We start from the raw sequence: 57,671 nt of genomic DNA on the forward strand, positions 1-57,671 counted from the left end.
CGGTCGCGTAGTCGTGGCCCGGCCCCTCACCGGCATCGCCGACAACACCAGGCGGCAGCACGCCGAGCGCCGCGATCCACGCCAGAACTATCACCCCGGACCAGGACAGAGTAAACCGCGACACCACCGCGACAATGGCGGCGAAGACCACGACAACGACCCAAGCCTTCGGTTTCTCGCTCGCATCGACCAGCGGTCCGAGCGCACCACTTCCCAGCACTTCCGCAGTGGTCTTGCCGCCGACATCGGCCGCGGTCACCGGTATCAACGCGAGCGCGGCCACCACCCACACCACACTCGCACGCTCGGCCACTCGAATTCCCGCATATCCATCCACCCCGATCCGCCCACGCCCCTCGACCGCTGTACAGCAAGCCGAATAGACCAACGAACCCAGAGTGAAAGCGCCTGCCGCCGCAGCCACCACACGTAGCGCGGTATACGTCAACGCATGAATCAACCCTGGGTACGAAGTACCCGCGGCGACATATGGAAATTCCTGAGCGGACCAGGCCGCTCCGACCGCCACCAACATCGACAGCAGCACCGAACCGAACCAAATCGTTCGAGTGGAAGATACCCCAACTGCCACACCACGTCCCTTCCCACAATCCTGGCTCACACTTGCCCCGGCCCAGGTAGTCGGAAGAAACGACCCATTGGTTCCAGCCAACCGATATGACGAGCGTTACAGCCGGATAGCCGAGCAGGTTCGACGCCGGGAATCACCCATTCAAGGCCGCCAACACAGTTCTGGCTTGATGATCCGCGCCGAGCTGATTCGGATGGAACGGCACCGCAGGCCCCACCGGATACTCGGAGAACGGCACCAAACCCTCGACCCATCGCACACCCGCCGGCTGACAAGCATCATGCCCGACACTCGACGTATAGGTATCGACATACTCCACACCTGTCTCCGCCGCCACCCGTGCCAACATCGCGTTCAGCTCGAGCAACTTGCGTCCCAGCCACGCCGAATCCACCGCGGAGATCGGAATTTCCGGATAACACCCCGGTCCGGTATCGATGCCTTGGAAATAGTCCAACAACAGGATTCGCGCGTGCGGCGATCGCGCGTGGACACCACGGATCACCGCCGCGACTTTCGGCTCGGCCGCAGCGATATTCACCGACATCTGATCCACCCCACCGATCACGAACTTATTCTGACACGGTGACACCGCCGGGTCGGCGGTCAAGCATGTCTCGACGGCGGAAACGAAATCCACGTCGTTGCCACCGATTTCGAGCGTCACCAAATCGGTGGTCGGGGAAAGCCGATCGAACTGTGGTGCGTTCACACCGAGCCGAGTGACCTGCGGCGCGGACATGTGATCAGTTGTCGCCGAAATACAGGACGCGTCCCGGAATACCGGCACAGCCAGCGCCGCTGCTATCTGCTTGGCATAGTCGCCCCGGCTCTGCGCACAGCCCGGTGGTACGAACTCGTTCGTCGGCTGACTCAAAGTAGCATCCGCCGCCCATGAATCACCCAGGGCGACATACTCTCTGAACGAGGGGGGTGCCGCGGCGGACGTCGGCATGCCCGAAAGAGCGGCACCGACCACCATACAGCTGATCAGCGCCCGCGCTGCCCCTCGCATACTTCCTCCAAGACGAATGTAGATATGTGGGATTTCGAACACCGCGAACTTAGCACTCATTCATCAGCACTGCGCAACAACAATCGGGAGAGGATGACAACCCCACCCGTCACAGTGACGTTTCGAAATTCGCCGAAAAAGCAGTCCAGAGGCAAAAATCCAGGAGACGCGGAAAACAACTCGTCTATATTCACAAAATTCGCAAATACGACAAGTCTCCTTAGTACGCAAAAAATGCTGTCACATAAATTTACGGATCAGATAACTCGCTCATCCGCAGCCGGTCGAGTCGGGCAGACTCACTGCGCACCATGCAATGACGAATAGCGACATCCATATCGTGCACATGCCGACCACCCACCACATCCACGCCGATAATCAATATTATGTCAAGTTACGGCCTGGAGTAGCATCCCCTGCCATACGCCACGACGACTTCGACCCGCCCTGGCCGAGCTCCGCCGCAATGACCGCTACTACGGCGGTTCACTCACACCAGAGACAGCCAATAGTCCTGGAATCGCAAGAACACCAACAGGTTCACTACGGCGTAGAACGTCGCCAATATAGTCCAGCGCCATTGCACCATCATGACGAGCATCGGGTGAGAGCTGCGCAGCTGTCCGCTGATCAGTGCCAACAGCGCAGGCGTAACCGCCCATACCACAATGCAATAGGGGCACAACGCATTGATCCGATAACCGGATTGGGAAATCCCAGAACAGCCGCCTGTTCGCTTACCAAGCGGTAGCTGAACTAATGTTCGACCGATGCTCGGACATTCACACGCGACCAGCGGCGCATTGGCCTGGTCTGCGGCGGCAACGATGCTGCCGATTACCGTACTGACCTATCCGGCGCTCCACGAGGCCACAGGGCGACTCGGTATGGCCGATCTATTGCTGGGAGTATTCCTCACTGCGGGAGCTGCTTTGCTGCCCGACGCAGACCATCCGAACGGCACGCTCGCACACACACTGGGCCCGATCACCCATTCTGCTTGCAAGCTCATCTCGTGGATTGCCGGCGGACATCGCAACGCTACTCACTCGCTTCTCTTCGTCGCAGCTGTCTTTACCGGTACCTGGGCAGGCGAGCAATGGCTCGGCCGCTGGTTCACTCTGGGACTGGTCTTCTTCCTATTGGCCTTGGCTGTGCGCGCACTACATCTGTGCCCATCCGGTAGCAGCTTCAAGGCGTGGGGACCTGTCGTGGTGCTGTCCACCGTGGGCACATTCGCGATGGAACATTGGATCGCGGACAAACCCGCCTGGCTACCATTCGCAATAGGCATCGGCGCATTGGCCCATCTGCTCGGTGACTGCCTGACCGATCGCGGCTGTCCGTTGTTCTGGCCCTTCGGTTTCCGCATCAGCTTCCCAATCATCGCTCGCACCGGGAACAAGGTCGAAATCTGGATCATGTCCCCACTGTTCACTCTCGGCGCCCTTGCCTTTCTTTGGTACAGCATCACGAATCAATCCTGATACCGTGCCGGAGCCACCGATTCCCAGGCTCGCCATAGTGATCACCGCACGGTGTCCTGTTACCGCCAAGCCAGTATCGTGCCCCTCCCCCCTTGATCCCGACCATATACTGCTCCCCACTGGATATTGTTGAACCGCGTGGTCGGCGGGGACATCCATGCGACCGATGGCCTGTTCGGCGGACTGGATTCGTGCGTACCCGCCAGCAAACCGGCATGTGTGCACACACCAAAGCAGCCGCTCTTCTCCTTGCTGATCTTACAAAATCACATTCTTGCCTAAAGTACTGTGCAACTCTTGAAGGAGTACTAATAAATAAATGCTTATATCTACATAACTCAATGAATTATTATTGCACGGCACTCTGACCGCTTGCGGTCATCCACATCAGGCTTTCCCCACTCCAACCACCCACCCGGTTGTTCCCCCGAGAAGTGGACGACTCCCCGACCTGGAATCTCTCCGGCACGGGACAGGTATGGGCCTGCCCCGACCTCGATAACCCGCTATCCGCGACATCCGTGCGCTATAGCAAGCCGGGCGGCATCTCCTACCGCCAGATCCCGGACATCTATATCGAGCAGACTGTCAGAACTTGCCGCTGTTGTTCGCCTCGGCAGGAGATGGGATCGGTTCTGCCACGTCCCAGTGCTCGACGATCAGACCGTCCTCGAGCCGGAAGATGTCGAATACGGCCATGGGGGTGCCGGCCCAGTCGACCTCGCTGAGGGTGACGACGAAGTTTCCCTGGCCGATCAGTCGGTGCACCTTTGTGTACGTCAGTGACTTACCCTCGGCCGCAAGGCCCGCCACGAACGCAGTGAAGCCTTCGATACCGTCAGCTACTTCGGGATTGTGCTGCACGTATTTTTCCGGAGAGACGAACTCGGCAATGCGCTCGGTGTGTCCACCCTGGAGGATCGTGGCGCAGAATTCGGAGACCTTCTGCTTGTTCCCTTCCGTGCGGTCGAGGTCCATGACCTCGGTTGCGCCATCGGTCTGGGTGTGACCGGAAGGAGTGGTCAGTCCGCCGGCTGCGATTGTGTCCCAGTGTTCGACGATCCGATCGTTCTCGTCAGTGTCGAACAGGTCGGCGGTCACCCAACGCGTCGTGCCACCCAGAGTTTGTGCCACGTGCAGGAAAACGTACCGACCGTCCTCGATCGCGCGGACCACCTCTACTTCACGCTGCGGATTGCGCGCAAGGAAGGGCTCGAAGAACGCGAGGAAGCCTTCCTTACCGTCTGCTACTCCCGTGCTGTGCTGCGTATACCGGTTGCCGGTGTACCGGTCGAGAGCCGCACGCGCCTTGCCGTCACGGATTCCGTGCAGGTACAGGCCGCGGGCGTTGTCCAGTTTCGCTGTCATGCGGCCATAATGCATCAGTAGAGTCGCATCGAGCGCGGCGGGGCCACAAGCCGATGCGCCCCTCCCCTATTGCTGTTCCGACTGCTCCGGCCGGTCGTGCGGGCGTCCCTCGTCGAGATGAGCGACCGTTCGGGGCATCCGCACCACCCCGGTATCGAGATCGATATCGAGCCGAGGAACGTACACCTGCCCTTCGCCGTCCTGGCTGCCTTCGCGCATAAGCTTCTTGCCTGGAAAAAGTTCCCCAATGACGCCCACATGCTCACGATACGCTCGAATAGCGGTCGAGTCGCTTGCCGCTACCCCACGCAGCACGGCGCGCGTATTACTACTAGAGCTATCCGCGTGGTAGTGGATACGAGTATTGACGGTGCCGGGCGCAAGTGATTAATTGAACAGCATGAGGAATGTGGCGACGGTCACTGTGAGTTGTATAGGAAGGTGGCAATGATCGCCAACGGCCCTATCTTTCAGTTGTGCTGGGTGGTGCGCGAGTTGGCCGCAGCTCAGCAGGCGTTCGCCAGGCAGTACGGAGTGGCGGACTGGTTCACCATCCCCGATGTACGCTTCGACGTCGAATCCGCCGAATTACGCGGTGCGCCTGCCGATTACACGATCAGTGTGGCACTTGGCTACGCAGGTGGCCAGCAATTGGAGTTGATCGAGCCGCGCGGCGGGGTGAGCTTGTACTCCGAGCATCTCGAGCGTATCGGCCCCGGACTACATCATGCCGCCTGGATACCCGATGATTACGACGCCGCGCTCACCGAGGCCCGTACCGCGGGCATCGAGATCGTCGCACGCGGCAGATTCGACGGCGTCGGACTGGAGTTCGCCTACCTCGATGGCGGGCCGATCGGCTCGTACATGGAGTTGATGCGATTGTCAGAACAGATGAAGGCGATGTTCGACTACCTGATTCCGACAGGTTTCGCCAACCCATGGTAATGGGTGGCAGCCTCGTTTCGCCTGCCTCGGCACAGATCGGCCCATGCCGCCGAGCCAGGACCCACATGGCGCGCTCGGTGCGCCGGGAAGGTGATTGACATGCGTTTCACCTACGCCGAGACAATGACCGATCCTTCGTACTACCTTTCCCTCGCCAAAGCTGCCGAACAGGCGGGATATACCTCTATGGCGGTTGCCGACAGCATGGCGTATCCGAAGGAATCCGACGCGAAATATCCCTACACCCCGGATGGGAGCCGGGAGTTCCTGGAAGACAAGCCTTTTATCGAGACCTTTGTGCTCAGTGCCGCGATGGCGGCGGTGACCACTACACTGCGGTTCACGCCGTTCGTGTTGAAACTGCCGATCCGGCCGCCGGTCTTGGTGGCCAAACAAGCAGCTTCGGTAGCCTCGCTCAGTAACAACCGGCTCGGGCTAGGGGTCGGAATCAGCCCGTGGCCGGACGATTTCGAGATCATGGGGGTGCCGTTCGGTAATCGGGGCGCACGTATGGACGAATGTATCGATATCGTGCGTGGGCTTATAGATGGCGGATACTTCGAATACCACGGAGAGTTCTACGATATTCCGCCGATCAAGATCAGCCCGGTGCCGACCGAGCCGGTACCGATCCTCATCGGCGGACACAGCAAACCCGCGCTGCGCCGGGCTGCGCAGCGCGGCAACGGATGGATGCACGCGGGCGGCGACGGCACCGAACTCGACCGACTGCTGGCCGAGCTGGATACCCAGCGTGCCGAGTACGGCACGCGCAAGGATTTCGAGGTGCATGTCATTTCGCTGGACGGCTTCACCGTCGACGGTATCAAACGCCTCGAAGACAAAGGGGTCACCGATGTGATCGTCGGATTCCGGGTGCCCTACACCACTGAGCAGGATACAGAGCGACTAGAGACAAAGGTCGCACATCTGTCCCGCTTCGCGGAAAAGGTCATCGCGAAGGTCAACCGGTGAGCTGTCCTCGGGACGGAAATACTTCTGCGTCAGGCCGAAGAAACCTTGCTTCGACCCGACGCGCCGGTTGATTCATACCATCTCTGGTACCCGAAGATGTGCGAATACCAGGTCGAACTCCCCGACCTCTAGCACATTTATGCTCAGCCGCTTGGTTGCCGCAGCTCTGATCCGAGTCGCCGGTTCCCGACTGGCCTTCATGGTTTCATCGTTCGCCCAGACAATCGCGGCCACCGCTCGCCCGGTTGCTCGGTTGACGAACAGACTCGCGCTGCGGAATCCGTTGATCCTCTCGGTCTGTGGTAGCGCTTCGTTGTTGAATACGTCGATCATTCGGTCGAGTCGGTCCGGATCGACTTGCGCCCACGTGCACCTGGTGCGGCAATTCCTGTCGGTTGGGTGGTCGCGGTGCATGAGTGCTATCTCCCATTCCTCGACCCTGTCGACCTGGCCACCGAGGGTTCGGGCCAGTCCATCACGCAACGACTGGACTCGATCGCCGCTGGCATGTAACGCTGTCTCGGATTCCCACGCGGACGTGGCGATACAGCGCCCGGTCAACCGGTCGACCATCATAGATAAACCCACCCACCCCTCGAGGTCGGACAAATTCCGCATCACTTCATCGCGGAGGTATGCGACCCCGTCATCGATAACCGACGGTTGGGCGACAAATGTGCTGGAACGTGCGTACACGGGACACCTCCTGCCCTGGTCAGGGTGGCGCCCCGGCGGCACCACCGGACATACTCACCTTCCTCCAGGGGTCGAGTATGCGCAATGCCGCTGAGCACGGTGGAGTTGTCTGCCCGATCGGTTACTCGGTCGCCGCGCTGTTCCAGGATGTAGATCGATCAGAGGGTGTCCGTGCTGTCGGATAACAGCTCGGATCGAAACACTCTGGTATCAGCGAGGAGCGATTCCGGCAATAGCCGAGGAGCGAATACCGCGGCGGCGGTAGCTGTCACTGCGCAGGTGGTCGCGATCGCCCATCCGGCCGGATCCAGCGGCCGACAACCGAAGTATGTGCACAATCCTGGTGTCATCACCACCGCACCGAGCACCGCGCCGCTTGTCGCGATGGTGAGCCAGACCAGTGGGCTGCGGTAGCCGGAGACCAGGGTCTGCCCGAGTTGGGCGCCGATGAGGGCAACCAATCCGATGGTGGCGGCACGACGCTGCGTACCAGTGAAACGGCCGAGGGTCCAGGCGACTGATGCGCTGGTCGCGGTGACGATGCCGCGGACGGCGAGAGCGCGCAGCAGGTCCGCACCCAGACGCGCGGGCGGTAGTTCAGCGAGTCGTTCGGCTGCTTGCCGCGCCTGTGTGTGCGGGTCGTCCGAGTCGGCCAGATCCGCTGTGTCTCGGGCGCGAGACAGGGCCAGCGCCATGGCGGGGAACATATCGGTCAGCATGTTCACCAGAAGGAACTGCCGGGTGCCCAGCGGGGCGTGGCCGCTGACGGCGGTGCCGTACAGTGTGAAGGCCACTTCACCGGCGTTACCGCCGACCAGCACGCCGACGGCATCGGTGACCCGCTGCCACATGCCGCGACCTTCGATGAGGGCATGCAGTAATGCCAGCGGATCGGGATAGGTGAGTACCAGGTCGGCGGCGTTGCGGGCAGCCGCGGAACTCTGCGCCGCCAAACCGATGCCGACATCGGCCGTACGGATCGCGGCAGCGTCATTACTACCGTCACCGGTCATCCCGACGACATGTCCCGCGCGGCGGAGCGCGGCGATGATCCGCACCTTCTGTTCGGGATCGACGCGGGCGAAGACTGTGCTGTGTTCGATCAACGCGGCTCGCGCGGTCTCGTCCAAACCATCCAGATCCGCACCGGTGACCACCGTGTCCGCCTCGATGCCTAGTTGCTGGGCCACTGCCATCGCGGTTACGGGGTGGTCGCCAGTGATCATTCGGACGCTGATGTCGTTGCGGCGCAATGCGGTGACGAGTGGAAGAGTCTGTGGACGTGGAGTGTCGACTAGTCCGAGGAAGCCGAGCAAGGTGAGCTCACCGACATACGATTCGACATCATCGGGCTCGGTGCGCAGGTCGCGGTGCGCTACCACCAGCACTCGTAGTCCCTGTTCGGCGAGTGTGCGAATCGCGTATTCCGCGCGCTCACGGGTGTTCTCGTCGAACAGAAGGGTGCCTGCTGCCTCGCCCATCTGTACCGTGCTGCAGCGTGGCAAGACGACCTCAGGCGCTCCTTTCACGATCAGGCGGAGCTTGCGGGTGGTGTGGCCGAGAGTGGCGGCGTAGCCGCGATTGGACTCGAAAGGGATCTCCTCGATCTGATCCCAGTGGCGAGCATCGCCCCCGAGCACCTCGTCGGCGGCCTCCAGCACCGCGCGGTCGGTGGCGTGCACGATCGGTCCTTCGGCGGGGTCTGGGCAAGCGCGGGCTGCCGCGCGTAGCAATGTATGTGCATCACTGGAGTCCGTGTGCGGGGGCCACTGCCGCTCGAGGTCTGCGAGGGTGGTCAGACGCAGACGCCCTTCGGTGAGGGTGCCGGTCTTATCGAAGCAGAGAGTGTCTATTCGCCCTAACGCCTCGACGGTCCGACTGGCTCGGACTAGAACGCCGTAGCGCGAGAGCCTGCGGGCGGCGGCAAGTTGAGCGACCGTCGCCACCAGGGGCAACCCTTCCGGGACTGCGGCGACTGCCACCGCTACGCCATCGGCAATCGCGGTCCGCAGCGACCGGCCGCGTAGTATCCCTAATCCGGTCACGACACCGCCGCCGGTCAAGGTCAGTGGTAAGGCACGGTCGGTCAGTCGGCGCATTTGCGCTTGCACGCCACCCTTTTCCGGCGGAATGGCTCCGGCCGCAGCACGGCCTGCCTGAGTGTCGGGTCCTGTCGCCACGACGACCAGGCGACCAGTGCCGTTGACGACAGTGCTGCCTTCGAAGACCATGCAGGCGCGGTCACCTACCGCTGCGCCCGGGGTCGCGGCGACCTGTTTTTCAACGGTCACCGATTCGCCGGTAAGCCCGGATTCATCCATCTCCAGATCGTCTGCGCGCAGCAGTCGCGCATCAGCGGGAGCTACGTCGCCTGCCTGCAGCACGATCACGTCACCGAGGGTGAGCAGGTTCGCGGGCAGTCGGTATTCATAAGGTTCGTCCGCGTCGAGTTCGAAGCGATCGATGAGCCTGCCAGTGAGCTTTTCCCGCTCGAACAATCGGTGCAACGCGTTTTCGGCGCGTTGCCGCTGCCAGGCCGAGACCAACGCGTTGGCCGCGAGTACTGACGACAACAGCACCGCGTCCAGTGGTGCGCCGAGGACGGCGGTGGCGACTGCTCCGACCCCGAGAATCGGCGTGAGCGGATCAGCCAACTCACGACGTAGTTGCCGCGCGAACAACGCCATGGACCTGGCTGTGGCAGGCCCCGGTATCCGAGTCGGCCGATTCGGTTCGGCACGGTCGGCTACCGCGACCGGCTCCGGTAATCGGCGCAGGACCTCCCCTGGTTCGAGTGTGTGCCACGGCAACAGCGGAGCGAGGGTCGCCGGTGGCTCGGTCCGCACTGCTCGCCATCCGCTGTAGGCGCCGGTGAGCAGCCCAGTGAGATGTGCCGCAGTTCCTGGTGCCGCCTTGGCACGCCGTTCCGGGGCGACAGCGAGCAGAAGTCCGCCTAAGGCAGCCGCCGATAACGCCAGCGAACGGCCGCGCTCACTCACCTGGCGGGCTGGGGCGATAGCGGCCAGGATCCGATGCGCCTGAGCTAAATCGCGACAGACCACGTCGGCGGACCACGGTAGGGTCCGCACACCATTTTCCCGGCCTGCGAGCCCGATAGCCACATCGGCCAACGCCAATGCCTTGTGTGCGCACGGACTGAGCATGGCGACCACATGGCCGTTTTGTTGCAGGTCACGTACCAGTTTGCTCAATGAGCGGGCCGGGTCGACGAAGTCGTCGGTCATCGACCGCAACTCGGCGGCGTCGGCGCCGGCAACGAGGATTACGCGTAGACCGGCGGTGCGCGCTCGGCTGAGTATCGTGGACGCGCGGCGATCGAGTTCTCGCCCGATCAGTACCCGCCCCACCGCCGTGCCATCGCTCTGGAGTTCTCGCCACACTGGGCGACGAGCCGCACCACGATCGGGTTTCCCTGTCCCTGGGTGCACCAGCCGTTGTCTACTCTCGCGTGGCGGAAGTTGCTCGGCAGGATCAGCTGCTCGCGGATCACCACTGGGATTCTCTTCGTCGTGCTGTGTCCACAGCACATGCTGGCTCGCGTTCCAGACCTCGGCGACCGACCACCCCTGGCCGGTCGCTTCGGCGGCGAGCACTATCCGACGCGCGGTCAACAATGTCTCGCCATCGATCACCAGCGCCGACAATCGATCCATCCGTCGCCAAACCCTGGGGCGAAGCGTCAGCACACCCGCTCGGCTCAGTAGGGTCGAGACTGCGGCACTGTAGGCTTCGCGGCTGGCGCGAGCTGCCTTGGGCGCACCGAGTTCCACAGCGTCGGCAGCGGTGAGCAGACCACGACCGCCTAGGGTTGCGGTGACCGCACCGGCGAGCGCGCCGGCAGCCGTTTCGTCGGCAACTCGTTCGATCGGCCCTTGCGGCATCGCGACGATGCGGGTGGCCGCCATCAGTGATTCAGGTCCGTCCGCGGGGCGGAGAGCTGTTTCGTCCTCCCAGCACCGCCACTGCGCGTATCTGGTCAGTGCCTCGGTCAGGGCGAGACTTCGGTGCACGATATCGACCAGTACATTCGCCGTTCCCTCCGCGGCACGGTTGCCCAGCGCATTACCGAGGGCATTGGTCGTGCTGAGTAGCAGGTCCGTGCGCTGATGACCGAGCCGCTGCTCGAGCGCTCCACGTACTCGGGGCTGGGTGTCGGCGAACGCTGAGACCGCGCGGACTACTCTGGCCGGCCCATACAACGGCAGCGTGGCTGCCATGGTCGACAACCCTATCGCACACACATCAACTACGATCTGGATTCCTGCCCGCAGCACCGGTTCCGGATCAGCAGGGTGCTCGCCGTCTCGGCAGAAGTTCTGGTCTTCGACCGCAGTGGCGGCCTCGATCGGCTCGATGCCCGCAATGAGGTCCGGCAGGTCGGCCGTGCTGTGCGCGAGCGCGGTAAGGACACGGGAAGGCACCTCGTGCACTCGCCACCGGCGTGGGCGGAGCTGGGCTTCCTGGCTCAGAGATGGCCATAGTTGCGCAGCGCGCTCTTCGCGCGGCCGTTTCACGCAGTCCGGTTTCAGCAGCGACGCGCTTGCTGCGACGGCATGTCTCGGGGCCTGTGCCGCCTTCGACCCCAGATCGACAGCCAATTCCATGCCGGCGAGCGCTGCCTCCGTCGCCACGGCAGTCGACGCCTCGAACCACCACGACGAAACGACTCCGCGCAGTGAAACACCCATATCCGGCAGCTACCCAGGACCGCATCCGGCAAACCGGCCGCAATGGCCGGTTTGCCGGACAGTGGTCTGCGACGGCATGGCGTGCTTCCTGCTCGCACAGACGCACGATCATCGCCACGAGGTAGCGCGGGAATCCGGCTCACCAGTCGCGGCACCGTTCTGTAGACCATCCACGTGACGCGCAGGATATCCGCTGCGGCCGGGCGGACTCCAGCGTGGGTTAGGTGTTGGCCTTCTTGTAGGCCTCGACTACTTCTGCCGAGATGCGACCACGTGCCGACACATCGATGCCGTTTTTGCGTGCCCACTCTCGGATGACAGTGGCCTGCTCGCGATCGTTTGCCAAGCGCGGGGCACTGCGGCCTCTCCGCGCCCGGCCGAGCTTGCGGGCGTGCGGCACCCACGGTTCGAAGAGATCACGTAGCCGACCAGCGTTGTCCGCGGACAAGTCCATCTCATAGGCTACGCCGTCCAGGGCGAAGGCCACCGTTTCCTCGGCATGAGACTCGCCGTCGAAGTCATCGATCAGCGTCACCACGACCTTACGTGCCATAGAGATAGTCCCTTCACGGTTACCGAGCGCGGGCAGTCGAAAACAATCGTAGCCAGTAGATAACAGATCGGTTCCGACTCTGCTGCAGCGGGGTCGTTATCGCGGTATCGCAAACGTGGAATCTGGTCGATTCGATTTCCCGCTCGCCTCCACCCGCTCTGCCCATGCGCCGCGCACCCACCTGGCATCAGACCGCGCTGAACTGCGGTAACAGGTGTGCCCTCATCCCGGCGCCAGCGCGGTAACCTGTGCCGGCTCCTATGGTCAGATCGTTTCCGGCCCCCATGCGACAATCGCCCAGATCACCACGACATCGAGTGCGATCACGAGGATCGACCAGGCCGGGTAGTAGGGCAACCACATGAAATTTCCGAGAATCGACAAAGCAGCCAGGCAGATCGCGATGATCCGGGCCCAGAGCGCGCCGGTCAGCAGACCCAGTGCAGCGATGGCCAAGAGGGTGCCGAGCACAATGTGAACCCAACCCCATGTCGTAGTGTCTAACTTGTATACATACTCCGTTCCCACGAGGTAGAGGTCGTCCTCGGCGACAGCAGGAATACCTTCGAAAATAGACAGCATGCCCACAGTCAGCAGCAGGACCGCGGCCGCGATGGACGTACCCGCCGCGATGCCGTGGCGCACTGGGTTCTGTTTCGATTCACTTGTGTGCGTCATCGGTCGCCTCCTTATCTCGGGAAGTGAATAGACCTCTTCCGAATCTCCATCAACCATGTGGTCCGACACTTCACCCACCCCGGATGACTCCGGTATCGGCAACCGCCGGGATGAAATTTCGATAACGACCGCACACGATGGGATCGAGTGAACTGTGTGCCAGGTACATTCCGGGGATCAGGCGCGGTAGGGATCTGTCGACAGACCGCCCGGGAGGCACGGTGACCACATCGCACGTCCCCGCTCTACGCCGCATCCCCCGCGCGGCGGAAATCACAGGCACGATACCGTCATTACCGTTCACACCACTCGTGCGAACTGATTTGCATACCGCCATCGACACCGTTTCGAACGTCCGCAACGGACATGTACTGCTCCTGTGCGCACCGGCAGGCACGGGGAAAACGGTCCTGCTGGCCGATTGGGCAGGCAAGCAGGCCGCAGGCGGACCCGAGGTGGCCTGGCTGACGATCACCGAAGAGCTCGACGACGCGATATCGCTGTGGACCGCGCTGCACACTCGATTCGACGTCACACCTGCGGAATGCGCCGCCTCACCGACCGGGCCCGCGGCGAGATTGGCCGAAGCTCTGGCTGCGCGAGCTACTCCGACGGTGCTCGTGTTCGACGACACTCACCTGATCACCGACCCGCTCGCGCTTGCTGGAGTCGAATACTTTCTGCAGCATGCGCCACCAACCGTCACAACGGTGTTGTGCGGACGCTTCGCGCTGCCGATCCGGTGGCACGTCCTCGATCTACAGGCGCGGCTGACCCGATGGAGCACGAACGAACTCGCCCTCACACTCGAACAGATCGACATGATCTGCCGTGAACATGGCTGCGAACTCACCGCCGCGGAGCTCGACACGCTCGGTACGCTGACCGATGGCTGGGCTGCACTGGTGCGCATCAGCGCTACCCATCTGGCCGTCGAAACCGGCGACCGCGCCACCGCGCTGACCGTTCTCGCCCGACCCGCGCGAGCACTCACGGAATTCCTGGCCGGCGAGTTGGTCGATACGCTGCCACCGGCGCTTCGCCAGTTCCTCACTTATACCAGCATTCCGGACTCGTTCACCGAAAAGTTCGCCGACGAGCTCGTCGGCGGCGGCGCCGGCCATTATCTGCGTGAACTCGAACGAACCCATTTCCCGATCAGCTCCGCTGTACGAGGCGAAGAGGTGTGGTTCACCTGCCACCCAATGGTGCGCGCTTATTTCCGCGCCGAAGCCAACCGACTCGGACGGCAGCTGTGCGTGGACCTGCACGCCCAGTCGGCCCGATGGTTGCGTTCCGAGGGGATGAACGCGCAGGCTCTGCCGCATCTGCTCGCCGACCCCGACCGCAGGCCGCTGGGGGAATTCCTGTCCGAGTGCGCGCTGCGCATAGTCCTCGACGGAGCCGGCGACGCCCTGTTCGAAGGAATCGCGCAATCCGCGCCCACATTGCTCGACGACCCTTTTCTGTGGCTGGTGCGAGTCGTCGACGCACTCGTCCACGGCAACACCACCACAGCCCTCGCCTGTCTGGATACAGCGACCGCCCGGCGTACGACCAAGAACTCGTTCGCAGGCACGGACCTGGTGCATACCCTCACCCTCGCCGCGACAACCGACGTCGCGGCAGTCACCGGAACCCTGAGCGGCGAGCTACCGGACGAGATCGCACCGATCGGTGACCCCGATATCGACGCGTACTCCGCGATCCAGATCGCTACCGCACAGATCGCAGGTGGCGCAGTCACGCGAGGCGAACAGGTGCTGCATGCGAGTCTCGCCCTGGCCGAGCATATCGGCCGACCGCGGTTGGTGTTGCGCGCGCTCACCAGACTGGCGTTCGCCGCGAACGCTGTCGATGCTGCCTCGGTAATGCGCGACCGCGCGGCACGCGCCTTGGCAATCGCCGAGGTGAACGAACTTTCGGCCACGATAGATGCCGTGCAGGCCACTGCTATCGCCGCCTATGGCGCCTACTTGCAAGGCGAGCCACCCGATCCGGCGCAGGTGACCACTGTTCTCGCCGAACACATCGATCACGGCGGGTCCTGCAAGCCCGTGGCAGGATGGCCCGAACAAGTGATCGGGCGGTTACTCGACTTAGAGGGGAGCGATAACCAGTCCGCCGCAGTCGACGCGCTACGCCGAAGCCTACTCACCCTGTTGGAGCACAAAACCTTGCCTGCCACGACCGGCAGCCTGATTCTTCCGGTGATGTGGGCGCTGTTGCGCGCGAACGACATCAGAACCGCGCAGGTGCTGGTCGATCGGGCCCGTAGTCTGGTCGGCGACCTACCCGAAATTCGCCTGGCCTGCGCAGCCTTGACTGCTGCGGCAGAGCGTCCCAAAGCAACCTGCGTCCTCCTCGAACCGCTGCTAAAGCATTCGGGCGGCTTGCGGCCGGTCAGCGCGATCACCGGTTGGCTGCTGTACTCTTCGGCGCAACACGAATCCGGCGGGCCCACCAGAGCTCTCGCCGCACTCGACAACGCGCTGGGCACTGCCGCCCCCCAGCTGCTCGTGCGGCCGTTTCTCGACATACCCACCGCCATTCCCCTGCTGGACAGCTACGCGGGCCGTTTCGGTCGATCGGAGAATTTCGCCGAGCTGGTCCGGCGACATCCCGCTGTGTACCGCAAAGCGACCTATCCCGCGCTGACCCGTACCGAGATGATCGTGCTCAAGCAACTACCGTCCGGTCGCACCACGCAACAAATCGCTGCCGATCTCGGTGTCTCGGTCAACACTGTGAAAACCCATTTGCGGGGCATCTACGGCAAGCTTGGATCGAATTCCCGGGTCGACGCCCTCGACCACGCCCGCCGCGGCGGGCTGCTCTGATCCGACGCTACTCTGATCCGGCTCGGCTGCCGGTGGTCGCGCCGTAGGCTACCAGGCCGCATGGCTAGCGGCCGGGATCTACCATGGCGGAGATCTGTGCGACCAGCTGCCATGGCCGTTTGGCATCGGTTGTCGCCTTACCGCTGGTAAGTATCGCACCCGACAGGCCGCGCCCAGGGTCAGCCCAGCCATACTGGGTGGTCAGACCACTACGCCCGAAATGCGATGTGGTATCGAGTCCGAACTTCGATCTGCGCCCGCCGAGTTCGAAACCGGCTCGGCTGACTCGTCCGGCCACTCCAGGAAGCCTGCGCGCGGGCCGCACCGCCTCGGCCAAGGTCTCCTGCCGGACGATTCGGCGGCCATCCGGCGCACCACGCGTGAGGATGTCGTAGAAACGCGACAATTCGAATGCAGTGGTGACCAGATTCCCGGAAGGCAGCTCGGCGAGCAGGAAGGCGTCGGCCGCGGAGCGGGATACCTGATCCATTCGTCCACCGATCGCTTTGCGGGCCAGGTAGCCGGCTATCCGCGAGGGAGCGGGTCCGGTTCGGACGCTCGGTACAACAGCGCCGAGGTCTTCGGGGCGTACACCGAAGTTGTTCCAGCGGAAGCCGAATGGGTCGAGAACTTGTTCTTGGAGATGTTCGCGCAGGCGCTTGCCGGTCGCCCGCTGTACCAGCAGACGCAGAATCAGGCCGCTGGTCAATGCGTGATATACCCGGAAACGACCCGGCTTCCAACTCGGGACGAGATCGGCCAGTGCACGGATGGCCAGTTCCTCGTCGAGTACCAGGTCGACGCCCCGATACGGCGGCGTGACAAAAGGCACACCAGCGGAGTGGGAGAGTACATCACCGATCGTGATGGCGGCCTTGCCATGCGCCGCGAACTCGGGAATATAGACACTCACCGGCTCATCCGATCCGAACGCTCCTTGCTCGATGAGCATGTACGCGGCCGCACCGGCAACTCCCTTCGCGGTCGAGAAACCGCAGAACGGCATATCCGGGGTGACGAGCACTTTGGCCGCGTCCGGACCATCGCCCGGCGCATTTCCCCAGCCATGACCGATGGCTCGGTTCAACGCGATCTTGCCGTTGCGCCGCAGGCATACTTGAATCGCTGGAGACGTACCGAGTCGGTACCAAGCTCGCACCGACTCCCATATCGATTCGATGTCGTCACGGTTGATCCCGGTCGCCGCGGGCTCGTCCTCATGGCCGAAAGTCGACACTGCGGCCAAGTCCTCCGCGATCTCCACTGATCCGGCCGTATGCGCGCTCACCCGTCCAGCTTATCGGCGGCGAGCCGGATTCGCCGGTGCCCAGCGCCCGAGCGGTGGCGAGTCCGTACCCGATCGGAACAGACGCCAGAATCATAGAGCAGACAGCGGCGGCTGAAGTACGGCGGACGGGCGCTGCCGATAGTGCCGATTATTGTGTGCGCCAACGTGACCTACTCGGGTGATGCCCTCCCCTGCTGGACTGCCTGTTGTTCGTATCGACGAAGACCAGGAGCGTTTCAGGGTGCCGGAGTCTCGTGTATAACTGCCATCGACCCGGTCGACTCCACCGACAAGCGATAGTGAGAAACGATGGACGGTTACCTGAACCAGGTCTCCCACGGCACGACCTCCTCCGGCTATCCGACGCGCGAGCCAGAAATCCGCGTGATCGCGACACCGCGCAGCACCGACTTGGTTATCAGCGCACTGCTGTGGTTCCTGCCCGCAGCGCTGGCTGTGATGTCGGTGGTCTTCGCACCGTGGTTTCTGCTGAGCAGCGGCATTTGCGAGACCAGGCCGGACTGCTTGGTCGACACCAGTGCGGGCGTATGGATCATGGTCGGCGGCGGTCTCGTCGGATTCTCGGTCGGCGCAGTGCTGTCGGGCATGGCGGCCAAGCACGGCCGGGCGCTGTTTCCCGGCGCGTTGGTCGGCGCCTTGCTGGTCTTGCTGTCTTGGTTCGCCGCCTCGTTCGCAATAGCTTGAGAACGCCGCAACGCCCGCGCCAATGTCAAGGATGCGCAGGGTTTCGGTTGTCTGCTTGGGCGGCCGGGAGATTCGCGATGTGAGCAGGCAGGCCACTGCAGCGGGAGCGACGGCGAGCAGCCCGGCCGATGCCGTGCGACAAGCATTCGTCGGCATCCGAACCGATACGACCCGCCCCAGCTCGCTCTTCCGCACCACAGCGGAACACTATCGGCCAGAGGTCCCCGTGATGCTGTGTTCCTTGTCCAGATAATCGCACGTTTCGGGCCGGAGGCTGCGGATACCAGATCTGCATCACTTAACATCACGAATGTGATCACGATGGCCACTTGGAATGTCCTGCATCGCGTCCATGCCGAGAACTGGTACGAAAATGTCGCGACGCGCTGGCCAGATGAATCCGCCCGGATCGCCGAGATCACCGCTCAGGTGGCCGAGCGCACCGAACGGATCATCGCACTGCAGGAAGTCAGCGGTGATCAGCTGGCTGATCTTCGAATAGCCTTGCCATATCGAACTTTTCATACAATGCGGTACAAGCGCTTGCCGACTCCACGCCGGATGCCCAGCTCTCTGCTCGACAGTGGTGAGTACCTCGTGGTACTCACCACCGCGCCGAGCAGAGAACTCGGCGCCGAAACATTCACGCACGACGGAGGCAAAGGCGCACTGGTCGTCGACGTCGACGGAATAACCGTGATCGCCACGCACGTAACGGGCGACCAGCGACGCACGGGCCAACTGTCCCGCCTGGCCGAACTCGCCGCCACCGCAACAGACCGCGCCACAGTGCTACTCGGCGATTTCAACACCGACCGCACCACGGTCGCCGCCGGCTTGGGCAACCGCTTCCGCATCGCCGAGTACGCTCCCGACGCACTGCCGACTCGACCACGCACCTCTGGCACGAAGTCGCAATACATCGATCACATCGTCGTGCACGGCGCGACTGTGACCACCGCGTCGGTCGACGACATCAACGGAGTATCCGATCACAATCTCGTCCACGCGACTGTCACACTCTGAGCAGCTCGCGATATTGCTGTCCATCACCGGGTCACAGCCGAACCCTTGCACCACAATCCGTCGACGTCCCACTCTGTCCGCACCGATCACTCCGGACAGAGTGCATTACCCCGCACCCGCTCCGGCATCACTGCCCACTATGACAAGCGGTAGTATGAACCAGTGCTAAATCCGACAGTAATGGTGGCGCGACTGCGCGGCGCCTTTGTCGGATCCGCGGCCGGGGCGGTGAGCATCGCCGGGCACGCTCTCGGCGGCGGCACACTATTTCCCGGCGTGTGGACTGTCGCGGCGTTGATCGTAACGTGTTCCTCGGTCGGCGTGCTGGTCAGTGCCCGATCACAACGACACGGCCTCGGCGAGATCCTCTTGATGCTCACGATCGCGCAGGCTGTCGCGCACCTCACGCTGACCTCGTCGGCCGGGCATCAGCACAGCATGAGTACAACGCCGGTGATGCTAGGCACCCATCTGGCAGCCGTCCCGATCGGCGCGCTGCTCATCCGCTCTGCCGAACGAGCAGTACTGCGGACGGCTTCCGACATACACCACACGGTGCGGATCCTGGTCGGCGGTCCTGCCGCGCCTGCCGAGATCCGCTCGATCGCTATCGGCCGTGCGCTGCCCGGTCTCCGGCCTCACCCGCTCGGTTCGGGCTCCGGCCTGCGTGGCCCACCCCGCTGCGACTGACCCGCTATCGAGTGCGGATGCCACACGCCCCGGTGCCACCGATGGCGGGCGGCCCATCGCGCGCTCGAGGGTGCGACATATTCCGCCCCCAACGAGCGATCCAACGCTGTCATGATGTTCTCCAGCACGCGCTGCACTCGCCACCCTAGGCTGTCCACCCTTCGCGGGTGCCTGCTGCGGTTCGATGTACTCGAACCGCACATCGGTCCGGTGAGTGCTCTGAGCACCGCACAGGGAGCACATCAGCAACCTCATTTTGGAGTTCCATGAATACCGAACCCGCCAACCCGCTCCACCCGGCTTCACGCACCACACGTATCCTGCGCAGCGTGGCAGCCGCTACTGTGCTGCCTTTCCTCATGGTGGCATGTTCGTCGAACAACGGCGCGGATACCACATCAGCGGCCGATGCCGTAACCGTCTCCGATCAATGGGTCAAGGCGGCAGACAGCGGGATGTCGGCCGCGTTCGGCACCCTGAGCAACGACAGCGATACGCCACGCACCGTGATATCGGCAAGCAGCCCGGCTTCCGATCGGGTGGAGTTGCACGAGGTGGTCACTGGCGCGAACGGGACGAAGTCGATGCGACCCGCTCCGAATGGTTTCGTAATTCCGGCACATGGCCGAAGGCACCTACAACCCGGTAAAGATCACATTATGTTCATGGATCTGCGCGGACCACTGCGCACGGGTTCGGAGACGTCGATCACGCTGACTTTCGACGACGGCTCCGCCTCGACCTTCACTGCCCAGGTGCGTGACTTCTCCGGCAATCAGGAGAACTACGCACCCGGTCACGCCGACGATTCTTCGCACGTCGGCACGCATACTCCAGCACACAGTGGCTGAGCGGAACGGATCGCGGCCTGCGCGCATCAACCGGCGACGTCTGCTCGGCGGTGGTGCCGCGGCGGGCGCCGCCGGGATCGGCCTCGGTATGGTCGCGCTGACCGGACGACACGAACCAGACATCGCCGACCACCTGGCGACAGTGCCGTTCTATGGAGCGCATCAAGCGGGCATCACCACCGTCCCGCAGGCACACGCGGCATTCGTCGCGTTCGATCTGCGACCCGGCACGAAGCGCGAAGATCTCATGGGGCTACTGCGGATCTGGACCGGCGACATCGCCCGACTCACTCGCGGTAGGCCTGCGCTCGCCGATACCGAGCCCGAGCTCGCACAACGACCGGCGCGGCTCACCGTCACGATAGGATTCGGGCCCGGAGTGTTCCAGCTCGCCGACCTCGAACATCGGAAGCCGGTCTGGTTGCGGCCTTTGCCGCCGTTCTCTATCGACCGGTTGAAACCCGCCTGGACAGGTGGCGATCTGTTGCTGCAGATCTGCGCCGATGAAGTGACCACGGTGTCGCACGCGGTGCGCGTGCTGTGCCGGAGCGTGTCTTCTCTGGTCACTGTGCGTTGGGTACAGCGCGGCTTCCGCGACGCCGAGCCGGGGAAAACGCCGCGCAATCTGATGGGTCAAGTCGACGGCACGGTGAATCTCGTCCCTGATACGCCTGAGTTCGCCCGCCTGGTGTGGGACGACGGCGCCACCCAGCCCTGGCTGGCCGGCGGTACCTCGTGCGTAGTGCGGCGGATCGCGATGACACTGGATACCTGGGACGAAATCGACCAGGATGGCAGGGAACTCAGCGTGGGCCGTACCGTGACCAACGGCGCCCCATTGACCGGGACCGACGAGTTCGACGAGCCCGATTTCACCGCTGTGGACGCGAACGGTATCCCGGTCATCCCGCCGTCTTCGCACATCGCTCGCGCCCATCACACACATGACGGTGAACGATTCCTCCGACGTGGCTACAACTACGACGACGCACCCGCACCCGGCAGGATCTCGAACTCCGGTCTGCTGTTCGCTTCCTACCAACGGGACATCGACACTCAGTTCCTTCCCGTCCAGCGCCGCCTCGCGGAATTCGACGCGCTCAATACCTGGACCACGCCGATCGGTTCCGCGGTGTTCGTGATCCCGCCCGGAGTGTCCGCACCCGACGGTTATCTCGGGCAGTCACTGTTCGAGGCATGAACCGCTTCGGGGGCCTGCGGCCCAGCCGCAGGCCCCCGACCGCATCAGCTCCACAATACGGCAACGAATACATTGGCGATCGCCAGCGCACCTGCGGCGTGGGCGAACCACGGCACCGATTTACCCCGCTTGTGATCCGCGTACCCCATCTCGGCGAACGCGGCGACCATGATGGCTATGACCAGTTTGACACCGATCTTCACCATGTTCGGATCCTTACCGAGCGAATCGATCGATTCAGCCATCCCGACGAGGATCAGTCCGGTGACGATCTGCAATCGCGCCCCCCACACCATCAGCTCGGAGACTACGGGCTGCCGCGCGGCGTAACCGCCGATCACAGCGGCTAATCCGAGCAGGTGCGCAATGACGACGATGTCATAGACGAATTCCGACACATCCACAGTGCAAACTCCCCACGTTTCGGGTAACAGTTCACTGTTCTACCCTGGGGATGATCGAATACGCCAATTCGGTACAACACCGGTAGACACGGTCGGCACGAGTCGTGACCGCCGACAATCGCCTGTCCGGCCGACGAGAGAACGAGGTCTACTGCCGATAAGGACAGCCGGATGGTGCTGTGGTTTCCGGCCGCGAGCGATCCGTGCTCAGCCGGTCGCGCCGAGACGAGCCCTGGCGTCTCTGCGCACTCCGAAGGCCACGCCGATCTCCGTGGCGCCCAGCACGATCAGCCATATCCCCGCCACCATAGCCAGTGTGGCCACCGACCGCACCGGCCAGACGATCAGCACGATACCGGCGCCTGTGGTCAGCACGCCGAACAGCAGTTGCCACCAGCGTCCTGGCAACGCAGGCTCGGAGAGCGCGGTCGTCAGCAATGCGATTCCGCGAAACAACCAGCCGATACCGATCCACAATGCGAGCAACAAGATCGAGGTCAACTCGTCACGGAAGCAGAAGACCCCGATCACGATGCTCAGCACACCGGCGATGAAGGACAACACCCGCACGCCTGCGCCCACCGGTGCGCCGAAGGCTGTCGCCAGCTGCAGAACTCCGCTGACCACCAGATAGATGCCGAAAATGATGCCGGCGGCCAGCAGTGTTATCTCCGGCCACGCCACGATCAGAATGCCGAGGAGCACCGCGAGAACACCGGTGACCAGAACAGTTTGCCATGCACTGCGAACAAGGGGTTGAAGTGGCCCTTCTAGCACACTGTTTGTCGTCATTACCTGATGCTATCGCCGAGGCATAGATGTTTTCTGATTATTTGCCAGTACGTGCAGTGTTGACGATTCACCAGCAGCGGCACAGTGACGCCCGACATGCACGTTTACTGCCTGCCCAGCCGGGTAGTAAACGCTGAGTGGCTCTTCACGTACGCCCCCGGGTGAACGGGTGGGTCGGGTTCGAACGAGGCTCGGGTGGCGAGGAGAAGAGGGTGGCGGTTCTGCTCGTGCTGCAAGCGCGTGGGCTGGGTGATCTACTCACCGCAGTCCCGGCTCTACGCGCGCTGCGCCGAGCCAGACCACGCGACCACATCGTTCTGGCCGCACCGCAACGACTCAAACCGATCGTCGATCTGATTTCCTCTGTCGACGCTCTGGTACCCACCACCGAACCGGACGACCTGCGCTGGAACGCGCCCGCACCAGAACTCGCGATCAACCTGCACGGCCACACCGCCGAGAGCATCGTCGCGCTGGCCAAGACGCAACCTGGGCGCATCCTCAGCTATCACAACGCGGCGTTCCCCGCGCTGTCCGGGCCCGAGTGGCAGACCGATATGCACGATATGGACCGCTGGTGCCACCTGCTCGAATACGGCGGCATCATGGCCGACCGCCGCAACCTCGGATTGGTTCCACCGGTCTCGACCACCAGCCACCGGGACTGTGTGGTCGTACATGTCGGTGCGGGCGCACCGGCCAGACGCTGGCCACCGGACCGGTTCGCCGCAGTCGTCCGGCACCTGCTGGTACTCGGGCGCGAAGTAGTGCTCACCGGCGACGAGCACGAACGCGAGCTCGCGCTGAGCATCGCCTCACGAGCCGGACTATCGGCCAACCGGGTACTCGCCGGGGAACAGAATCTCGTCGAACTGGCCGCCACCATCGCCGAGGCAACACTGGTGATCTGCGGCGATACCGGTGTCGCACATCTGGCCATAGCGTTCGGCACCCGCACTGTCCTGTTGTTCGGCCCCACCCCGCCCTGGCGTAACGGTCCACCCCCGCATCTATCGAACAGACACGCCGTGCTCTGGGCAGGCCACCTCGGCGACCGTGACGCCGACGTCACCGACCCCGGCCTGCTCTGTATCGAGGTCGACGAAGCGACCGCTGCCGTCGACAAGCAGTTGCGCACCCATAAGTGGCGCGGCACGGGCATCGACCGCCGTGGGTCGGCTTACCGCCGCGTCGGATGACCGCGCTGCCAGGGGATGCGCACCTCGGTACGACGACCAGGCAGCATCCGGTGGAAACCGGTCAGCGTAGACGTTCCGCGTCCCTGGTGAGCGCAATCAAGATCTTGCTGAGCGCTACCAGCTCCTCGGTTGTCGCTCCCTCGTCGATAGCGGTGGCGACATCCTCGGCAGCACAGCGGGCGGCGAACCAACGGTCGGCCAAGTCGGTCGCCTCCTGGGCACTGAGCACCACCGAATCATCGGGGATCCCGGTTCCTTTCAAACTGTTGCGATGTTCGTAGGCACGTTGACGACAGGACTGCCGACAGTACCGGCGACGACGACCGGCCTCCGACTCCAGAATCTGGCGCCCACACCACAGGCAGGACAGCACGCGGCGCGACATGACGAAGAACCCTAGTAGCCCACCGCCCATGGCCCGCGCTCTGCCCCGGGGAATCACCCGGCAGGGCGCGTACGCGCGCCGAACGCCCCGCCCTTCGATAGCACTACAGCCCTTCGATAGCACTACAATGGAACGGTTCATCGCGACCATGTTGGGAACTACTGGCGCTGGTCCGGTCGTTGTACATCAGGTCCAGAGAGCGCCGTGCGCTCATGCGGACACGGTCCGCCCCGCGCGGACACGGTCACCACGCACGAAGACTCGAGCACACAGGGAGAGGCACACCATGGCAGATCGCGTACTCCGAGGCAGTCGGCTCGGAGCGGTGAGCTACGAGACCGACCGCGACCACGACCTCGCTCCGCGGCGGATCGCACGGTATCGGACCGACAACGGCGAGGAATTCGATGTCCCGTTCGCCGATGAAGCCGAGATTCCGCCGACCTGGCTGTGTCGCAATGGTCAAGAAGGCGTGCTGATCGAGGGCACCGGTCAAGAGACCAAGAAGGCCAAGCCACCGCGCACCCACTGGGACATGCTGTTGGAACGCCGAAGCAAAGAAGAGCTCGACGAGTTGCTCAAAGAGCGCCTCGAGCTGCTCAAGGCCCGCCGCCGCGCCTGACGGTCTACTGTCGAGGTGGTGGCGGGCACGTCGATCGGCGCGCCTGGCACCACCTTGTCCACCTGGTCTCTTACCGGCTCATCGTCTGGCCACCTCATCGCCGCAGCACAGCGGTTGGTCACTCTGGTCGGCCCCGCCGATCTGTCAGTGGCTGGCCACCTTGCGGTAGCGCAGCAATGCCAGCGGTATGGCCACCACGAGAATCGCCATGGAACAGGCCACCGCGTATTCGACACAATGGTCGGCCGCCCAGCCACTGGGCGGAACGAAGGCGGGAGGTGCACCGTTGTCGAACAACTTGCGGCCCGACGCCGACACCGCGGTGATCGGATTCCACTCCGCAACCGTGCGTAGCGGGCCGGGCAAGGTCTCGGCTGAGATGAATGCCGAAGAAATGAAACACAGCGGGAATAGCCAGATCAGCCCGGCGCTCTGGGCTACCTCGACCGTCGGTGACAAAAGACCGGTCAGCGCGCCGACCCAGGACATCGCGAACGCGAACAGAAGGATCACCGCGAACGCCAGCACGGCGTCGCCGACACTACCGTGGATCCGCCAGCCGACGACGTACCCGCATCCGACCATCACGGCCAGGCTGAGAATATTGACCACCAGATCCGACAGGGTGCGGCCCATCAGCACAGCCAGCCGCGACATCGGCAGGGCCCGCATCCGGTCGATGATGCCTTTCTGCAGGTCACCTGCGAGACCGACGGTGGTGAATGCGGCGTTGAACGCGACCGTCTGGGTGAAAATACCGGCGAGCAGGAATTCTCGATACTGACCGCCGCCCAGCGATGCGCCGAAGATGTAGGCGAACAGGAATACGAACATCAACGGCTGGATCGTGGCTGTTACCAGCAGGGTCGGCACCCGCAGGATGGTCAACAGATTGCGGTGGGCGATGATCGCACTGTCCCGGAACAGCCGCAGCCGTGGGCCGGAATCAGTGTGTATCGCAGCCGTGTCCGGCTTGTTCCTGCCTCGCTGGGATGCCTCCCCGACCACCGCCGTGCTCACGACATGATCTCCTCTTGTATATCGTCGGCCTGTGATTCCGCTGCGGGGGCACCACCCGGCTTACCGGTGAGAGAAAGGAACACGTCATCCAAACTGGGTCGGTGCACATTCGCGTCGACCACGCACACACCCGCATCATCGAGCCTGCGCAACGCTTCCACCATGGTGCGCGAACCGTCCCCGACCACCACTGAAGCCTCGTCGGTGCCTGCCTCGTGGCTGGGCTCGCCGATACCGACATGCGCGAGTACCTTTAGCACGGCCTCAGCGTCTTGCCCCGCGGCCAGTGTCACGGTAAGCCGATCACCGCCGATGGAAGTCTTCAGTTCGTCGGCCGAACCACGGGCGATGACCCGCCCGTGGTCGATGACTGTGATGCGGTCTGCCAACAAGTCCGCTTCTTCCAAGTACTGCGTGGTCAGCAAGACCGTGGTGCCATCGTCGACGAGATCGCCGATAACCCGCCACATTTCCAGCCTGCCACGGGGGTCCAGACCGGTGGTCGGCTCGTCCAGCACGACTACGGCAGGTCGGGCGACCAGCGCGCCGGCCAAATCGAGCCTACGTGCCATGCCACCGGAATAGGTACCCGCTCTGCGGTGCGCGGCATGCTCCAGCCCGAGCGCTCCGAGCAGTTCAGCGGCCCTGGCAGTCGCTTGCCGGGCAGGCATTCCGTACAGCCGGGCCACCATCCGCAGATTCTCATAGCCGGAGAGGTTCGCATCGACGGCAGCATACTGACCGGACAGGCCGATCCGCTTACGCGCCGCACCAGGGTCACGCAGCACATCGATGCCTGCCACCCGTACCGATCCAGCGGTCGGCTTCAACAGGGTGGTGACGATCCGCACGGTCGTCGTCTTGCCCGCGCCATTGGGGCCGAGTAAACCCATTACTGTGCCGTTGGGGATCTGCAGGTCGATCTTGTCCAGTACGCAGGCCCTTCCATAGTTTTTCACCAGGCCTGTTACCTCCACCGCCAAACTCACCGACGCGTCTCCCTTGTTTCCATCCACGCTCGCAATATCGGCCCTATCACCGCCAGCGCCTCCGGCGTCGTCATCGCGGAGTGCACACAGCGAACCTCATGGTCATGAATAGTGCCGGTAAGGAACGGCTGCCAGGCCTCGGCGCGCCGATCCGGAGCAGCCCGGTTGATCTCGTCGTCACCCGCGGTGAAGAACAACAGATCACCCTCGAAAACACGAGGCTGGAAGCTGTGCGCGAGCACAGTGCCGTTGGTATAGCCAGCGTACAGCCGCTCCAGATGCTCGACGGTCAGCGCCGCGAACGGTCCGGACTGCGCGCGCAGCAGCTCGGCCGCGTCGAGCAAACTCATCTCCGGATCGATCTCTTCACCGAGTTCGGCATTACCGAACTCCCCGATGATCTCGGACAGACGCGGGGTAGCGCGATCGAGCAGCTCGTCGGAGAGCCGGTAGCTGTCCATCATCGCCAGTAGCGCGACTTGCGCACCCTCGTGCTGCAACTGCACCGCTATCTCGTGCGCGATCAGACCGCCGAGCGACCAACCGAGCAGGTGGTAGGGTCCTTCCGGCTGGATCGCCTTGATAGTGGCCACATAGTGGCTCGCGGTCTCGATGATGGACTCGTAGCCGTCATCCCCCGCGACATGTGGAGCCTGTAGGCCGTACACCGGCCGATCCGGCGCAAGATGCGCGAGCAGTCCCGAGTAGCACCAAGCCAATCCGATCGCAGGGTGGACACAGAACAGTGGAGCCTGGCCTGCTCGCACGCTCGGCCGGATCGGTAGTACCGGTTGCAACACTGCGGCGACCGCGACATCCGGATGCGTGCCCGCACTGTCCAGTCGCGCCGCGATGGCCGCTGGGGTCGCCTCGCCGAACATCAGCTGCACAGGCAGATCGATACCTGCTTCCCTTACCTGGTTAACCACTTTTGTGGCCAGCAGCGAGTTGCCACCGAGCTCGAAGAAGCCATCGTCCGCGCCTACCGACTCGATACCGAGCACCGTGGCGAAAGCCTGGCACAACACCGTCTCGGTGGGTGTGGATGGCGCGCGGTACCCGACCACGGCGGTGAACATCGGCTCCGGCAGCCGTGCTCGGTCCACCTTGCCCACCGGATTCAACGGCACCTCGTCGAGCACCATAATCGACTGCGGGGTCATGTAGTTCGGCACCAGCCCGGCCAGATGCTCGGTCAATTCCGCTGCGGTGAGCGTGCTCCCCAGATGACCCTTCACGTACGACACCAATGCTGTCACGCCCGCAGGCGTACGGTGACCGACCGTGATGGAGAACTCCACATCGCTGTGCCGGGCGAGCGCGGCGTCGATTTCGCCCAGTTCGATACGGAAGCCACGGATCTTGACCTGGTGGTCGGTACGCCCGACGTATTCGATCTCCAGTGCCGATGTCGCGTGCAGCCCACGGCTCCTCGACCCGCTCCACCATCGCACCAGATCACCGGTGCGGTACATCCGCTCTCCCGGTTTCCCGAACGGATTCGCGACGAACCGCTGTGCGGTCAGCCCAGGACGATTCAGATAACCGCGGGCCAGCGCGTCTCCGGCCAAGTGCAGCTCGCCGCTCACCCCGATCGGTGTCGGGTGCAGGCGCGCATCGAGGATAGCCGCGTTGACACCGCGGATAGGGCCACCGATGGTGATCGGCGCACCTGGCGCCATCGGCGGCGAGATCACCGTGACGATAGTGGTCTCGGTGGGCCCGTACACGTTGTACAGGCGGCGTCCGGGCGCCCATCTGGTCACCAGGTCTGGTGGCAGAGCCTCACCACCGACAAGCACATGCTGCAATTCGGTAACCCCGGCGGGGTCGACCGTCCCGAGGGCCGCGGTAGTGATGAACGCGTGCGTGATTCGCTCCTCGGTGAACAACCGCCCTAGCTCGGCGCCGCCGACCACGCCGGGGGGTGTGATCACCAACGTCGCCGCCCCACCGAAGGCCAGCAGCAGATCCAGCATCGCGCCGTCGAAGCTCGGTGTAGCGAAGTGCAGCACCCGGCATCCTGGTTGGACATCGAACCGCTGGGCGGTCTCGGCGGCGAAATTGGACAGCCCGCCGTGTGTGACCAGCACGCCCTTCGGAGTGCCGGTCGACCCGGAGGTATAGACCACGTAGGCCGGGTTGTCGATCCGCAGTGGCGCGATTCTTTCGATATCGTCGATCGGCTCGTCCGAGAATCCGCACACAAGGTCATGGACTCGCGGGGCGTCCAGCGCGATCCACTCGGTGCTCTCGGGCAATTCGCCGCGATAACCCGATAGTGTGAGACCCAGCGCTGCACCAGAATCCGACAACATGTGCGTAATGCGCTGCTGCGGGTACAGCGGGTCGACCGGCACGAAGGCCGCACCGGTCTTCGTGACCGCGAGCATCGCCGCCACCGACTCGATCGACCGTGGAATCCCCAACGCCACCAGCGTTTCCGGACCCACGCCACGCGCGATGAGCAACCGGGCGAGCTGGTTGGTCCAGCGCTCCAGCGCATCATAGGTCAGCTCCGCGCCGTCCGATACCAGGGCGACCGCATTGCGGTCGATATTCGCTGCCCGCTCGAAGACCTGAGAAAAGGTCACCGGGCGGTCCGGCTTCGCGCCACGCACCGGAGCCAGCCCGGACCACTCAGCGGGATCGAGCAGTTCCAGATCACCGACGGCGGTGGCGGGGCTCGCGGCGATCGCGGTGAGCAACCGGGACAGTTGCTTGCCGAGCCGTCGCGCGGTCGGCTTGTCGAACAGATCCATCGCGTAGTTCACCGCGATGCTGATACCGGCCGGATCTCGCTGCGCGGTCTGCGTTTCGGTCACGGTGAACTGAAGATCGAACTTGGCCACTCCGGTATCCGTATCGACCGTCTCGATCCGCAGCTCTGGCAAGTCGAGCCCATCGAGCGGTTGATTACGGACCGATAGCATCACTTGGAACATCGGATGATGCGCCTGAGATCTAACCGGGTTGAGCACCTCGACGAGGCGCTCGAACGGCAGGTCCGCGTGCGCGAAGGCGTCCAGATCGGCCTCGCGCACGGTGTGCAGCAGGTCGATGAACCTGGCATTCGAGTCGATCCGGGTACGCAACACCAGCGTGTTGACGAACATTCCGACCATCTGGTCCAGCACGGAGTCGCCACGGCCCGCGATCGGTGAGCCGACAACAATGTCGTCGGTGGCGGTCATCCGGTGCAGCAGGACCGCGACCGCGGCATGCAACACCATGAACAGGCTGACATTGGCGCTGTCGGCGATCATGAGCAGTTCACGATGCGTGTCCGGACCCACTGCGCACTCCGCGGTGCCACCCCGATAGGACGGTGTGGGCGGACGTGGCCGGTCGGCCGGGACAGTCGATAGTTCGGGAACTCCATCCAGGACGCGCCGCCAGTAATCGAGCTGCCGGCTCACCGTCGAGTCCGGATCATCCTCGCTGCCGAGTACGTCCTGCTGCCACAGCGTGTAATCCGCGTATTGGATCTCGAGTTCGGCCCAGTCGGGCGCACTGCCCGCGCAGGCCGCGCGATAGGCAACGGAGAGATCGGCGGCCAACGGCCCGAGCGACCAGCCGTCCATCGCGATATGGTGCACAACCACGACGAGAATGTGCTCGGCCGCCGTCGGACCGGCCGCAGCGTCTGCTGTCACCGAGAACAGCGCCGCACGGATCGGGGCGGCCGTCGCCAGATCGAATCCGGGTGCGGCGAAATGCCGTACCGCAGTCTCGACTTGCTCCAGTGGCACCGTCGCGCGCGACAGCGGGATCGCCGCATCAGCCGGGTCGAGAACGACCTGGGCGGGTGTTCCCTCGGTCTCCAGGAATACCGTGCGCAGCGTTTCATGTCTGGCCTGCACCGCGCCGAGGGCGTATTCCAGCGCGTCGATATTCAGAGGACCGGTCATACGCAATACGAGTGGAACGTTGTACGCGCCGGTAGGCTGATCCGCACCCGGTACGCTGGTGGCGTTGAACCGATCGAGGAACCACAGCCGTTGCTGTGCGGGTGAGAGTGGGATCCGGTCCGGACGAATGCGGCGCATCGGCGCGGGTCTGTTCTCCTCGGACCGAGCAGACTGGGCGCTCGTATCCAGCAGCGCGGCGAGTTCGGAAACTGTCGGCGTGGTGAACACAGTGCGTACCGCGAGCCGAACGCGTGTTTCAGCGGCCAGCCGGGCGACGAGCTGTGTCGCCAGCAAAGAATTTCCGCCGATATCGAAGAAACTGTCCTCCAGGCGCACGTCGTCCGCACCGACGAGATCACCCATCACCGCCGCGACCAGGCTCTCGGTCTCAGTTCTCGGCGCATGACGTGCCGAGTGCACGGCAAGCTGTGGCTCGGGCAGCGCCTTGGTATCCAGCTTGCCGACCGGGGTCAGCGGGATGGTGTCCAGCACGGTGATGCTCGCGGGCACCATATGTGCGGGCAGGTGACGCGCGACCCAGGCACGGACCACTTCGACGTCGACCCCCGCCGTGCTGTCGGCAGGTTGGACATAGGCGATGATCCGATCGGTATCCACGATACGACGTACCTCGGTGTAGGCGAACCGCACCGATGGGTGATCGCCGAGGACGACAGTGATCTCACCGAGCTCGACACGGAAACCGCGCAACTTCACCTGATGGTCGCTACGACCGAGATAGACCACCTCGCCCGCCACGTTCCAGCGCACCACATCGCCGGTCCGGTACATCCTGGCACCCGAGGGACCGTAGGGATCGGTGATGAAGCGTGTGGCGGTGAGCCCGGGGCGGTCGAAGTAGCCGCGCGCAACCCCGAGCCCCGCGAGATACAGTTCACCGGGCACACCTACCGGGACCGGCCGCAACCGCTCATCGAGCACCACTGCCCTAGCGCCGCGTACCGGGCTTCCGATGGTAATCGGTGCACCACTGCGCAACGGGTCGGAGATCGTAATGACGATCGTGGTCTCGGTCGGACCATAGACGTTGCGCATCAACCTTCCCGGCGCCCAGTGCGTCGCCAGATCCGGCACCACTGCCTCACCACCGACCAAAAGTCCACGCAGGTGCGGCAACGGCCAGCGCTCATGGTCTATGGTGGCCAGCGCGGCCGGAGTGAGGAAGCAGTGATCGACCCGCTCACGTTCCATCAGTGCGGCCAGCTCATCGCCGCCATAGATATCGGCCGGGCAGATCACCATCGTCGCACCGGCCCCCACCGCGAGGAGCAGATCCAGAATCGCCGCGTCGAAACTGGGCGTGGCGAAATGCAACGTCCGGCAATGCTCATCGATACCGAGCTTGTCGCGGAATTCGTCGGCAAGGTTGGACAGACCATTATTGGTGACCGCAACACCTTTGGGTGTTCCGGTAGAACCGGAAGTGTAGACCAAGTACACCAGGTCGGCTATCCGAATGGGGCGCGACCGTTCGTGACCCGCCACCGGAGAATCGGCGTATCCGGAAAGCTCAGCGGTGAATTCGGGACCATCGAGCAGCAACCATTCGGTCGTTCCTTCCACGAGCGCGCCCGTACGCAGCTGGTCGGCATACCCGGCGACCGTAATGCCGATCGAGCAGCCGGAGTCGGCGAGCATGTGCCGGATGCGGTCGGCGGGATACTTGGGGTCGACCGGCACTAATGCGGCACCGGACTTCACTATGGCCAGCGTTGTCACGACCGAGTCGATCGAGCGGGTGAGCCCGAGCGCCACTCGGTCTCCCGGACCGAACCCGCGAGCGAGCAAAGCGCGTGCCAATCTGTTCGAGCGCCGGTCGAGCTCAGCGTAAGAAAGTGATGTCGTGCCGAAGCGGAGAGCGGTGTTCTGCGGATACCGCTGCGCGGTGGCGGTGACGTAGTCGGCCAGCGGGCGCGGCGCAGTGGCCTGCTCACCTCGTGCCGGAGCGAGTGCGCGACGCTCGTATTCGGTACGCGGGTCGATATCGCGTATCAGTACCTGCGTATCAGCGGCGACGGCGGTGAGCACGCGCACGAATCGATCGGCCAGCGTCTCGATTGTCTTGGCATCGAAAAGCTCTGTGGCGTAGATGAACTCGAAGCCGTCATTCGCTACGCGCAGTTCAAGATCGAATTTCGCCACCGCGATATCCAATGCTTCGATGCGCAGTAGCAGACCAGGCAATTCCAAGGTCGGCACCGGTTCGTCCTGCACGCTCAACGCCACCTGGAGCATCGGAGGGGAACCCGTCGAGCGTATCTCGTGGCCGAGTTCCTCCACGATCCGCTCGAATGGGAGGTCCGCGTGCGCCATCGCGGTCAACTCGGTGTCCCGGTCGACGCGTAACAACTCGGCGAAACCGCGGTCCGGGTCCACGTCCGAGCGCAGGAGCACCGTATTCACGAACATCCCGACCAGATCGTCGAGCTTGGTATCGGTGCGCCCGGCCACCGGGGTGCCGATCACGATATCGCGACCGCCGGTGACGCACCGTAACAACACCGCGAAGGCCGAACGCAGCACCATGAATGTGGTGGCACCCTGCTCATGCGCAAACGCGGCGAGCGCGTGTCGCACCGGCTCGGGTACCGTAAAGCGCACGGTACCCGCCTGCTCGATCGGTTCAGGGGGGCGCGGCCGATCATAAGGCAGTGGCAGCTGGTCAGGAATATCCGCCAGCGCGGCCCGCCAATACTCCAGCTGAACAGCAGCCACGCTCCCCGGATCCTGCTCTGCCCCGAGACCGGCACGCTGCCAGAGCCCGAAGTCGGCATACTGCACCGGAAGCGGTGCCCATGACGGCGGGTCACCTTGGTGTCGTGCCGTGTACGCGGCGGCCAGATCCCTGGTCAGCGGGCCGAGTGACCAGCCGTCGGCGGCGATGTGGTGCACCACGATACCGAGCAGGTAGTTCTCTGGCGACGTGCGCAGCAGCGTCCACCGCACCGGTATCTGCTTGGTCAGATCGAAACCGGTGCGCGCCAGTGCCTCCAGCGCGCTCTCGGCACCGGCGGCATCGATATCTGTCACCACGAGATCCGGCTCCACCCGGTCGACGGGCAGCACCACCTGCTGCGCCCCATCGGCATCCTCTGGGAAGACCGTGCGCAGCACCTCATGTCGCCGCAGCAAATCGGTGAACGCGGCCCGCAGCGCGGGCACATCCAATTCTCCCGCGATATGGATCGCCACAGCGATGTTGTATGCGCTCGATTCGGGCGCATAGCGGTTGAGGAACCACAAGCGCTGCTGTGGTAGCGACAAGGGGATACGCGCCGGACGCGGCGACTGCACCGCCAACGCAGGCCGCTGCGCCTTGGGCGCCTCGGCCATCTGCGCGGCGACTCCGGCGACAGTGGGTGTCTCGAAAATAGACCGGACTGCCAGCTCCACACCGAACTCCGCGTGCACTGCCGCGGCGAGCCGGGTAGCCAGCAGCGAGTTGCCACCGAGATCGAAGAAGCTGTCCTCGGCACCGGTGACCGGATGGCCGAGAATATCGCCGAATATGCGCGCGATATGCGACTCCGGCTCGGTGCTCGGTGCCCTCGAGCTGCCTACAGCGTCGAACACCGGCTCCGGCAATGCCTTTCGGTCCAGTTTGCCCGAAGCGGTGATCGGGACCTCGTCCAGCACGGCCACCGACGCAGGCACCATATATCCAGGCAACTGCTGGCGGGCAGTCTCCACAATAGCTCTCGAATCCACCGGCCGGTCTTCTGTGACGTAGGACACTAGCCGCTGTTGGTCGTGCTCGTCGGTATGCACGACAGTCAGCGCGAATCGAACGCCGGGATGCGTGCGCAGCACGCTGTCGATCTCGCGCAGTTCGATGCGGAAACCGTGGATCTTGACCTGGTCGTCGGCCCGACCGAGGAAACGCAGCTGTCCCGAGCGCTCCATCACCACCAGATCGCCGGTGCGGTACATGCGCTCACCGCGCTCACCGTACGGGCTGGCCAGAAAACGTTGCGCGGTCAGGCCGAGTCGACCGTGATAGCCACGGGCCACACCGGCACCGGCCAGATACAGCTCGCCCGGCGTGCCCGGCGGCACCGGACGCATGCGGTTGTCCAAAATGAACAGCCGCATGCCGCGCACCGGCATCCCCAGCGGCACCGGACGCCCTGGCGTCATCGGCCCGGTCGCGGTCGCGGCGACGGTGGCCTCCGACGGTCCGTACATATTGTGCATGCGGTGTCCGGCAGTCCAGGTCTCGACCAGCTCCTCCGAGCATGCATCACCACCGACGATGACCACCTCGAGCTCGTGCAGCCCCTCATTCGGCACGGTAGCCAGTGCCGCGGGCGTGACGAAGGCATGAGTGACCCGTTCCTGACGCAACAGAGTGGCCAGCTCCGCACCGCCGTATATGCCCGCAGGGGCGATCACCATGGTGGCGCCCGCAGCGAAGCCGAGCAGCAGCTCCAACACGGACGCGTCGAAACTCGGCGAAGAGAAATGCAGCGTGCGTGCCGAATCCGAGACACCGAACAGATAGGTTTGCTCGCAGGCCAACGAGGCGATGCCCTCGTGTGTGACGACGACCGCTTTGGGGGTGCCGGTGGAACCCGACGTGTAGATGAGATACGCCGGATTGCTCACCCGCACCTGGCGACCCCGTTCGGCGTCGGTGATCGAATGTGCGGTATAGCCGGAAAGCTCGGCAGCCAGTTCACCGGAACCGAGCACCAGCCAGTCGACATCGGCCTCGCGATGTTTATCATGTGCCACGGGCCTGGTAGGCAGGGCAGCCAGGCAATCGGTGTCGGTCAGACCGAGCGCGGTGCCGGAATCGCTGATCATGTGCATTAACCGCTCCCCGGGATAGTCCGGGTCGATCGGCAGGTATGCCGCACCGGTTTTCGCGACGGCCCACACCGCGGTGATCGCGTCCAACCCGCGAGGCAACGCTATCGCTACGATTTCCTCCGGACCCGCGCCGTGCGCGAGGAGCGCGCGCGCCAGGATGTTCGATCGCTCGTCGAGTTCGCGGTAGGTGGTGTCGACGCCGAGATAACGCACCGCGATCGCGTCCGGTAACCGGAAGGCCGTATCAGTAAGCAACGCGGCCAAAGTGTTCGACGCTTCGGTGGGTGCACCCCCGATGGGCACCAGATTCTCGTTTTCCTTGCGGTCCAGGATGGGCAGATCGCCCACCGGCAGGTCGGGCGCAGCCACGCCACTCCCGAGCAGGGTGACGAACCGACGCGCGAAGGAGCGCACAGTGCTTTCTTCGAAAATATCTGCAGCATAACCGAATTCAGCAGACAGTGACCCATCTGTAGCATCATCGTGTACGACAAGCTGCAAATCGAACTTGGCGACATCCTGGCTGATCGGCACGACCTCGGCGCGCACCCCGGGCAGATCGACGCGCAGCTGCGGCGCGTGATCGTAGGACAGCATCACTTGGAACAATGGATGGCGCGACGGGGAGCGCTCCGGATTGACCACCTCGACCAAGCGCTCGAACGGAACGTCCGCATTGGCGAAGGCATTGAGATCGGTTTCGCGGACCATGTCGAGCAGCTGATCGAATCCCGCCGCCGGATCCACCTTCGTGCGCAGCACGAGCGTGTTGACGAACATGCCGACCAAATCGTCCAGCGCCGGGTCGGAACGTCCCGCGATCGGAGTGCCGATCGCGATGTCGTTGCTGACGCACAGCCGCGAAAGCATACTGGCCAACGCCGTATGCAACACCATGAACATGCTCACGCCCCGACCTGCGGCGAGTTCGACTGCGCTGCGGCGCACTTCGGCGGGAATAGTGAACACGATCCGGCCACCTGCGGTGGACCTGCGCAACGGGCGGGGCCGATCCAACGGGAGATCGAGCTGCTCGGGCAGCCCGGCGAGCGCCGAGCGCCAGTACGTCAACTGGCGGCTGAGCGGGCTGGTCGGATCGGACTCCTCTCCGAGTAGTTCACGTTGCCAGAGCGTGAAATCGGCGTACTGCACAGGGAGATTCGTCCACTGCGGCGCGAGGCCGACCGCCCGTGCAGCCACCGCCATCATCAGATCCCTGGCCAATGGCGCGATCGACCAGCCATCGCCACAGATGTGATGCAGCACGATGAGAAGGACGTACTGCTGTGGCCCGGTGCGATACAGCGCCACTCGGATCGGGGCCTGATTGCGCAGATCGAAACCATAGCCGGCGTACTCTGCCGCCAATGACGCCACATCGGCGGCGACAGCATCGATGGGATCGAGCATCAACGGGATGGCGGCGGCGGGGTGGATCAGCTGGTAGGGACCCTCTGACGACTCGGGGAAAGTAGTACGCAGGCTTTCGTGTCGTTCGATGACATCGGCCAGCCCCGCACGCAACGCTAGCACATCCAGCGGACCTTCGATCTCGACCGCTAACGGCATATTGTAGGCGGCAGCGTGCTCGGAAAAGCGGTTCAGCACCCACAACCGTTGCTGCGCCTGCGACAACGGAATCCGGTCCGGTCGTTGTGCAGGTGCCAGCCGCAGCGAGGACGCATCGGATATCTGCGTGTCGAAACGCCTGGTGAGCGCCTCGATCGTAGGGGCTTCGAACAGGTCACGGATCGATAGCGCGGTACCGAGCGCGGCGTTGATCCTGGCCACCGCCCGAGCGCCGACCAACGAATTGCCACCCCGATCGAAAAAGTTGTCCTCGATGCCGATCTCGATATCGAGGACCTCGGCGAAGATACTGGCGAGTACGCGCTCCATCTCGGTGCGCGGCTCGGAGATCGGCCGGACCATCGGAACATCGACGACGGGCTCGGGCAACGCTTTACGATCGATCTTGCCGTTGGTGCCCAGCGGCAGCTCGTCGAGCTCCAGCAATACAGCGGGCACCATATACTCGGGCAATGTGCGGCGCAGAGTGGCCAGCAGCGCAGCCGTGTCCAATCGGGCCGCGCCGTCCCCGTTCGTGTTGTCCTCGTGCTTCATCGCGACCACATAGGCGACCAGCTCATCGCCGGCGCGCCCTGCGCGTACTACACAGACCGCGCGAGTAACACTCGGATCGTCGAGCAGTGCCGCCTCGATCTCTCCTGGCTCGATGCGCAGACCACGAATCTTGACCTGGAAGTCACTGCGGCCCAAGTATTCCAACACTCCCGGCGCTGCGCCGGAGTGGTCGATATGCCACCGAGCCAGATCACCGGTGCGATACATGCGAGCACCAGAAGTGAACGGGTTGGCCACGAACCTCTCCGAGGTCAACCGAGATTGACCCAGGTAGCCGCGAGACAGCTGTACGCCGGCGAGGTACAGCTCGCCGACCGTTCCGGGCGGAGTCGGTCGCAGCCGACTGTCCAGCACATAGGTCTGGGTGTTCCATACTGGTGAGCCGATCGGCACGCTGGTCATGTCCGGCGTACACGGTGCCGCGGTGACATCCACGGCGGCCTCGGTCGGACCGTACAGGTTGTGCAACTCCGATCCGGGAAGCACCGCAAAGAAATCCCGGACGACGGCGGCGGGCAGCGCCTCACCACTGCAGAACACTCGGCGCAGTCCCGCGCAGTCGCGTAGATCGGCCTCGGTGATGAACACCGAAAGCATAGATGGCACAAAATGCGCTGTGGTGATGCCTTTCTCGGCAATGACATGCGACATGTACAGCGGGTCCCGATGCCCGTCCGGCGCGGCGACGACAAGGCGCGCGCCGACGTGCAAGGGCCAGAAGAACTCCCACACCGAGACATCGAAGGTGATCGGGGTCTTCTGCAGCACCGCATCAGTGCTGTCGATCGGATAGGCATGCTGCATCCAGCGCAGGCGGTTGACAATCGCGGCGTGTGTCACGCCGACACCTTTGGGTTTTCCGGTGGATCCAGAGGTGAAGATCACATAAGCGAGGTGGTCCGGCCGCAGTCGAACATGTCGATCGGCATCGGTGATCGGCGCGGCGTCGAACTGCGATACCAGTGCGGTGTCGATGTCCAGCCGGGTTACGGTGTCCGGCAACTCCAGCTCGTCGCGGGTCACGGTGAGCACGAGCAGCGGATCGGCGTCGCGGACGATCTGCCCGATCCGCTCGACCGGATGCTCTGTGTCCAGTGGCAGATACGCCGCTCCGGCCTCGACAATCGCGTACATGCCGACGACCAGGTCGAGACTGCGGCGCAAGCACAAGCCGATCGTGGTATCCGGTCCGGCGCCTCGTGCGATGAGCAACCGGGCCAGCCGGTTCACGCGCGCGTCGAACTCGGCGTATGTCAATGTCTCGTTACCGAACTCCAGCGCGACCGCGATCGGATCGACTGCGGCACGCTCGGCGAACAAGCTCGCGAGCGTACCTTCCTGCCGGGGCATCTCAGTGGCATTCCATTGCCGCAGAACGCATTCACGCTCCGCCTGAGTGATCGCGGCGAGTGATTCGACGGGGGTCTGCGGACCGGCGGCCAGGAACCGGCCGAGAAATTCGAGGTAGCGTGCATGATGTGCGCCGATCTCGGTCGCACTGTAGAGCCGCGGATTGGCTTCGAAATCGACGTGTACCCGCCCGCCTACGCCATTGTAGATATTGACCGACAGATCCTCGACCGGTCCGGTGGCCAGCACGTGCATCGAGCCGACCAGACTGCCGAAGCACAGCTCGCTGTGGAAGAGCATCATGTTGACCATCGGGCCGAAGAAGCCGCGGGTATCGCGGGAGTAGCCGCTGTCGCGGCGGATGTCTTCGTGCCGGTAACGCTGATGGCGCAGAGCGCCGGTGATCTGCAGCTCGGCCGCTTTCACCAGTTCGCAGATCGTGAGCCCGTCGTCGAAGCTCAGCCGGATCGGCACAACATTGGACACCACGCCCGCCGAGCGGCGCAAAGAGACCGTGGCCCTGGCCGAGACCGGCAGGCTCAACACCACATCGAGGTGACCGGTCACCGACCGCACGTAGGCCGCCATCGCCGCGACGAAGATCGCCGGATCGGTCGTGTCACACGCTTCGACCGCCGCCTGCACCGCGGTGTGATACTCATCGTCCAGCACGGCGGCGACCAGCCTGCGGCCCGCGTCGTGTGTGGTGCCGGTGATCCTGGTGCCGCCGAGACTTACTGGCTCACCGATCCCTTTCAGTTGCTCGAACCAGTACTCGCGATCGCTGTGGAACCGGCGGGAGTCTTGGTAGTTCGCCCCCTCTGCGTAGAGTTCCGCCAACGGTGTCGCCCGCGAGGCGATCGGCTCGGTCCGGTTCTCCAACGCGGTATAGATCTCCGCGGTACGGGTGAGGGCGTTCATCGCGCCGTAACCGTCGATAACGATGTGGTGCGCGAAGGAATACCACAGGTAGTCAGTCTCACCGATTCGCAGCACCGCGTTGGAAGTCAACGGGTCGCGCTCCAGATCGATCGGCGAACTCGTATGCTCATGCATCCAACGCAGGGCCGCCGCGTACGGATCGAGCTCCGAGCGGAAGTCCAGACGGACCCAACCCGGCCGGTGCATCGGGTCGACGAGCTGGTAAGGCACACCGTCGATCTCCACCAAGCGAAGCTGCCCTACTTGGGTCTCGGCGCCGAACCGTTCGATTGCATACAGCAGGCGCCCCGCGTCGAGATCACCATGGATCTCGACATACTGGGAAATCGTCAGCGGTACGTCGGGCCGGATGCGCTGCGCGTACCAAAGAGCCGTCTGTGCGGGTGACAGAGCAAACGGTTGTGCCGAGAATTCGCCGGATGAACATTGGTCGACGCGATCCGTGGCCAATGAACTCATCAATCACTCCGTTCTGCCGCTATTGACGCAACTCCCCGAGCACCACTCCAGCAAGCGCACACGCGCCAGCTCCAGGACGTGATCCACGCCCTATGATTCGGAGCATCGCACCAGCCGGATTGCCAGCGTTTTGGATTTGTTTCACATCCAACGCCCTTGGCAGAGGGCCACTTTGGTTGGTTACATTTTCGCAAAGGTTGCGGCTCGAACAGGCCGAACCGAAGAAGCGATGGCCTCAACCGGTTTGCTCGATAATACCCCGCAAATCGGTTCAGTTGTCAGGAGAATGACGCGCAAACCCCTGCCGCACCATTTGTTTCGGGCCGACGGGGGAAAGAACAAACCAAATGTTGGATTAGCGCTGGTCCTATTGAACGGTCAGCCGGTCGGCGGAATAACTGTCCGAGATACCGTTATGCACGGATCTCCGTCGAAAACCCGCGATGAGCGCGACGGCAGCGGTGATGATAACCGACAATCGCTCTGGCGCAGGTCCCATTCGTGTTGCGAAAGTGGTGTCGGCGCGTATCGGAAGCTTCGCGACCAAGGCAGCGGGCACGAACAATTCTGTTTCCTGCCGCACCTTGCCATCGGCGGTGATGATGGCGCTGACCCCGGAGGTCGCCGCGACGACCAGTGCCCGGCCGTGCTCGACAGCGCGCACACGCGACATAGCCAACTGCTGATAGGTCATCTCGCTGTCACCGAAAGTCGCGTTGTTCGTCGGCACGGCCAGCAACTGGGCACCCGCGCGCAGCGCGTCTTCGAACGACCGATCGAAAGCTACCTCATAGCAGGTGGCCACACCGATACGAATACCTGCCGCACGGACCACGCCGTCGCCATCTCCCGGCACGAAGTGCCCAGCCCGATCGGCGTATGCGGAGAACAGCCGGAAAAACCCACGCATCGGCAGATACTCCCCGAAGGGCTGGATGATCTTCTTGTCGTGCCGATCCCCCGGACCTGCCGCACCGTTCCACACCATCACCGAATTGGTTGTGGTCCGATTTGAATTGATCAGCACCGCACCGACCAGGATCGGTGCACCGACCCGCTCGGACGCCTCGGTGATCAGCGCAGCGGCATCGGCGTTGCGCAATGGATCGATATCCGAGGAGTTCTCCGGCCAGATCACCACATCCGGTCGCGGCACGCGGCCCGCCTCGATGTCAGCGGCCAATTCCTCGGTACGACGTACGTGGTTGTCCAGTACGGCGCGCCGCTGCGCGTTGAAGTCGAGTCCGAGCCGAGGCACACTGCCCTGGATCGCGGCGACAGTAACAGTCCGATCACCGTCTTGCGGACCGGGCAACGCGGACCGCAGCAGCAGTCCGGCGAGCGGCATAGCCACCACGGTGAGCGCCGCGGCGATATATCCGCGCCCGGGCACACGGGCACGAACTGACCGCCACCGGGTCAGCAGCGCCGCGGCGCAAGTTCCGGTGAGCGCCACCGCGAATCCGACCATCGGTGCGCCACCGACCATGGCCAACGGCAGGAACCAACCATCCGCTTGACCGAATGCCAAACGTCCCCAAGGGAATCCGTTGAAAGGAAAACTGGATCTACCCCACTCGGCGGTCGTCCAGGCCAATGCCACCCACAGCGGCCAGCCGGGCAGCGCGCCGACGAGCCGGGCGAGCAGCCCGAAAGCGCCGAGGTACAGCGCGCACGCAGTGGACAACGCCAGCCACGGCAGCGGGCCGACATAGATACCTGTCCAAGGCAACAAGGGGACAAAGAACGCCAGACCGGCCACGAACCCGTATCCGAAACCCGCGCGTAGCCGCCCGGTACCACGGACAACCATGGTGAGCACCATGATGCCCAGCGGAGCGAGGAACCACCAAGGGCGTGGCGGAAAACTTCCGAACAGCAGCAGTCCAGCGATGATCGCCACCACCGTGCGCGCAAGCACGGGATATCGGCGCACCACGGTCACCACAGAGCGCCACCATTCCATTGACCGCGCGCGCACCATCATTCGCCCCACGTCCGCCACCCGGCCGAACGATGTCGCGGCGTTCCTGCACGCTCGGCCGTCACCACACCTTCGTATCCGGATGCGCTGGAAGGCCGCTCAGCACGGCCGACGAGTTCCGCCATCGACTCCATGCCGCTATGGTCATGCCACATAGATCGGCACTCCCCTGTGTACGGTGCGCAGGCAGGTCGGCAACGGTGAATCAGGTTTCAGCGCAGGTAATCCGGGAACGCGCGAACGTGGGTCGGTAGACCAGCGCTGGACCGAATCGGCGGTCGCCGCGACGACGAGTTCCTCGGCATCCCAGATCGCGTAGGAGGCAGGGGCACCGGGTACGAGAGTGCCCGCCACGCCATCCCTGATCCCGCCGGCCCGCCAGGCACCTCGGGTCGCAGCGGCGAAGGCCGCACGTGGCGACAAGCCGTGTCCCTTCGTCTGATGGGTGGTCGCGGCCCGCACCGCCGCCCATGGATCGAGCGCGGTGACCGGCGCATCGGAGCCGAACGCCAGGGCGACGCCCGCGGCGGCCATGGGGGCGAACGGGTTCAGCCGCGCGGCCCTATCCGCACCGAGCCGCGCGGCGTACATACTGTCCGATCCACCCCATGCGGCATCGAATCCCGGTTGTACGCTGGCGATCACGCCGCAACGCGCAAGTTTCGCGATGTGCTCGGCATCGATCAGCTCGGCATGTTCGACCCGGTGCCCGAGCGCGGCGACAGCCGGACCACCCAGTTCCACGCTCACACGTTCGACACCCGCGACGACCGCGTCCATGGCCGCGTCGCCGATCACGTGGAACCCGGCCTGGATGCCTGCCATGGTGCAGGCACGGATATGATCGGCGATCGCATCGACGTCGAGATAACTCCGGCCGCACCCCGGCGCATCCGCATAGGGCGTACGCAGCCACGCGGTGCGCGAGCCGAGCGAACCATCGACGAACAAATCGCCGCCGAGCGCATGCACGCCGAGTTCTTCGACCAGGGCGCGCGCCTGCTCGGCACTACGCACCGCTTCGCCCCAATATGCCCTGACCTGTACCCCATGGTCGAATTCGAGCAGTTCACGAATATCGGCACGCCCCGAAATCTCCGGGCCCGCACATTCGTGTACTGCGACAATGCCGCACGCGGCCGCGTGCTTCAGCGCTGCGGCGCGCGCCCGATCCCTTTGTGCCCTGGACAGGCTCGCCAGGGCCGCGGCACGCACCATATGGTGGGCCGCGGCGCGCACCGGCGCACCTCGGGTGAACCCGTCGGTCGAAGTCAGTCCTGGGAGAGCGGCCAGAAGCGCCGAAGACGTCACAGCGGAGTGGCCGTCCACGCGGGAGAGGTAGACATGGCGACCAACGGTCACCGCCGCATCGATCTCCTCTAACGTGGGTGGCCGCCCTTCCGGCCAGGTCGTCTCGTCCCAGCCGTTACCGAGCACCGTGCCGTCGGGGTGCGCAGCGGCGAATTCGCTCAGCAATCGCAGACAGTGCCCGAGCGATTCGGCGGCCGACAGATCGAGGCCGGTCAGCTTCAGCCCTAGAGCCGTGACGTGCACGTGCGCGTCGACGAAAGCGGGCGCGACGAAAGCGCCGCCGAGGTCGACGATCTCGGCATCCGGATGCAGCGCGCGCCCTGGTTGCTCGGCGCCCAGCCAGACCACCGTCCCGTCGGTCACCGCCATGCTCGTGGCATCGGGCGCACTCACACTGTAGAAACGGCCACCGGTCAGCAACTGAGTACTCACGGGGAACCAGTCTGCCGTATGCCCGATTCGGCGATGTCGGTCAGCCACTCACCACCGGTACCGCCTCCGTGTATTCCACTCGGGCACCGTCGAGGGGAGTTGCCCGAGGCGCCGGGCCGCGGGCTCCTCGTTCACTACCGAGTGACCGCGCGGTGGGCTTCGCCCTGCCCGTCGTCATACCACTGGCGCACCACGGTGCCATCGATCACTTCGTCGCCATCGATGACGACGCCACGGTGACGGGTTCCGACGGCGAACCGGTCGAAGCGTCGCGCGGCGAATGCCGTGACCAGGGGGCGCAGCAGAAACCGTGTCGGCGGCAACAAAAGCAGCAGACCTGCCAGAGAGGTGACCAGTCCGGGCACGAACATCAGCACTGCGCCTACCGCGACCAAGGCGCCATCGGCGACGGCGGTGCCGGGTGTGATCTCTCCGCGACCGGCTCGCCGGAACTGTTCGAATACGCGCCGCCTTTGCGCACCGACCAGCAGTATGCCTGTGGCCGACCCGGCGAGTAGAACCATGATGGTCGGCATGACACCGATCAACTGGCCGACCGCGGCCAGCGCGGCGACTTCGACGACGATGTACAGCACGAACAACAACGCGACCATAGCGATCCTGTGTCCTTCCTCTCGGACGCTCTACTGGATCAACGCCCGGCGCCCACGCTTTTCTCCCGATATACCCGATATGGTGGCCGCCTGATAGGCGGTGAGATGCGCCCTGGTCAGCCGCCCGGGCGTACCAGCCCGGTCTCATAGGCCAATACGACCGCCTGTACCCGGTCGCGCAAACCGAGTTTGGTGAGCACCCGGCCCACATGCGTCTTGACAGTGGCCTCGGACAAGTACAGCTGCTCGGCGATCTCGGCGTTCGAACGCCCCGACGCGATGTGCTCGAGCACCTCGCGCTCACGAGCGGTGAGCACGTCGAGCACCTCCGGGTCGTGGGTCCGCGCTGGATCTTCGGCGATAAGACGATCGAGCAGGCGCTTGGTGACCTTCGGCGACACTACGGCGTCACCGGCTGCGACGCTGCGGATGGCCGAGACCAGGTCTTCCGGTGGGGTGTCTTTCAGGAGGAATCCGCTCGCCCCGGCCCGCAATGCGCCGAGCGCGTGCTCATCCAGATCGAAAGTCGTCATCACCAGTACCCGGCTGCCGTACTCGGCGCCCACGATGCGAGCAGTGGCGGTGACCCCGTCGACGACGGGCATTCGCACATCCATCAGTACGATGTCGGGTCGCAGTTCAGCTGCCCGCGCGACAGCGGCCGCGCCGTTGGCCGCCTCACCGATCACTTCGATACCGGGGTGCGCGCCGAGTACCATTTTCAGCCCCACCCGCATGAGTTCCTGGTCATCGACAACGAGAACGGTGATCGGCACGACCCTAATCTAACGTGACAGCGTACGGTGCCTGTGCGCGCCCGCGAGCGGTCCGGCAGCGCGGCTTATCCCGTCCGTCCTGGACCGGGTTCACTCCATCGGATCGGTCCGCAGCGGAATACTCGCACGTACCCGCCAGGATCCATCGGTATCGCGCCCGGCGTCGAGGCTGCCGCCGAGCACGACGACTCGCTCGCGCATCCCAACCAACCCGAGCCCGCTGCCTTTGATGCGAGCAGCTGATTCGTGTGATGACGATATACCCGTGTCGGCGACATGGATCAACACTTCCGTGTCGGTGCGGCGCACCCGCACCCACGCTTTCGGGTGCGGACCCGCGTGCCGCAGGGTGTTGGTCAGCGATTCCTGCACGATGCGATGCACACCGAGGCTGACCTCGGGCGCGATATCGTCGAGTTCGCCCGCCAGCTCTAGCTCCACGGCGAGGCCGGTACCACGCATCATCTCCACCATCTTGGCCAGTCCCGCGGTGCCGTGCTGAGGAACTTGGTCCGGCGCGTGCTCGGTGCGTAACAACGCCACGGTTCTGCGCAGCTCACGCAATGCCTCGCGGCCGGTGCTCGCGATGGTGCTCAGCGCCTGCTCTGCTACCTCAGGGTCGCGGCGCAACACGTACTTCGCACCATCGGCCTGCACGATGATGACGCTCACCGCGTGCGCCACCACATCGTGCAGTTCCCGCGCGATGCGGGTGCGCTCGGCTGAAACGGCGTCGTGCGCGCGCCGCTCCTTGTCATAGTCCGCAACAGCCAGACGCGCGGCGACCTCGGCGTCGTAAGCATGTCGCGCGCCGATGAATTCCGCGAGCGTCCAACACAGCGCGTAGAACATGACCGTGAAGAGGAGCTCGGCTTCGACGGGCCTGCCGATCGCCGCGATCGATAGTGCAACTGTGGCCACCAGGCCGAGCCCGTACCACAACCCCTCGCGCCGCCCGATGTAGGCGACCAACGTGTAGAGCACGATCCCCTGCGACAACAGCGTGATGTGATCGGCATCGTCCTCCACCAGCCATCCCACCAGCGATGCAGTCAACGACAGCACCAAAGTGACCACCGCCACGGCCCGCGGATACACCCGGCGCAGGGCGACCGGAAGCGGGAACAGTACGCCGATAGCCAGATAAGCGAATTTACTCTCGGCGTCGGCGACCCCGATGACCTCCAGCACAAGCAGCAGGACCGCCAGCGCCGAATCGGCGACGACGGGTTTGCCTCGGAGCCATAAACTGAACCGGCGCACCGGTCAAGCCTAGGGGCGTGCGACGCGCGATCAGGCCTCCGGTACGGGTGAGGAGATCGCGGACGGTCAGGTGGTCTGCGCGCGGATCCGGACAACGGCGGGCACGCACCGATGGCCACGAACAGCACCTGCGGAGCGATCTGATTGTCTGGCGCGATGGACATCGGTGATTGGTCGGTTCTGTTGACAGCGGCAACGGCGGCGGGATGGGTGGATGCGGTCGTCGGCGGCGGCGGGCTGATCATCCTGCCGACACTGTTCGTGATAGCACCCGGTATCGCGCCACCGACAGCGTTGGGCACCAATAAACTCGCGGCAGTCGCCGGGACCAGCGCCGCGGTAGCGACCTTCGCGCGCAAGGTGCCGATGCACTGGCGGATGCTACTCCCTGCGGCGGTACTCGCGGCGGGGGTGGCCGCACTCGGCGCCGCTGCAGTCTCCCTGATCGACCGCGCGCTGTTCATCCCTATCGTGATGGTGGTGCTGGTCGGTGTCGCTGTGTTTGTCACGCTGCGCCCCTCGATCGGTATGACGCTGGCCACCCACCCGCCCACCCGACGCAAAACCGTTCGCACAGTGGCGTTGGCGGCGGGATTGATGGGATGCTATGACGGCCTGCTCGGACCCGGCACCGGAACGTTCCTGATCATCACCTTCGCGACCCTGCTCGGCACCGAATTCGTCCGAGCCGCGGCCATGGCCAAGGTGATCAACTGCGGCTCGAACATCGGCGCACTGATCTTCTTCGGCGCGACTGGCCACATTCTCTGGGCTCTCGGTGCTGCGATGGCGGTGGCCAATGTACTCGGCGCGGTGGCAGGTTCGCGGATGGTACTACGCAAAGGCGCCGAGTTCGTGCGCATCGTGCTGCTCGTGGTGGTGATCGGGATGGTGATCCGGCTTGGGTGGCAACAGTTCCGCTGATCAGCTCACCGACTCGACGTGCGAGGTAGTGCGCCGGACCGCCACCCGCGATGCATTACCGCACACGACACGGCACCGGCCAGGAGCGTGGCTTACGTGGTTTCTGGGCGGTAGCCGGTGATGACAATCCTTTGTGAAGGATGAGCTTTCGCGTCGACTGGTGCCAGATGAGTTGCGGGGCGGGCTCGAACCGCTCATCCTGCGATCAAAGCCCGCCCCGAAGAGAGGGCGGTTCTTCCGATAGCAGGAATGTGCAGCACCAACTCACACATCCACCGTGCCACCGAAAGAACCGCCGTAATACCCTGCCGACTGTCGAGGCCCTCATGCGGATCGAGCACCTGAGACAGGTACGTGCATATAGTTCAGAGTGCTTTGAAGGTTCGTGTCAAGGTCTTCGGTGCGGGTGCGTTGAAACCGTTGGGAGTGTCCGGTTTGATCGAAATCTTGACCATGAAGGTCGTCCCGTAGGTGGCACTGTAAGATCCAGTGCCCTTGAAGTTCAGCACCTTCTTGGTATTGTCCAGCGAGAATCCTTTTTGCAGCGGAGGAGCCACCCTCCTGTCATAGGTCTGCTTGTGATCTTGCACCGTCTTGATCGAGCTATAGATCGGGAAGGGAGGGAAGAAGTTCACGGGATCTATCTTTGCGGCACTCCTCAGTTTGACGGAGCCGCCGATATCGGTGTTCAAGTCGACGTTTCCGCTGGCCATCGACTGCTGCAAGGTGACCATGACCGTGGCGGTGGAGTGGGGAGGAACCGTAACCGACTGTCCGGGAGCCGTGTAGGTCGCAGACTTGGATGTCGAGGTGCTGTGCGTCTGGCTGAAGCTCCAAGTCGTATTCAGCTCGGCGCCCACCTTCAGCGCCTTACTGAGATCCATCGAAGCTGACAACTTGATCCAGAGCGAGAATCCGCGCGTGACCGATGTCGTCACCGTGTTGGCTATGGTCTTGGAGAAGCTCTGGCTGGTCATGGTCTGCGGCTGGTTACTGGTGTTCCGCAAGGTCGCCGTACCCGCGAACCACTTCTTACCCAGAGTGATCTTGGGGCTTCCCGCAAGCGCCACGGAAGTATGGGTGAACGTCACTTTACTGGTATCCATACCAGTGTTGTAAATTTGATCCTTGAGCAGACCTTCGAGGCTGGTGATCTGAGGAGAGCCCGCGTTCGCGGGAATTGCCGCCAGGAAAACGGTGGATATCGCAGATACCACGCCGACAGCAACCCTGATGTCACGCTTCATTGTCCGATCCTTCTATCTTTGTTCAATTCTTGAATACCCCAGGCGCGCAGTAAGTGCTCGCGATGCGCACGAGGTCCACCACGACTACATAGACCACTTCTGACATCCCGGCTAGAAGACCTGACGAAAGGTGGCTCGTGCGATAGCGTTTCGCGGCCGCGATACCGAGTTCCTGCAACACCTATTCCGACGGAGATCATTAAACATGACCCCGCAGGGCATTGTCGGTAAATTTTGTTTTGTTCCCTTTTTCCATCTATCCTCGCTGATCTGCGATGACGATATCCACCGACACACCGCCCTCGAACGCCACGATCTGACCGCGTCGACAGACACCACGACCACATCCGATCCCGGTTTGCTGGAAGTACTCGCGACCCCTGCGGACTGCGCTACCCGATGGCGCTGCTACTAGCCATGGCGATCCTGGCCACCGCCGCCGGTATACGCGGCTTCACCGACTACGCCACCTAGGCACAGACCGCGCCACCGGAACTACTCGCCGACCTAGGACTGCGGAAGAAATACCGGCCCAGCGACAAAACCTCCCGTCGCGTGTTCGCGCTGATCGACCCCACCGACTTCGATCACCGCCTCGGCGAATACTTCACCGCCACGGCCATAACCATTACCGACAGGCCGCTGATCACTGTCACGATCGACGGTAAAACCCTACGCCTGACACAACGGACTGGCACTTCGGCAACACATGGGTTCTGGCTGGCAGGTGACACGCCTGACCGCTCTGCCCTGGCGGCACACCCCGGTCGTGAACACCGGTGACCGTTCCCGCGAGGTCGTCTACGCGACCTGTTCCGCACCATTCGAACTCAATAGCGACCATCAAGAACCTCAATAGCGACCATCAAGAACGCGGCGCTTAACCTTCGCCGGCTCGACGGGGCCACCAACATCGCCGAAGCCTGCCGCGATACCGCATTCGACCCAACCTGCGGCATGCATCTCCTCACACCGGAAAACCGCAGATCACAACCAGCCTAACGAGAAGGCCACAGCCCTGGGGTAGCCCTCCAGGCCCGCCCGGATTCGTTCGACCGGGTTGTCGTGCGCTGCATACCGCGAGTGCGGATAGGGCCGCTCATCCGGGCGCGATGACAGCGTCGGCTCGGTGGATGCTGTAGTTGTCGCGAATCGCCGCGATCTTCACGATGCTGGGAAATCGGTCGATCAGCTCGGCAGGGCACTGTGCGGCGCATGACGACTCGGTCGCCGCTGCCGCATTGCGCGAAGCGATCTTGGAGTCCGGTATCGCGTGCCAGCACCCACGTCTCGCAGATCTCCTGCAGTTCGTCCGCGCATTCCCGCGCTTGTAGATCGTCTAAGCTTGTAGATCGTCTAATTTGTATTTAAAAATAGATGACCTGTCTAGACGGATCGCGGATATCGGGTTAAAGTTCGTTCGGGAGTAACGCAAACCACCTATTTCAGGCTTCGTGAATAGGAGTCGGCAATGTTATCGGATGGGAGCTGATAATGCTATTCGACCAGGCAGATGATACGGAGCCGCGGATGGGGAAGCGATCCGCGCAGCCGGTTGACGGGTCTGCTTGGCGTGATCCCAAGCGTTATCTGTGGCTGGGTGGGCTATTCGTGCCGACCGGAGTATTCACGATAAGCATCCCGCTGTTCTGGCTATTCAACAAACTCGGGTGGCACGCCATCGCACCGATAGCGTTCTGGCTCGGACCCATCGTGATCTATGTGCTGAACCCGCTGGTTGAACCCCTCTTCGGTCTGGACCACAGAAACCCACCCGATGAGGCGATGGAGTATCTGGAGAACGACAAGTACTACCGCTACCTCACCTACCTATTTCCGCTGTTCCAATATGCGACTCTGATCATGGCAGCCTATCTGCTCACCGCCGATAATCTGAGTTGGCTCGGTATCGAGGGCGGACTACACCTAGTGGACAAGATCGGTTTGGCGCTCTCGATCGGCGTGGTCGGTGGTGCCGGTATCAATGCCGCGCACGAACTCGGACACAAAAAGGTGAACATGGAACGCTGGCTCGCGCGTATCGCACTGGCGCAAACGTGGTACGGGCATTTCTATATCGAGCACAACCGCGGTCATCATGTGTGGGTCGCGACGCCGGAGGATCCGGTCAGTGCTCGCGTAGGCCAGACATTCTGGGCCTTCTGGGTACGCGCCCTTTTCGGCGGCCTGAAGTTTGCCTGGCAGCTGGAGAAGGTTCGTCTGCGTCGGCTCGGCGTGCGCTCATGGGGCCTGCACAACGAGATAGTCAGTGCGTGGCTGATATCGGCAGTGCTATATACGGCGTTGGTCGCGATATTCGGTCTCGATTTACTGCCCTATCTGGTGCTGCAAACCTTATTCGGTATTACGTTGCTGCTGGCGTTCGACTATCTGTCGCATTACGGCCTGGCGCGGCAGCGTACGCCGAGCGGGCGTTATGAGCGGCCCGGCCAGCAGCACAGTTGGAATAGCGACCGCATCCTCAGCAGTATCCTCCTCTACTATCTGCCACGGCACAGTGACCATCACGTCTATCCGACCCGGCGCTATCAGGTCCTGAAGAGCAGGGATGATGCGCCGATCTTGCCGAGCGGCTACTCCACCATGGTGCTACTCGCCCAGATACCACCCCTATGGTTTCGCATCATGGACAAGCGGGTGCTCGCGCACTACGACGGCGACATCACCCGCGCCAATGTAGATCCCGCCAAACGGGACAAGGTGTTTGCGCGCTACGGCGCAGACAGTTATAATCGGGCCCCACGTCTACCCACTGGCCAGTGAATTTACCAACCGCTGAATTTACCAACCGCGCCCGGTGAACAAGAGGGTAACTTATGTGGGGAGTTTTGGTAGCAGGCGAGGGCGGCTGCGAGTTGTAGAAATACGGCGAAGAGACGGCCGTAGTGTTCGTAGCGGATCGTCAACCGCAGATATCCGGTCAACCATACGATCGATCTTCCGATCTTCCAGCTATGCCGACCCAACCTGGCGGGGTCCTCGATTCCACGCCGGGCAATGCGAGACACGATCCCACGGGCACGCAGCCGGCGGCGGTGGACATCGAAGTCGTAGCCCTTGTCGACACGCGGCTCGGCACGCCGACCGCGACCAATGATCCCCCTTTCGTCCGCACGCGCGCAGCGCCCAGAATCGCCGCGCTCCAGTCCACTTCGCCAGCAGCGCCGAGCCGGTCGAGTTATTTCCCGATGCAGTGCATCGAACATTCCGACATCGGCCCACACTATGAACCTTCGATGCGCGGTCGGCGCACTCACTCCGAACGAGGCGGGCAGATGACGACACGCACTCCGAGAAGCCTGCCGACTACGTGTCACATCATGCCGCACAAAAAACTACACCCACGTAGGATGTCCTCTAAGTTAGGACAGGTGAGCAACGCGACTTCCGAAGATGTGGACGCCGAGTTCCTGGCTCTGCCGCTGGCCGCGCTCGCCGATGCCGCGCTCACCGCAGCCACGGCGGCAGGCGTCGAGCACGCCGATATCCGGGTCCATAGGCTGGTCACCCAGTCGATCCGGTTGCGCGACGGTCGGGTCGAGGCCGTCGCCGACAGTACCGAAATCGGTTTCGCCGTGCGCGTGATCGTCGATGGCACATGGGGTTTCGCATCGCATATCGCGCTCACCCCGGACACCGCCGCCGAGGTGGCCCGCACCGCTGTCACCATCGCCACCTCATTGCGTGCGCTCAATCGCGAACGCGTCGAGCTGGCCGCCGAACCGCGTTACTCGGGCCTGCGTTGGATCTCGGACTACGATATCGACCCGTTCGCCGTGCCGACCAGCACAAAAATCGCACTGCTGCAAGACTACTCGGAGCGCTTGCTGCGAGCCGATGGGGTCGATCATGTCACCGCGAGCGTGCTGCAGGTCAAAGAGCAGACCTTCTACGCCGACACTGCGGGGTCCTCGATCACCCAGCAGCGAGTCCGGCTGCATCCGAGCCTCGAAGCGATCACGGTCGACACAGCGGCGGGGGTATTCGAGACGATGCGCACCCTGGCCGCACCGGCTGGACGTGGCTGGGAATACGTCACCGGCGCCGACGAAATCTGGGACTGGGACCATGAGCTCGCCCGGATCCCGGGGTGGCTGGCCGAGAAAGTGCGAGCACCCAGTGTGCGGGCCGAGCCGACCGACCTGGTGATCGATCCGACCAATCTGTGGCTGACCATCCACGAATCCATCGGTCACGCCACCGAATACGACCGGGCCATCGGCTACGAGTCAGCCTACGCGGGTACCTCGTTCGCCACTCCGGACACGTTGGGCACATTACGTTACGGAACCCCGATCATGCACGTGACCGGCGACCGCACCCAGGCACACGGCTTGGCCAGCATCGGTTACGACGACGACGGGGTCGCCGGGCAGCGATGGGATCTGGTCCGGGACGGCATCCTGGTCGGCTACCAATTGGACCGAGCATTCGCGCCACGGCTGGGCCTGGCGCGCTCCAACGGTTGCTCGTACGCGGACTCGGCGCACCACGTGCCCATCCAACGCATGGCCAATGTCTCACTACAACCCGACCCGGATCGGGATACCAGCACCGCCGAACTGATCTCCCGGGTAGACGACGGACTCTACATTCTCGGCGACAAATCCTGGTCGATCGACATGCAACGCTACAACTTCCAATTCACTGGTCAGCGGTTCTTCCGCATCAGGAACGGCAAACTGGACGGCCAAGTTCGCGATGTCGCCTACCAGGCCACCACGACCGACTTCTGGGGGGCGATGGAGGCAGTCGGCGGACCGTCGACGTGGCAGCTCGGCGGCGCGTTCAACTGCGGTAAAGCACAGCCGGGCCAGATCGCGGCGGTCAGCCACGGCTGCCCATCGATCCTGGTGCGTAGTATCAACGTGCTCAATACCCGGACAGAGGCAGGCCAGTGACCGGCGAGCTGTTTCCCGCGAGCAGCATTGTGGAGCGGGCGCTCGCGCTGTCGAAGGCCGATGAGGCGATGATCATCGTGCGCGACCAGCACGCGGCAGCACTGCGCTGGGCAGGCAATTCGATGACCACCAATGGGTCGTCGGTGTCGCGGAGCTGGACGGTGATCTCGGTGTTCCGCGAGGGGCCTGCGCGCGCTCGAGTCGGCTCGATCAGCTCGACCAGCGCGGACCCCGCTGATATCGAAGCAGTGGTGCGGGCGAGCGAACAGGCCGCGCGTACCGCCGAACCCGCGAAAGACGCCATACCTCTGCTCGAGGACGGCGCTGTCGACACCGAATGGGCCGAACAGGCGGGCGAGACCGGCATCGAGGTATTCACCGATCTCGCCGACGGCTTGGCCTCGGGCTTCGAAAGCGCCGATCGCCTCTACGGTTTCGCGCACCATCAGGTACATACCACCTGGCTGGGCACCTCGACCGGGGTACGCAGGCGCTTCGTCGAACCCACGGGTTCGGTGGAAATCAATGGAAAGCGTGGTACCGGCAAGAATCCCGCCAGTGCCTGGACCGGGGTAGGAACCGCCGACTTCACCGACGTCGATGTGCCCGTACTGCTCGCTGAACTGTCACGGCGGCTGGATTGGGCCGAACACACGATCGAGCTGCCCGCGGGCCGCTACCATACCCTGTTGCCGCCCTCCGCGGTCGCCGACCTGATGATCTGTCTCGCCTGGTCGATGGAGGGGCGCGGCGCGCAAGAGGGGTACACCGCGTTCGCACGGGCTGGTGGGACCCGCGTCGGCGAACGCCTGAGCGACCTTCCGCTCACGCTGTATTCGGACCCCTACGCGCCCGGACTGGAATACCGTCCGTTCGTCGCCACGACCGCGTCGTCGGAGTCGATGTCGGTGTTCGACAACGGATTGCCCGCGGAGCGGGTCGACTTGGTACGCGACGGGGTTATCTCCGCGCTGTTCTACCCGCGTGCCACCGCCGCCGAGTTCGCCGCCCCTGTCGTGGTTCCAGGGGAGAACCTTCTGCTGACCGGAGGATCCGGCGCCACCATCGATGAGATGATCGCCAGCACCGAACGCGGCCTGCTGCTGACCACCCTGTGGTACATCCGTGAGGTCGATCCGGCGACGCTGCTGCTCACCGGCCTCACCCGCGACGGGGTGTACCTCGTGGAGGAAGGGGAGGTCACCGCCGCGGTGAACAACTTCCGGTTCAACGAGAGCCCGCTGGATCTGCTTCGACGAACCACCGAAGCGGGTGCCACCGAGATCACCCTGCCACGGGAATGGAAGGACTGGTTCACCCGAACCGCGATGCCCCCCTTGCGGATCCCCGACTTCCACATGTCTTCGGTCAGCCAGGCGACCTGACTCCACGACGCTCGCCGCACCGCGCACCGCTCGGCGGCGAATCAGGCCGACAGCGTGAGCTCGATGCCGATGGTGCCCGACTTACCGCGACGCAAGGTGCTACCGAAGATGACCAGCGGCCCGGCCAGCCAGTACTTGCGCCGCAGCAGTGCGCGCACCCGATCGGTGCCGGCGGCGTCCAGGATCCGGCCGGTCCCTTCCACCACGTCGCCGCGCGGCTTGCCGGTCGCACTGCACGGCTGCAGGGTGACCGCGGGGTTACGGCGCAACCGTTTGACCTTCCAGCTGTCGGTCTCCGTCCATACGTACAGTTTTCCGTGCTCGGTCACCACCCACACCGGGGCGGCGACCGGAGTACCGTCCTTACGGAAGGTGGTGAGCAGCACATAGTCGGCCGCGGCCAGGGCTTGCAGCGAATTCGTCATGTGGGCAGAGTATCTCGGCATCTTGCCGATGCACGCAGCACGCCGCCGTTCCGGCCTGCGGGCGGCGTGCAGACGAACGTGGTCCGGATTGTCAGTGGCCGATGTTTCAGTCGCCGATGCTCCTGATCGAGGGAGCACGAGCCGGCGAACAATCCGCCTTCATTCCAGCATCCGGTACTCCCCGGCCTCCAGCCGCGCCAGCACCCCTTCGGTCCATCTCGACAGATTCCCGAAGACACCGCTCCACAACTCCAAGAGATCGGTCGCATGCGGTGCTTCGTATCGCCCCGGAAAGTTCGGGATCATCGCGAGCAGACTGTCATGCGCGGCCTCGCTGCGACGGCGCTGTTCGCGCAACTTCTCGATGACATGTGACCTTGGCAGCGCGTCCATAAAGGCGATCCCCGCGCCGAGTTCTTCCATATCGACGCTGAGCAGCGCGGCATCCATGAGCCTGCGGAATTCGGCCTCGCCCGCCGCGGTGAGTTCGAAGAGCGTGCGTCCCGGCCCCCGGACGCTTTTTTGGGTATCGGACACGCTCAACTTCCCCTCCTGCGTGAGCTGCCTGAGCGCGTGGTAGATCGACCCTGGCTTGATATTTGTCCAGGTCTCGGCGCGCCACGACAGCAGTTCCCTGCGCACCGCATAGCCGTGGGCAGGCTGACGTAAGCGCAATACACCCAGCACCAACAAGCGCACGGCCGACATGGCGTACTCCTTCCGATCGAAAGCCGCCATGGTAGTCAAGTTTGACTTCCTGGCGGGTGTCACCCTATGTTCTATTAGTCAAATTTGACTAATAGAGGTGAACAAGGGGGATTCCTGTGATCGACACGGCGGTACCGCAGCTGTGGACCGGCGACCTGGCCGTCACACTGGATTTCTACAAGACGCTCGGCTACGCGGTGACCTACGAGCAGGCCCGCCCCTATGTCTACGGCATCGTGGAAAACCATGGGTGCGCACTGCATTTCACACCGACACCCAAGAACATCGCCGTATCCGACGAACGGACCGGCTGCCTGGTGATGGTCGACGACATCGCGCGCAGGCATCGAGCGTTCACCACGGCACTGCGCGCTCGCTACGGCAAGGTGCCCGCGAAAGGACTGCCGCGGATCACCCGCTATCGGCCGGGACAGTCTCGCTTCACTGTGGTCGACCCGGCAGGCAACCAGGTGATCTACATCCAGCGCGATGAGCCCATGGAACTGGAGTACGACGGATCGAAGGAACTGAACGGGCTGGCCAAGGCACTGGACAATGCCCGAATTCTGCGCGATTTCAAAAACGACGACAAGGCAGCCTTCCGGGTTCTCGAGGTCGGCCTCCGAAGGTTCCGCGCCGAGGCGTCCCGGCTGGACCTGGCGCGTGGACTGGCGGCGCTCACCGAGCTGGCCGTCGCCACCGAAAACCCTGACCGCGCCGAACAGTTCCGCGCCGAGATACGCGCGCTGACGTTGTCCGATGCGGAACAGGCTGTCATCGCCGGTGAACTGCGCGCCTCCGACGACCTCACTACCTGGCTGTCCGAAACACAGCCGCCCGGCGGGGCAGGCCCGCACGGTGCGGTCACGCCGCGACGGTCAGTACCTCCGGCCCCTCCGGTGTAATCGCGATCGTGTGCTCGGAGTGCGCCGTACGCGATCCATCCGCCGAGCGGATGGTCCAGCCGTCGGGGTCGGTGACGATACGGTCGGTCGTGCGCGCGAACC

45 protein-coding genes and 1 pseudogene (2 of these 46 running past the window's edge) are annotated in these 57,671 nt (G+C 63.7%); 20 read left to right on the forward strand and 26 right to left on the reverse strand.

Translation table 11 applies throughout. The features are described from left to right. From ACX4ZE_RS04540 to ACX4ZE_RS04550, 3 genes are all read right to left on the reverse strand, one after another. Positions 1-592, reverse strand: partial view of a cytochrome c oxidase assembly protein gene (locus ACX4ZE_RS04540; RefSeq protein WP_480272021.1) — the beginning only. It extends 1,358 nt beyond the left edge of the window; only the first 592 of its 1,950 coding nucleotides appear in the window; its start codon is at positions 590-592; its stop codon lies beyond the left edge, outside the window. Between the two features lie 133 nt (positions 593-725). Further along, positions 726-1,607: an SGNH/GDSL hydrolase family protein gene (locus tag ACX4ZE_RS04545; RefSeq protein WP_480272022.1), complete on the reverse strand. Its 882-nt coding sequence runs from the start codon at positions 1,605-1,607 to the stop codon at positions 726-728. A 490-nt stretch (positions 1,608-2,097) separates the two neighbouring features. Continuing rightward, positions 2,098-2,274, reverse strand: a complete 177-nt coding sequence (locus ACX4ZE_RS04550) for a hypothetical protein (RefSeq protein ID WP_480272023.1) — start codon at positions 2,272-2,274, stop codon at positions 2,098-2,100. 103 nt (positions 2,275-2,377) lie between these two features. On the opposite strand from ACX4ZE_RS04550, the gene ACX4ZE_RS04555 reads away from it, so the two are divergent. Continuing rightward, a complete protein-coding gene (locus tag ACX4ZE_RS04555) occupies positions 2,378-3,094 on the forward strand; it encodes a metal-dependent hydrolase (RefSeq protein ID WP_480272024.1) in 717 nt (238 codons plus the stop codon). Positions 3,095-3,682: 588 nt separating this feature from the next. Here ACX4ZE_RS04555 and ACX4ZE_RS04560 read toward each other — a convergent pair. Together ACX4ZE_RS04560 and ACX4ZE_RS04565 are read right to left on the reverse strand one after the other, a co-directional pair. Continuing rightward, the gene (locus ACX4ZE_RS04560; protein WP_480272025.1) at positions 3,683-4,462 is read right to left on the reverse strand and encodes a nuclear transport factor 2 family protein; all 780 of its coding nucleotides are present in this window, start codon (positions 4,460-4,462) and stop codon (positions 3,683-3,685) included. Between the two features lie 66 nt (positions 4,463-4,528). After that, positions 4,529-4,720: a hypothetical protein gene (locus ACX4ZE_RS04565; RefSeq protein ID WP_480272026.1), complete on the reverse strand. Its 192-nt coding sequence runs from the start codon at positions 4,718-4,720 to the stop codon at positions 4,529-4,531. A gap of 189 nt (positions 4,721-4,909) precedes the next feature. Between ACX4ZE_RS04565 and ACX4ZE_RS04570 the strand changes: the two genes are divergently transcribed. Continuing rightward, a complete protein-coding gene (locus tag ACX4ZE_RS04570) occupies positions 4,910-5,410 on the forward strand; it encodes a VOC family protein (RefSeq protein ID WP_480272027.1) in 501 nt (166 codons plus the stop codon). A 99-nt stretch (positions 5,411-5,509) separates the two neighbouring features. Next, a complete protein-coding gene (locus ACX4ZE_RS04575) occupies positions 5,510-6,385 on the forward strand; it encodes a TIGR03619 family F420-dependent LLM class oxidoreductase (RefSeq protein ID WP_480272028.1) in 876 nt (291 codons plus the stop codon). A gap of 72 nt (positions 6,386-6,457) precedes the next feature. Here ACX4ZE_RS04575 and ACX4ZE_RS04580 read toward each other — a convergent pair whose 3' ends face one another. After that, entirely contained in the window at positions 6,458-7,081 is a 624-nt protein-coding gene (locus ACX4ZE_RS04580) for a hypothetical protein (protein ID WP_480272029.1), read from the reverse strand. Between ACX4ZE_RS04580 and ACX4ZE_RS04585 the strand changes: the two genes are divergently transcribed. Then, positions 7,072-7,266, forward strand: coding sequence for a hypothetical protein (locus ACX4ZE_RS04585; protein WP_480272030.1), 195 nt, complete (start codon positions 7,072-7,074; stop codon positions 7,264-7,266). The two genes, ACX4ZE_RS04580 and ACX4ZE_RS04585, sit on opposite strands and share 10 nt — an antisense overlap. Here ACX4ZE_RS04585 and ACX4ZE_RS04590 read toward each other — a convergent pair. The 3 genes from ACX4ZE_RS04590 to ACX4ZE_RS04600 form a co-directional block, all read right to left on the reverse strand. Next, positions 7,240-11,790: an HAD-IC family P-type ATPase gene (locus ACX4ZE_RS04590; RefSeq protein WP_480272031.1), complete on the reverse strand. Its 4,551-nt coding sequence runs from the start codon at positions 11,788-11,790 to the stop codon at positions 7,240-7,242. The two genes, ACX4ZE_RS04585 and ACX4ZE_RS04590, sit on opposite strands and share 27 nt — an antisense overlap. Before the next feature lie 220 nt (positions 11,791-12,010). Next, positions 12,011-12,343: a histone-like nucleoid-structuring protein Lsr2 gene (locus ACX4ZE_RS04595; RefSeq protein ID WP_480272032.1), complete on the reverse strand. Its 333-nt coding sequence runs from the start codon at positions 12,341-12,343 to the stop codon at positions 12,011-12,013. A gap of 264 nt (positions 12,344-12,607) precedes the next feature. Continuing rightward, the gene (locus ACX4ZE_RS04600) at positions 12,608-13,021 is read right to left on the reverse strand and encodes a DUF7144 family membrane protein (RefSeq protein WP_480272033.1); all 414 of its coding nucleotides are present in this window, start codon (positions 13,019-13,021) and stop codon (positions 12,608-12,610) included. A gap of 221 nt (positions 13,022-13,242) precedes the next feature. Between ACX4ZE_RS04600 and ACX4ZE_RS04605 the strand changes: the two genes are divergently transcribed. Next, complete coding sequence (locus ACX4ZE_RS04605; RefSeq protein ID WP_480272034.1) at positions 13,243-15,861, forward strand: helix-turn-helix transcriptional regulator; 2,619 nt, start codon at positions 13,243-13,245, stop codon at positions 15,859-15,861. A gap of 64 nt (positions 15,862-15,925) precedes the next feature. Here ACX4ZE_RS04605 and ACX4ZE_RS04610 read toward each other — a convergent pair whose 3' ends face one another. Further along, positions 15,926-17,149 (reverse strand): serine hydrolase, encoded by a 1,224-nt coding sequence (locus ACX4ZE_RS04610; RefSeq protein ID WP_480272035.1) that lies wholly within the window; start codon positions 17,147-17,149, stop codon positions 15,926-15,928. A gap of 309 nt (positions 17,150-17,458) precedes the next feature. On the opposite strand from ACX4ZE_RS04610, the gene ACX4ZE_RS04615 reads away from it, so the two are divergent. From ACX4ZE_RS04615 to ACX4ZE_RS04635, 5 genes are all read left to right on the forward strand, one after another. Further along, positions 17,459-17,854: a hypothetical protein gene (locus ACX4ZE_RS04615; RefSeq protein WP_480272036.1), complete on the forward strand. Its 396-nt coding sequence runs from the start codon at positions 17,459-17,461 to the stop codon at positions 17,852-17,854. Between the two features lie 321 nt (positions 17,855-18,175). Beyond that, a complete protein-coding gene (locus ACX4ZE_RS04620; RefSeq protein WP_480272037.1) occupies positions 18,176-18,880 on the forward strand; it encodes an endonuclease/exonuclease/phosphatase family protein in 705 nt (234 codons plus the stop codon). 162 nt (positions 18,881-19,042) lie between these two features. Beyond that, a complete protein-coding gene (locus ACX4ZE_RS04625) occupies positions 19,043-19,570 on the forward strand; it encodes a hypothetical protein (protein WP_480272038.1) in 528 nt (175 codons plus the stop codon). A 266-nt stretch (positions 19,571-19,836) separates the two neighbouring features. Then, a complete protein-coding gene (locus ACX4ZE_RS04630; protein ID WP_480272039.1) occupies positions 19,837-20,421 on the forward strand; it encodes a copper chaperone PCu(A)C in 585 nt (194 codons plus the stop codon). After that, on the forward strand, positions 20,414-21,622 hold the full coding sequence (locus ACX4ZE_RS04635) for a Dyp-type peroxidase (RefSeq protein WP_480272040.1): 1,209 nt from the start codon (positions 20,414-20,416) through the stop codon (positions 21,620-21,622). The genes ACX4ZE_RS04630 and ACX4ZE_RS04635 overlap by 8 nt, the downstream gene beginning before the upstream one ends. A 44-nt stretch (positions 21,623-21,666) precedes the next feature. Here ACX4ZE_RS04635 and ACX4ZE_RS04640 read toward each other — a convergent pair whose 3' ends face one another. Together ACX4ZE_RS04640 and ACX4ZE_RS04645 are read right to left on the reverse strand one after the other, a co-directional pair. Continuing rightward, a complete protein-coding gene (locus tag ACX4ZE_RS04640; protein ID WP_480272041.1) occupies positions 21,667-22,026 on the reverse strand; it encodes a hypothetical protein in 360 nt (119 codons plus the stop codon). A gap of 207 nt (positions 22,027-22,233) precedes the next feature. Continuing rightward, positions 22,234-22,818: an HdeD family acid-resistance protein gene (locus ACX4ZE_RS04645; RefSeq protein WP_480272042.1), complete on the reverse strand. Its 585-nt coding sequence runs from the start codon at positions 22,816-22,818 to the stop codon at positions 22,234-22,236. Positions 22,819-23,030: 212 nt separating this feature from the next. Between ACX4ZE_RS04645 and ACX4ZE_RS04650 the strand changes: the two genes are divergently transcribed. After that, positions 23,031-24,017, forward strand: a complete 987-nt coding sequence (locus ACX4ZE_RS04650; RefSeq protein WP_480272043.1) for a glycosyltransferase family 9 protein — start codon at positions 23,031-23,033, stop codon at positions 24,015-24,017. A gap of 61 nt (positions 24,018-24,078) precedes the next feature. Here ACX4ZE_RS04650 and ACX4ZE_RS04655 read toward each other — a convergent pair whose 3' ends face one another. Continuing rightward, a complete protein-coding gene (locus ACX4ZE_RS04655) occupies positions 24,079-24,402 on the reverse strand; it encodes a hypothetical protein (protein WP_480272044.1) in 324 nt (107 codons plus the stop codon). A 286-nt stretch (positions 24,403-24,688) separates the two neighbouring features. Between ACX4ZE_RS04655 and ACX4ZE_RS04660 the strand changes: the two genes are divergently transcribed. Beyond that, positions 24,689-25,024: an RNA polymerase-binding protein RbpA gene (locus tag ACX4ZE_RS04660; RefSeq protein ID WP_480272045.1), complete on the forward strand. Its 336-nt coding sequence runs from the start codon at positions 24,689-24,691 to the stop codon at positions 25,022-25,024. Between the two features lie 144 nt (positions 25,025-25,168). On the opposite strand, the gene ACX4ZE_RS04665 is transcribed toward ACX4ZE_RS04660, so the two are convergent. The 8 genes from ACX4ZE_RS04665 to ACX4ZE_RS04700 form a co-directional block, all read right to left on the reverse strand. Continuing rightward, entirely contained in the window at positions 25,169-25,951 is a 783-nt protein-coding gene (locus ACX4ZE_RS04665; RefSeq protein WP_480272242.1) for an ABC transporter permease, read from the reverse strand. Positions 25,952-26,040: 89 nt separating this feature from the next. Beyond that, positions 26,041-27,033: an ATP-binding cassette domain-containing protein gene (locus ACX4ZE_RS04670; RefSeq protein ID WP_480272046.1), complete on the reverse strand. Its 993-nt coding sequence runs from the start codon at positions 27,031-27,033 to the stop codon at positions 26,041-26,043. Next, positions 27,030-40,673 (reverse strand): non-ribosomal peptide synthetase, encoded by a 13,644-nt coding sequence (locus tag ACX4ZE_RS04675; RefSeq protein ID WP_480272047.1) that lies wholly within the window; start codon positions 40,671-40,673, stop codon positions 27,030-27,032. Before ACX4ZE_RS04675 ends, ACX4ZE_RS04670 begins: the two co-directional genes overlap by 4 nt. 367 nt (positions 40,674-41,040) lie before the next feature. Continuing rightward, the gene (gene lnt / locus ACX4ZE_RS04680) at positions 41,041-42,639 is read right to left on the reverse strand and encodes an apolipoprotein N-acyltransferase (protein WP_480272243.1); all 1,599 of its coding nucleotides are present in this window, start codon (positions 42,637-42,639) and stop codon (positions 41,041-41,043) included. A gap of 162 nt (positions 42,640-42,801) precedes the next feature. Next, complete coding sequence (locus ACX4ZE_RS04685; protein WP_480272048.1) at positions 42,802-44,400, reverse strand: amidohydrolase; 1,599 nt, start codon at positions 44,398-44,400, stop codon at positions 42,802-42,804. Between the two features lie 134 nt (positions 44,401-44,534). Next, entirely contained in the window at positions 44,535-45,014 is a 480-nt protein-coding gene (locus tag ACX4ZE_RS04690; RefSeq protein ID WP_480272049.1) for an FxsA family protein, read from the reverse strand. A 116-nt stretch (positions 45,015-45,130) separates the two neighbouring features. Next, positions 45,131-45,790 (reverse strand): response regulator, encoded by a 660-nt coding sequence (locus ACX4ZE_RS04695; RefSeq protein ID WP_480272050.1) that lies wholly within the window; start codon positions 45,788-45,790, stop codon positions 45,131-45,133. 90 nt (positions 45,791-45,880) lie between these two features. After that, a complete protein-coding gene (locus ACX4ZE_RS04700; RefSeq protein WP_480272051.1) occupies positions 45,881-47,053 on the reverse strand; it encodes a sensor histidine kinase in 1,173 nt (390 codons plus the stop codon). A 156-nt stretch (positions 47,054-47,209) separates the two neighbouring features. Here ACX4ZE_RS04700 and ACX4ZE_RS04705 point away from each other — a divergent pair, with 156 nt between their 5' ends. Further along, positions 47,210-47,977: a TSUP family transporter gene (locus ACX4ZE_RS04705; RefSeq protein WP_480272052.1), complete on the forward strand. Its 768-nt coding sequence runs from the start codon at positions 47,210-47,212 to the stop codon at positions 47,975-47,977. Between the two features lie 365 nt (positions 47,978-48,342). Here ACX4ZE_RS04705 and ACX4ZE_RS04710 read toward each other — a convergent pair whose 3' ends face one another. Further along, entirely contained in the window at positions 48,343-49,224 is an 882-nt protein-coding gene (locus ACX4ZE_RS04710; RefSeq protein ID WP_480272053.1) for an ETX/MTX2 family pore-forming toxin, read from the reverse strand. Between the two features lie 205 nt (positions 49,225-49,429). On the opposite strand from ACX4ZE_RS04710, the gene ACX4ZE_RS04715 reads away from it, so the two are divergent. The 4 genes from ACX4ZE_RS04715 (at position 49,430) to ACX4ZE_RS04730 (ending at position 52,008) form a co-directional block, all read left to right on the forward strand. Further along, complete coding sequence (locus tag ACX4ZE_RS04715) at positions 49,430-49,639, forward strand: hypothetical protein (RefSeq protein ID WP_480272054.1); 210 nt, start codon at positions 49,430-49,432, stop codon at positions 49,637-49,639. A 140-nt stretch (positions 49,640-49,779) separates the two neighbouring features. Further along, positions 49,780-50,007 (forward strand): hypothetical protein, encoded by a 228-nt coding sequence (locus tag ACX4ZE_RS04720; protein ID WP_480272055.1) that lies wholly within the window; start codon positions 49,780-49,782, stop codon positions 50,005-50,007. Between the two features lie 359 nt (positions 50,008-50,366). Next, positions 50,367-50,558 (forward strand): hypothetical protein, encoded by a 192-nt coding sequence (locus ACX4ZE_RS04725; protein ID WP_480272056.1) that lies wholly within the window; start codon positions 50,367-50,369, stop codon positions 50,556-50,558. A 196-nt stretch (positions 50,559-50,754) separates the two neighbouring features. Beyond that, positions 50,755-52,008 carry an alkane 1-monooxygenase gene (locus tag ACX4ZE_RS04730; protein ID WP_480272057.1) on the forward strand — a complete coding sequence of 418 codons (1,254 nt, stop codon included), beginning with the start codon at positions 50,755-50,757 and terminating at the stop codon, positions 52,006-52,008. A gap of 167 nt (positions 52,009-52,175) precedes the next feature. On the opposite strand, the pseudogene ACX4ZE_RS04735 reads toward ACX4ZE_RS04730, so the two are convergent. Next, positions 52,176-52,541: pseudogene (locus ACX4ZE_RS04735) on the reverse strand (IS5/IS1182 family transposase); the annotation flags it as partial. A gap of 54 nt (positions 52,542-52,595) precedes the next feature. Between ACX4ZE_RS04735 and ACX4ZE_RS04740 the strand changes: the two are divergent. Both ACX4ZE_RS04740 and ACX4ZE_RS04745 read left to right on the forward strand, forming a co-directional pair. Beyond that, positions 52,596-54,146 carry a TldD/PmbA family protein gene (locus ACX4ZE_RS04740; RefSeq protein WP_480272058.1) on the forward strand — a complete coding sequence of 517 codons (1,551 nt, stop codon included), beginning with the start codon at positions 52,596-52,598 and terminating at the stop codon, positions 54,144-54,146. A gap of 8 nt (positions 54,147-54,154) precedes the next feature. Next, positions 54,155-55,531 carry a metallopeptidase TldD-related protein gene (locus ACX4ZE_RS04745; RefSeq protein ID WP_480272244.1) on the forward strand — a complete coding sequence of 459 codons (1,377 nt, stop codon included), beginning with the start codon at positions 54,155-54,157 and terminating at the stop codon, positions 55,529-55,531. A 41-nt stretch (positions 55,532-55,572) separates the two neighbouring features. Here ACX4ZE_RS04745 and ACX4ZE_RS04750 read toward each other — a convergent pair whose 3' ends face one another. Together ACX4ZE_RS04750 and ACX4ZE_RS04755 are read right to left on the reverse strand one after the other, a co-directional pair. Next, positions 55,573-56,094 (reverse strand): PPOX class F420-dependent oxidoreductase, encoded by a 522-nt coding sequence (locus tag ACX4ZE_RS04750; RefSeq protein ID WP_480272059.1) that lies wholly within the window; start codon positions 56,092-56,094, stop codon positions 55,573-55,575. Positions 56,095-56,115: 21 nt separating this feature from the next. Next, positions 56,116-56,664 (reverse strand): PadR family transcriptional regulator, encoded by a 549-nt coding sequence (locus ACX4ZE_RS04755; protein WP_480272060.1) that lies wholly within the window; start codon positions 56,662-56,664, stop codon positions 56,116-56,118. A 116-nt stretch (positions 56,665-56,780) separates the two neighbouring features. Here ACX4ZE_RS04755 and ACX4ZE_RS04760 point away from each other — a divergent pair, with 116 nt between their 5' ends. Next, positions 56,781-57,569, forward strand: a complete 789-nt coding sequence (locus tag ACX4ZE_RS04760) for a VOC family protein (protein WP_480272061.1) — start codon at positions 56,781-56,783, stop codon at positions 57,567-57,569. On the opposite strand, the gene map is transcribed toward ACX4ZE_RS04760, so the two are convergent. Further along, a protein-coding gene (map, locus tag ACX4ZE_RS04765) for a type I methionyl aminopeptidase (protein WP_480272062.1) crosses the window boundary here: on the reverse strand, positions 57,529-57,671 show its final stretch. 625 nt of this gene lie beyond the right edge of the window; the window shows 143 of its 768 coding nt (coding positions 626-768); its start codon lies off the right edge, out of view — the gene reads right to left on this strand; it ends in the stop codon at positions 57,529-57,531. The two genes, ACX4ZE_RS04760 and map, sit on opposite strands and share 41 nt — an antisense overlap.

Source organism: Nocardia sp. TBRC8007 (assembly GCF_056629435.1).

Bases quoted from the DNA above. Each gene is read 5' to 3' on its own strand.
- ACX4ZE_RS04590 (WP_480272031.1), bottom strand. From the start codon at position 11,790: ATGGGTGTTTCACTGCGCGGAGTCGTTTCGTCGTGGTGGTTCGAGGCG.
- ACX4ZE_RS04705 (WP_480272052.1), top strand. From the start codon at position 47,210: ATGGACATCGGTGATTGGTCGGTTCTGTTGACAGCGGCAACGGCGGCG.
- ACX4ZE_RS04690 (WP_480272049.1), bottom strand. From the start codon at position 45,014: ATGGTCGCGTTGTTGTTCGTGCTGTACATCGTCGTCGAAGTCGCCGCG.
- ACX4ZE_RS04755 (WP_480272060.1), bottom strand. From the start codon at position 56,664: ATGTCGGCCGTGCGCTTGTTGGTGCTGGGTGTATTGCGCTTACGTCAG.
- ACX4ZE_RS04630 (WP_480272039.1), top strand. From the start codon at position 19,837: ATGAATACCGAACCCGCCAACCCGCTCCACCCGGCTTCACGCACCACA.
- ACX4ZE_RS04740 (WP_480272058.1), top strand. From the start codon at position 52,596: ATGTCCTCTAAGTTAGGACAGGTGAGCAACGCGACTTCCGAAGATGTG.
- ACX4ZE_RS04710 (WP_480272053.1), bottom strand. From the start codon at position 49,224: ATGAAGCGTGACATCAGGGTTGCTGTCGGCGTGGTATCTGCGATATCC.
- ACX4ZE_RS04560 (WP_480272025.1), bottom strand. From the start codon at position 4,462: ATGACAGCGAAACTGGACAACGCCCGCGGCCTGTACCTGCACGGAATC.
- ACX4ZE_RS04620 (WP_480272037.1), top strand. From the start codon at position 18,176: ATGGCCACTTGGAATGTCCTGCATCGCGTCCATGCCGAGAACTGGTAC.
- ACX4ZE_RS04545 (WP_480272022.1), bottom strand. From the start codon at position 1,607: ATGCGAGGGGCAGCGCGGGCGCTGATCAGCTGTATGGTGGTCGGTGCC.
- ACX4ZE_RS04555 (WP_480272024.1), top strand. From the start codon at position 2,378: ATGCTCGGACATTCACACGCGACCAGCGGCGCATTGGCCTGGTCTGCG.
- ACX4ZE_RS04660 (WP_480272045.1), top strand. From the start codon at position 24,689: ATGGCAGATCGCGTACTCCGAGGCAGTCGGCTCGGAGCGGTGAGCTAC.
- ACX4ZE_RS04645 (WP_480272042.1), bottom strand. From the start codon at position 22,818: ATGACGACAAACAGTGTGCTAGAAGGGCCACTTCAACCCCTTGTTCGC.
- ACX4ZE_RS04575 (WP_480272028.1), top strand. From the start codon at position 5,510: ATGCGTTTCACCTACGCCGAGACAATGACCGATCCTTCGTACTACCTT.
- ACX4ZE_RS04675 (WP_480272047.1), bottom strand. From the start codon at position 40,673: ATGAGTTCATTGGCCACGGATCGCGTCGACCAATGTTCATCCGGCGAA.
- ACX4ZE_RS04715 (WP_480272054.1), top strand. From the start codon at position 49,430: ATGACCCCGCAGGGCATTGTCGGTAAATTTTGTTTTGTTCCCTTTTTC.
- ACX4ZE_RS04730 (WP_480272057.1), top strand. From the start codon at position 50,755: ATGGGGAAGCGATCCGCGCAGCCGGTTGACGGGTCTGCTTGGCGTGAT.
- ACX4ZE_RS04600 (WP_480272033.1), bottom strand. From the start codon at position 13,021: ATGACGCACACAAGTGAATCGAAACAGAACCCAGTGCGCCACGGCATC.
- ACX4ZE_RS04615 (WP_480272036.1), top strand. From the start codon at position 17,459: ATGGACGGTTACCTGAACCAGGTCTCCCACGGCACGACCTCCTCCGGC.
- ACX4ZE_RS04595 (WP_480272032.1), bottom strand. From the start codon at position 12,343: ATGGCACGTAAGGTCGTGGTGACGCTGATCGATGACTTCGACGGCGAG.
- ACX4ZE_RS04570 (WP_480272027.1), top strand. From the start codon at position 4,910: ATGATCGCCAACGGCCCTATCTTTCAGTTGTGCTGGGTGGTGCGCGAG.
- ACX4ZE_RS04655 (WP_480272044.1), bottom strand. From the start codon at position 24,402: ATGTCGCGCCGCGTGCTGTCCTGCCTGTGGTGTGGGCGCCAGATTCTG.
- lnt (WP_480272243.1), bottom strand. From the start codon at position 42,639: ATGGAATGGTGGCGCTCTGTGGTGACCGTGGTGCGCCGATATCCCGTG.